At 71.9% G+C, this 56,335-nt stretch carries 49 protein-coding genes and 2 pseudogenes (2 of these 51 only partly in view); 18 read left to right on the forward strand and 33 right to left on the reverse strand.

Annotated elements, in window-relative coordinates; genetic code table 11:
• The 7 genes from MVG78_RS09130 to cysQ form a co-directional block, all read right to left on the reverse strand.
• Nucleotides 1-524, reverse strand: the 5' portion of a protein-coding gene (locus tag MVG78_RS09130; RefSeq protein WP_428480786.1) for an ABC transporter ATP-binding protein. 184 nt of this gene lie to the left of the window's left edge; 524 of the gene's 708 nt are visible here — the first part of the coding sequence; the start codon lies at nt 522-524; its stop codon lies beyond the left edge, outside the window.
• Nucleotides 521-1,348, reverse strand: coding sequence for an ABC transporter ATP-binding protein (locus MVG78_RS09135; RefSeq protein WP_247560175.1), 828 nt, complete (start codon nt 1,346-1,348; stop codon nt 521-523). The genes MVG78_RS09130 and MVG78_RS09135 overlap by 4 nt, the downstream gene beginning before the upstream one ends.
• On the reverse strand, nt 1,345-2,808 hold the full coding sequence (gene livM / locus MVG78_RS09140) for a high-affinity branched-chain amino acid ABC transporter permease LivM (protein WP_247560176.1): 1,464 nt from the start codon (nt 2,806-2,808) through the stop codon (nt 1,345-1,347). The genes MVG78_RS09135 and livM overlap by 4 nt, the downstream gene beginning before the upstream one ends.
• A complete protein-coding gene (locus MVG78_RS09145; RefSeq protein WP_247560178.1) occupies nt 2,805-3,719 on the reverse strand; it encodes an ABC transporter permease subunit in 915 nt (304 codons plus the stop codon). Before MVG78_RS09145 ends, livM begins: the two co-directional genes overlap by 4 nt.
• Before the next feature lie 195 nt (nt 3,720-3,914).
• The gene (locus MVG78_RS09150; RefSeq protein ID WP_247560180.1) at nt 3,915-4,319 is read right to left on the reverse strand and encodes a DUF6976 family protein; all 405 of its coding nucleotides are present in this window, start codon (nt 4,317-4,319) and stop codon (nt 3,915-3,917) included.
• Between the two features lie 84 nt (nt 4,320-4,403).
• Nucleotides 4,404-5,402: an L-threonylcarbamoyladenylate synthase gene (locus tag MVG78_RS09155; RefSeq protein ID WP_247560182.1), complete on the reverse strand. Its 999-nt coding sequence runs from the start codon at nt 5,400-5,402 to the stop codon at nt 4,404-4,406.
• Nucleotides 5,399-6,202, reverse strand: a complete 804-nt coding sequence (cysQ, locus tag MVG78_RS09160) for a 3'(2'),5'-bisphosphate nucleotidase CysQ (protein ID WP_247560184.1) — start codon at nt 6,200-6,202, stop codon at nt 5,399-5,401. Before cysQ ends, MVG78_RS09155 begins: the two co-directional genes overlap by 4 nt.
• A gap of 254 nt (nt 6,203-6,456) precedes the next feature.
• On the opposite strand from cysQ, the pseudogene MVG78_RS09165 reads away from it, so the two are divergent.
• The 3 genes and pseudogenes from MVG78_RS09165 to MVG78_RS09175 all read left to right on the forward strand — a co-directional run.
• Nucleotides 6,457-7,962: pseudogene (locus MVG78_RS09165) on the forward strand (leucyl aminopeptidase); the annotation flags it as partial.
• A 239-nt stretch (nt 7,963-8,201) separates the two neighbouring features.
• On the forward strand, nt 8,202-9,713 hold the full coding sequence (locus tag MVG78_RS09170; RefSeq protein ID WP_247560187.1) for a leucyl aminopeptidase family protein: 1,512 nt from the start codon (nt 8,202-8,204) through the stop codon (nt 9,711-9,713).
• Nucleotides 9,706-10,153: pseudogene (locus MVG78_RS09175) on the forward strand (DNA polymerase III subunit chi). The gene MVG78_RS09170 and the pseudogene MVG78_RS09175 overlap by 8 nt, the downstream one beginning before the upstream one ends.
• A 21-nt stretch (nt 10,154-10,174) precedes the next feature.
• Here the strand turns inward: MVG78_RS09175 and MVG78_RS09180 are convergent.
• The gene (locus MVG78_RS09180) at nt 10,175-10,546 is read right to left on the reverse strand and encodes an alpha/beta hydrolase (protein WP_247560189.1); all 372 of its coding nucleotides are present in this window, start codon (nt 10,544-10,546) and stop codon (nt 10,175-10,177) included.
• Nucleotides 10,547-11,265: 719 nt separating this feature from the next.
• Here MVG78_RS09180 and MVG78_RS09185 point away from each other — a divergent pair.
• Entirely contained in the window at nt 11,266-11,763 is a 498-nt protein-coding gene (locus MVG78_RS09185) for a septal ring lytic transglycosylase RlpA family protein (RefSeq protein ID WP_247560191.1), read from the forward strand.
• Nucleotides 11,764-11,801: 38 nt separating this feature from the next.
• Here the strand turns inward: MVG78_RS09185 and MVG78_RS09190 are convergent, their stop codons facing one another.
• Nucleotides 11,802-12,347 carry a GNAT family N-acetyltransferase gene (locus MVG78_RS09190; RefSeq protein ID WP_247560193.1) on the reverse strand — a complete coding sequence of 182 codons (546 nt, stop codon included), beginning with the start codon at nt 12,345-12,347 and terminating at the stop codon, nt 11,802-11,804.
• Entirely contained in the window at nt 12,344-14,206 is a 1,863-nt protein-coding gene (locus MVG78_RS09195; RefSeq protein WP_247560196.1) for an ABC-F family ATP-binding cassette domain-containing protein, read from the reverse strand. Before MVG78_RS09195 ends, MVG78_RS09190 begins: the two co-directional genes overlap by 4 nt.
• 426 nt (nt 14,207-14,632) lie before the next feature.
• On the opposite strand from MVG78_RS09195, the gene MVG78_RS09200 reads away from it, so the two are divergent.
• Nucleotides 14,633-14,866 carry a hypothetical protein gene (locus MVG78_RS09200; protein WP_247560198.1) on the forward strand — a complete coding sequence of 78 codons (234 nt, stop codon included), beginning with the start codon at nt 14,633-14,635 and terminating at the stop codon, nt 14,864-14,866.
• A 99-nt stretch (nt 14,867-14,965) separates the two neighbouring features.
• Here the strand turns inward: MVG78_RS09200 and MVG78_RS09205 are convergent, their stop codons facing one another.
• From MVG78_RS09205 to MVG78_RS09220, 4 genes are all read right to left on the reverse strand, one after another.
• Nucleotides 14,966-15,913, reverse strand: coding sequence for an FkbM family methyltransferase (locus MVG78_RS09205; protein ID WP_247560200.1), 948 nt, complete (start codon nt 15,911-15,913; stop codon nt 14,966-14,968).
• A gap of 142 nt (nt 15,914-16,055) precedes the next feature.
• Nucleotides 16,056-16,775: a monofunctional biosynthetic peptidoglycan transglycosylase gene (gene mtgA, locus MVG78_RS09210; protein WP_247560203.1), complete on the reverse strand. Its 720-nt coding sequence runs from the start codon at nt 16,773-16,775 to the stop codon at nt 16,056-16,058.
• 97 nt (nt 16,776-16,872) lie between these two features.
• Nucleotides 16,873-17,781, reverse strand: a complete 909-nt coding sequence (locus MVG78_RS09215) for a hypothetical protein (RefSeq protein WP_247560205.1) — start codon at nt 17,779-17,781, stop codon at nt 16,873-16,875.
• Nucleotides 17,781-18,182, reverse strand: coding sequence for a hypothetical protein (locus tag MVG78_RS09220; RefSeq protein ID WP_247560206.1), 402 nt, complete (start codon nt 18,180-18,182; stop codon nt 17,781-17,783). The genes MVG78_RS09215 and MVG78_RS09220 overlap by 1 nt, the downstream gene beginning before the upstream one ends.
• Before the next feature lie 255 nt (nt 18,183-18,437).
• Here MVG78_RS09220 and MVG78_RS09225 point away from each other — a divergent pair, with 255 nt between their 5' ends.
• Entirely contained in the window at nt 18,438-20,201 is a 1,764-nt protein-coding gene (locus MVG78_RS09225; RefSeq protein ID WP_247560208.1) for a chloride channel protein, read from the forward strand.
• 304 nt (nt 20,202-20,505) lie between these two features.
• Complete coding sequence (locus MVG78_RS09230; protein WP_247560210.1) at nt 20,506-21,774, forward strand: D-alanyl-D-alanine carboxypeptidase; 1,269 nt, start codon at nt 20,506-20,508, stop codon at nt 21,772-21,774.
• Between the two features lie 21 nt (nt 21,775-21,795).
• Here MVG78_RS09230 and ftsH read toward each other — a convergent pair whose 3' ends face one another.
• Nucleotides 21,796-23,730 carry an ATP-dependent zinc metalloprotease FtsH gene (gene ftsH, locus MVG78_RS09235; RefSeq protein WP_247560212.1) on the reverse strand — a complete coding sequence of 645 codons (1,935 nt, stop codon included), beginning with the start codon at nt 23,728-23,730 and terminating at the stop codon, nt 21,796-21,798.
• Nucleotides 23,731-23,881: 151 nt separating this feature from the next.
• Nucleotides 23,882-25,345: an AMP nucleosidase gene (locus MVG78_RS09240; protein WP_247560214.1), complete on the reverse strand. Its 1,464-nt coding sequence runs from the start codon at nt 25,343-25,345 to the stop codon at nt 23,882-23,884.
• A gap of 549 nt (nt 25,346-25,894) precedes the next feature.
• On the opposite strand from MVG78_RS09240, the gene ndk reads away from it, so the two are divergent.
• Nucleotides 25,895-26,317 (forward strand): nucleoside-diphosphate kinase, encoded by a 423-nt coding sequence (gene ndk / locus MVG78_RS09245; protein ID WP_247560216.1) that lies wholly within the window; start codon nt 25,895-25,897, stop codon nt 26,315-26,317.
• Nucleotides 26,318-26,377: 60 nt separating this feature from the next.
• Here the strand turns inward: ndk and MVG78_RS09250 are convergent, their stop codons facing one another.
• The 3 genes from MVG78_RS09250 to purM form a co-directional block, all read right to left on the reverse strand.
• Nucleotides 26,378-26,536 carry a preprotein translocase subunit SecE gene (locus tag MVG78_RS09250; RefSeq protein ID WP_247560218.1) on the reverse strand — a complete coding sequence of 53 codons (159 nt, stop codon included), beginning with the start codon at nt 26,534-26,536 and terminating at the stop codon, nt 26,378-26,380.
• 47 nt (nt 26,537-26,583) lie between these two features.
• A complete protein-coding gene (purN, locus tag MVG78_RS09255) occupies nt 26,584-27,246 on the reverse strand; it encodes a phosphoribosylglycinamide formyltransferase (RefSeq protein ID WP_247560366.1) in 663 nt (220 codons plus the stop codon).
• A 73-nt stretch (nt 27,247-27,319) separates the two neighbouring features.
• Nucleotides 27,320-28,390, reverse strand: a complete 1,071-nt coding sequence (gene purM, locus MVG78_RS09260) for a phosphoribosylformylglycinamidine cyclo-ligase (RefSeq protein WP_247560220.1) — start codon at nt 28,388-28,390, stop codon at nt 27,320-27,322.
• A 214-nt stretch (nt 28,391-28,604) separates the two neighbouring features.
• Here purM and MVG78_RS09265 point away from each other — a divergent pair, with 214 nt between their 5' ends.
• The 6 genes from MVG78_RS09265 to MVG78_RS09290 all read left to right on the forward strand — a co-directional run bounded on the left by MVG78_RS09265 (nt 28,605) and on the right by MVG78_RS09290 (nt 35,906).
• Nucleotides 28,605-29,291 carry a hypothetical protein gene (locus tag MVG78_RS09265; RefSeq protein ID WP_247560222.1) on the forward strand — a complete coding sequence of 229 codons (687 nt, stop codon included), beginning with the start codon at nt 28,605-28,607 and terminating at the stop codon, nt 29,289-29,291.
• A gap of 102 nt (nt 29,292-29,393) precedes the next feature.
• Nucleotides 29,394-29,915 (forward strand): CDP-alcohol phosphatidyltransferase family protein, encoded by a 522-nt coding sequence (locus MVG78_RS09270; RefSeq protein ID WP_247560224.1) that lies wholly within the window; start codon nt 29,394-29,396, stop codon nt 29,913-29,915.
• Nucleotides 29,912-31,090, forward strand: coding sequence for an AI-2E family transporter (locus MVG78_RS09275; protein WP_247560226.1), 1,179 nt, complete (start codon nt 29,912-29,914; stop codon nt 31,088-31,090). Before MVG78_RS09270 ends, MVG78_RS09275 begins: the two co-directional genes overlap by 4 nt.
• Before the next feature lie 49 nt (nt 31,091-31,139).
• The gene (locus MVG78_RS09280; protein ID WP_247560228.1) at nt 31,140-31,877 is read left to right on the forward strand and encodes a P-loop NTPase family protein; all 738 of its coding nucleotides are present in this window, start codon (nt 31,140-31,142) and stop codon (nt 31,875-31,877) included.
• Nucleotides 31,878-31,955: 78 nt separating this feature from the next.
• Entirely contained in the window at nt 31,956-34,169 is a 2,214-nt protein-coding gene (locus tag MVG78_RS09285) for an RNA degradosome polyphosphate kinase (RefSeq protein ID WP_428480787.1), read from the forward strand.
• A 225-nt stretch (nt 34,170-34,394) separates the two neighbouring features.
• A complete protein-coding gene (locus MVG78_RS09290) occupies nt 34,395-35,906 on the forward strand; it encodes a Ppx/GppA family phosphatase (protein WP_247560230.1) in 1,512 nt (503 codons plus the stop codon).
• A 19-nt stretch (nt 35,907-35,925) separates the two neighbouring features.
• Here MVG78_RS09290 and MVG78_RS09295 read toward each other — a convergent pair whose 3' ends face one another.
• A complete protein-coding gene (locus tag MVG78_RS09295; protein WP_247560232.1) occupies nt 35,926-36,672 on the reverse strand; it encodes a DUF1003 domain-containing protein in 747 nt (248 codons plus the stop codon).
• Nucleotides 36,673-37,033: 361 nt separating this feature from the next.
• On the opposite strand from MVG78_RS09295, the gene MVG78_RS09300 reads away from it, so the two are divergent.
• Nucleotides 37,034-38,611 carry an MDR family MFS transporter gene (locus MVG78_RS09300; protein WP_247560234.1) on the forward strand — a complete coding sequence of 526 codons (1,578 nt, stop codon included), beginning with the start codon at nt 37,034-37,036 and terminating at the stop codon, nt 38,609-38,611.
• Between the two features lie 117 nt (nt 38,612-38,728).
• On the opposite strand, the gene cysG is transcribed toward MVG78_RS09300, so the two are convergent.
• From cysG to MVG78_RS09365, 13 genes are all read right to left on the reverse strand, one after another.
• Complete coding sequence (gene cysG, locus MVG78_RS09305) at nt 38,729-40,030, reverse strand: siroheme synthase CysG (protein WP_247560235.1); 1,302 nt, start codon at nt 40,028-40,030, stop codon at nt 38,729-38,731.
• Nucleotides 40,030-42,666: a nitrate reductase gene (locus tag MVG78_RS09310; protein ID WP_247560237.1), complete on the reverse strand. Its 2,637-nt coding sequence runs from the start codon at nt 42,664-42,666 to the stop codon at nt 40,030-40,032. Before MVG78_RS09310 ends, cysG begins: the two co-directional genes overlap by 1 nt.
• A 1-nt stretch (nt 42,667) precedes the next feature.
• Nucleotides 42,668-44,239: a sulfite reductase subunit alpha gene (locus tag MVG78_RS09315; RefSeq protein WP_247550904.1), complete on the reverse strand. Its 1,572-nt coding sequence runs from the start codon at nt 44,237-44,239 to the stop codon at nt 42,668-42,670.
• Between the two features lie 50 nt (nt 44,240-44,289).
• The gene (locus tag MVG78_RS09320) at nt 44,290-46,020 is read right to left on the reverse strand and encodes a NirA family protein (RefSeq protein WP_247550906.1); all 1,731 of its coding nucleotides are present in this window, start codon (nt 46,018-46,020) and stop codon (nt 44,290-44,292) included.
• The gene (locus tag MVG78_RS09325; RefSeq protein WP_247550908.1) at nt 46,017-47,219 is read right to left on the reverse strand and encodes an NAD(P)/FAD-dependent oxidoreductase; all 1,203 of its coding nucleotides are present in this window, start codon (nt 47,217-47,219) and stop codon (nt 46,017-46,019) included. The genes MVG78_RS09320 and MVG78_RS09325 overlap by 4 nt, the downstream gene beginning before the upstream one ends.
• Nucleotides 47,220-47,233: 14 nt before the next feature.
• A complete protein-coding gene (locus MVG78_RS09330) occupies nt 47,234-48,073 on the reverse strand; it encodes an ABC transporter ATP-binding protein (protein WP_247550910.1) in 840 nt (279 codons plus the stop codon).
• 14 nt (nt 48,074-48,087) lie between these two features.
• A complete protein-coding gene (gene ntrB, locus MVG78_RS09335; RefSeq protein ID WP_247550912.1) occupies nt 48,088-48,960 on the reverse strand; it encodes a nitrate ABC transporter permease in 873 nt (290 codons plus the stop codon).
• A 5-nt stretch (nt 48,961-48,965) separates the two neighbouring features.
• Nucleotides 48,966-50,222 (reverse strand): CmpA/NrtA family ABC transporter substrate-binding protein, encoded by a 1,257-nt coding sequence (locus tag MVG78_RS09340; protein WP_247550914.1) that lies wholly within the window; start codon nt 50,220-50,222, stop codon nt 48,966-48,968.
• An 11-nt stretch (nt 50,223-50,233) separates the two neighbouring features.
• Nucleotides 50,234-51,334, reverse strand: a complete 1,101-nt coding sequence (locus MVG78_RS09345; protein ID WP_247550916.1) for a CmpA/NrtA family ABC transporter substrate-binding protein — start codon at nt 51,332-51,334, stop codon at nt 50,234-50,236.
• A gap of 214 nt (nt 51,335-51,548) precedes the next feature.
• The gene (locus MVG78_RS09350; RefSeq protein WP_247560370.1) at nt 51,549-52,103 is read right to left on the reverse strand and encodes an ANTAR domain-containing response regulator; all 555 of its coding nucleotides are present in this window, start codon (nt 52,101-52,103) and stop codon (nt 51,549-51,551) included.
• A gap of 114 nt (nt 52,104-52,217) precedes the next feature.
• On the reverse strand, nt 52,218-52,571 hold the full coding sequence (locus MVG78_RS09355; protein ID WP_247550918.1) for an AzlD family protein: 354 nt from the start codon (nt 52,569-52,571) through the stop codon (nt 52,218-52,220).
• Nucleotides 52,568-53,302, reverse strand: a complete 735-nt coding sequence (locus MVG78_RS09360; RefSeq protein WP_247550920.1) for an AzlC family ABC transporter permease — start codon at nt 53,300-53,302, stop codon at nt 52,568-52,570. Before MVG78_RS09360 ends, MVG78_RS09355 begins: the two co-directional genes overlap by 4 nt.
• A gap of 7 nt (nt 53,303-53,309) precedes the next feature.
• Nucleotides 53,310-53,951 carry a RecX family transcriptional regulator gene (locus MVG78_RS09365; protein WP_247550922.1) on the reverse strand — a complete coding sequence of 214 codons (642 nt, stop codon included), beginning with the start codon at nt 53,949-53,951 and terminating at the stop codon, nt 53,310-53,312.
• Between the two features lie 212 nt (nt 53,952-54,163).
• Between MVG78_RS09365 and MVG78_RS09370 the strand changes: the two genes are divergently transcribed.
• From MVG78_RS09370 to MVG78_RS09380, 3 genes are all read left to right on the forward strand, one after another.
• Nucleotides 54,164-54,823 (forward strand): PRC-barrel domain-containing protein, encoded by a 660-nt coding sequence (locus MVG78_RS09370; RefSeq protein WP_247550924.1) that lies wholly within the window; start codon nt 54,164-54,166, stop codon nt 54,821-54,823.
• A gap of 197 nt (nt 54,824-55,020) precedes the next feature.
• Nucleotides 55,021-55,353, forward strand: a complete 333-nt coding sequence (locus MVG78_RS09375) for a hypothetical protein (protein WP_247550926.1) — start codon at nt 55,021-55,023, stop codon at nt 55,351-55,353.
• A gap of 229 nt (nt 55,354-55,582) precedes the next feature.
• Nucleotides 55,583-56,335, forward strand: partial view of an aspartate aminotransferase family protein gene (locus MVG78_RS09380; RefSeq protein ID WP_247560372.1) — the 5' portion only. Its footprint extends 450 nt past the window's final position; the window shows 753 of its 1,203 coding nt (coding positions 1-753); the start codon lies at nt 55,583-55,585; its stop codon lies beyond the right edge, outside the window.

A 56,335-nucleotide genomic window follows, 5' to 3' on the forward strand; every position in this document is an offset into this window, starting at 1 on the left:
TCGAAGATCCCGCGCACGATCAGCGGCGCGAGTCCGAGGGAGGGCTCGTCCAGCAGCAGAAGCCGTGGCTGCGCCATCAGCGCGCGGGCGATGGCCAGCATCTGCTGCTCACCGCCCGAGAGCGTGCCGCCGCGCTGCGCCTCCCGCTCCTTGAGGCGGGGAAAGAGCTGGAAGGCCCGCTCCATGCCCGGCCCCGGATCGTGGCCGAACTGCTGCGCGCCCATCAGCAGGTTCTCGCGCACGCTCATGCGCGGGAAGATCCGGCGCCCTTCCGGCGACTGCGCGATGCCGAGGCGTACCACCTCATGCGTCGGCAGGCCGGTAATATCCGTACCGTTGAAGAGGATGCGCCCGGAACGCGCGCGGGGCGATCCGCAGATGGTCATCAGCAGCGTGGACTTGCCGGCACCATTGGCGCCGATCAGGGCCACGATCTCCCCCTGGTTCACATGGATGGTGACGTCGTTCAGCGCCCGCACCGCGCCATAGGCGGCGGAGACGCCGTGCAGCTCCAGCATGCTCACGCCGCGTTTTCCTCCTCGCCTTCCTCGCCCTCGCCGAGATAGGCGGCGATCACCGCAGGGTCGCGCCGCACCGCCGCGGGCACGTCGTCGGCGATCAGCTTGCCGTGGTCCAGCACCACCACGCGGTCCGAGATGCCCATCACCACGCCCATGTCATGCTCGATCAGCAGCACGGTGCAGCCGCTCTCCTTGATCCGCCGCACCAGCCCGGCAAGCTGCTCGCTCTCGCGCGGGTTGAGCCCCGCCGCCGGCTCGTCGAGGCAGAGCAGGGAGGGGTTGGTACACATGGCGCGCGCGATCTCCAGCCGCCGCTGGTCGCCATAGGGCAGGGCGCCGGCGGGCTCGTCGGCGCGGGGCAGCAGGCCGGTCTCCTCCAGCCAGTGCGCCGCCAGCGCGATCGCCTCGCGCTCCGCCTTCGGATAGCGTGACAGGCCCAGCACCGCGCCGATGCCGAAGCCGGTGGCCGCCATCAGCGTGTTGTGCTGTGCCACCAGCAGGTTCTCCAGCACCGTCATGCCGGCGAAGAGGCGGATGTTCTGGAAGGTCCGCGCCACCCCGGCCCGGGCGATGCGGTGCCCTGCCAGCCGGTGCAGCGCCTCCGTGCCCGTGTCGCGGTGCAGGCGGATGGTGCCGGAGCTCGGCCGGTAGAAGCCGGTGATGCAGTTGAAGCAGGTGGTCTTGCCGGCGCCGTTGGGGCCGATCAGCGCCGTGATCTGCCCGCGCCGCGCCTGGAAGGAGACGTTGTCCACGGCGACCAGCCCGCCGAAGCGCATGGTCAGCCCCTCGACCTCCAGGATCGGGGGCGCCTCCACGGTTCCGCTCATCCCCGGCCCTCCCCGACCAGATCGCCCGAAATGGCGCGCGCCTTGCCGAGCGAGACGGTGGGCCGGCGGGTCGAGACGAGCCCGCGCGGGCGCCAGACCATGATGGTCACCATGGCGATGCCGAAGACCAGCATCCGCCATTCCTGCAGGTCGCGGAACACCTCGAAGCCGCCGATCATCACCAGCGCCGCGATGGCCACGCCGAGCTGCGAGCCCAGCCCGCCCAGCACCACGATGGCGAGGATGATGGCGCTCTCGATGAAGGTGAAGCTTTCCGGGCTGATGAAGGCCTGGCGCGTGGCGAAGAAGGCGCCGGCGAAGCCGCCGAACATGGCGCCGAGCGCGAAGGCGGTCAGCTTGGTCGTGGTGATGTTGATGCCGAGCGCGCGCGCCGCGATCTCGTCCTCGCGCAGTGCCTCCCAGGCGCGGCCCAGCGGCTGGCGCCGCAGCCGCAGCGTCACCCAGTTGGTCAGCAGCGCCAGAGCGAGGATCAGGTAGTAGAGGAAGATCACCCGGTGCAGCGGCGAGGGCGTCAGGCCGAAATAGCCCGCGAAGGTGTCGGGCCCGCCGCCCATGCCGAAATCCAGCCCGAAGAAGCCGGGACGCGGGATGCCCGACAGCCCGTTCGGGCCGCCGGTGAGCGAGACCCAGTTGATCAGCACGATACGGATGATCTCGCCGAAGGCCAGGGTCACGATGGCGAGGTAGTCGCCCCGCAGGCGCAGCACGGGAAAGCCCAGGATCACGCCCCAGAAGGCGGCGAGGATGCCGGCGAGCGGCAGGCAGATCCAGAAGCTGAGGCCGAAATTCAGCGCCAGCAGCGCATAGGCATAGGCGCCGACCGCGTAGAAGGCGACATAGCCGAGGTCCAGCAGCCCGGCGAGGCCGACCACGATGTTCAGCCCCCAGCCCAGCATCACATAGGTCGCCACCAGCACGGCGAGGTCGAGCTCGTAGCGTCCCACGCCTGGCAGGAAGGGCAGGGCGAGACCCAGCAGGAGCAGCAGCGGCGCCACCACCCGCCCGATCCAGGAGGGAAGCCGCGGCGACCAGGCGCGCTGCGCGGCGGAGCGCCGCCGCCGGTGCCAGAGCGCCATGAGGAAGCGGCCGGCGAAGGTGAGCGCGACGAGGATCGCCACATCCGGCCAGCGCGTGCGCAGCACGAGGCCGCCCTCGCCCGGGTCCGTGCGCAGCCCGACCAGCGGCACGAAGAGGCCCAGCGCCACCAGTGCGGCCAGCACGGCCTCGCGCAGTGCCCCCCCCAGGGCCAGGGGTCTTTCCGGGAGCCTTCCGGCGGGCGGCGCTGCGGGCAGCGGGCGCGGGATGCCGCCCGCCTCGCCCGGCGCGGGCACGCCGTCGTCCAGATGTCCGGCGCCACCGGGGCGCGGTGCGCCCGCGGCCGACCCGCCCAGCGCGGCCGCGCCGCCCGGGACCTCGTCTTCCGGCGCGTTGCCGCTCATACCTTCTCGACCTCATGGCGGCCGAGCAGGCCGGTGGGCAGGAAGAGCAGCGTCAGCGCCAGGATCGAGAAGGCCGCGACATCCTTGTACTGCACGGAGAAATAGGCGCTCCAGAAGGTCTCGATCAGCCCGATCAGCAGCCCGCCCAGCACCGCGCCCGGCAGGGAGCCGATGCCCCCGAGCACGGCGGCGGTGAAGGCTTTCACCCCGGCCAGGAAGCCGATGTAGAAATCGATCACGCCATAGCGCACGAGGTAGAGCGTGCCGGCCACGGCGGCGAGCGCGGCGCCGGTCACGAAGGCCAGCGAGATGGTGCGGTCCACGTTCACGCCGAGCAGCGCGGCCATCTTGCGGTCCTGCTCCACCGCCCGCATGGCGCGGCCGAGCGAGGTGCGCGTCACCAGGAGGGTGAAGATGCCGAGCACCACCAGCGTCACCACCATGATGGCGATCTGCACCCAGGAGATCTGCACCACGAAGCCGTTCTGCTCGAACAGGTTCAGCCCGCCCGGCACCAGCGGTTCCATCGGCTTCACCCGCGCGCCCTGGCTCACCTGCACGAAGTTCTGCAGCAGGATGGACATGCCGATGGCGCTGATGAGCGGCGCCAGGCGGAAGGAGCCGCGCAGGGGCCGGTAGGCCACGCGTTCCACCGTCCAGCCATAGAGGCCGGTGACGGCCATGGAGAAGACCAGGGCCAGCAGGATCGCCGCCCCGCCGGTCATCCAGCCGCCCCCCGACAGCAGCAGCAGGCCGATCAGCGCCGAGAAGGCGCCGATCATGAAGATGTCGCCATGGGCGAAGTTGATCATGCCCACGATGCCGTAGACCATCGTGTAGCCGACGGCGATCAGCCCGTAGATCATGCCGAGCGAGACGCCGTTCACCAATTGCTGCAGCGCATAGGCCAAGCCCGTATCCCCCCTCTGCCTTGCAGGAGAGGCTAGGCGAGGTTTGCCCGGGCTGTCATCGTCGGGACGGCTGGAAGCGAGGCTCCAACGGGGAATTCATCCGGCCCCCGGGCCCGCGGCTGCCTCTCCGGCATTCGCGGCTGCCGCACATCCGGGCAGGACACGTTCCCGGCACGCGATACCGGCCTGCGGATATCAATCCCGCAGCGTCAGGGCGAGGGCGCCCCCGGCATGCGCCATGCCGCAGCGTCCGTCGAGAATCAGATCCCCCGCCCGCCGCGCCCCGGCCCGCCAGACCGGGCGCTGCCCCAGCCGGCGGGCCAGACGGTCCCCCGGCGTCAGCAGCCAGCCCCGTCCGGAGCCCAGCCGTGCCATCCCGGCGGCGTCGCCGGGCGGCAGGCGGGTGATCCGGATCTCGCGCGCCGGCGGCGGCAGCAGGCAGGTGAGCAGCTGATCCCCGCCGGTATCCCCATGGGCATCCCCGCCGGCGCCGATCCAGCGGCCATGCGGCAGGTCGCGCAGGAGGCCGGCGGCGCCGGTGAGCAGCAGCGGCCGCCCGCTTTCGATCAGCCGCCTGGCCTCCTGGGGCGTGACGATCATGGGGTGGGGTCCGGGGCATCCATCCGCCGCTTCTGCGGTCCGGGCGGTTAAGGATGCCTTGCTCCGTTCCGGTCCAGGGTGGCGTCAGCCCTGGCGCGGCGCCGCCGCCCGGCCGAGCCGGTCGTTGATGGCCTCGCCCAGCCCCGCGGCCGGGACGGGCATGGCGGCGATGCCCGCCAGGCCGAGGCGCGATCCCTCCTCGTCCAGGAAGCGCAGCCCGGCGAAGAGGCGCGAGGCCGCCTCGGCGAGATCGCCGCGCTCCGAAAGGTTCCAGGCCAGGCGGGCACCGGGCAGGGGGCGGCCGAAGGCCAGCAGCGCCTCGTCCGGCCCCACATGCCGCGCCTCCAGCCGCACCGGCAGGCCGGGCGCGTAGTGCGAGCGCAGCATTCCGGGGGAGGGCAGGCCCTGCTGCCGCGCCAGCACCGTGAGCATCTCCTCGACCTCCGCCTCCAGTTGCGGGTCGTGGAAGGCGCCGATCACCTCCTCGATCGCCTCCACCGTGACGCCGCCGGGGCGCAGCAGGCTGGGCTGGCCGCTGGCGAGGTTCAGCACCGTGCTTTCCAGCCCCACGGCGCAGGGACCGCCATCCAGCACCGCTGCGATGCGCCCGCCGAGCCCCTGCATCACATGCTCCGCCGTGGTCGGCGAGACGCGGCCCGAGGGGTTGGCCGAAGGCGCCGCGACCGGCGTGCCGGCCCGGCGCAGCAACTCCCGCGCCAGGGGATGAGCGGGCACGCGCACCGCCATGGTCTCGGTGCCGGCTGTGGTCAGCAGGTCCACCCGCGAACCGCGCCGGCGCGGCAGCACCAGGGTCAGCGGCCCCGGCCAGAAGCGTTCCGCGAGGCTGCGGGCGCGCTCATCCGCCACCACCTCGGCGAAGGCGGATTCGGCATCGGGGAAATGGCAGATCAGCGGGTTGAAGCGCGGCCGGCCCTTGGCGGCGAAGATCCCGGCCACCGCCCGGCCGTTGCGGGCATCGGCGCCCAGGCCATAGACGGTCTCGGTGGGGAAGGCCACCAGCTCGCCCGCCCGCAACAGCGCGGCGGCCCGGTCCAGCGCCTCCGGCGGCAGGCGCTCGGTCATGACGCCGCTTGTTCCTGCGCTCCGTCCCCGCGCCCCCAGGCGATGAATGGGCCGTTCTCGAAGCCCGGCTTGCCATAGCGGAATGGCGCGCCCGCCATGTCCAGCACCCGTCCGCCGGCGGCTTCCAGCAGGGCCTGGGCGGCGGCGGTGTCCCATTCCATGGTGCGGCCGAAGCGCGGGTAGAGATCGGCCTCGCCCTCCGCCAGCCGGCAGAATTTCAGCGCCGAGCCACAGTTCACCACCTTCGCCACCTTGCGGCCCGCCAGGAAGGGCTCCAGGCGCGGGTCGTCGCGGTAGTGGTTGCTGAACATCACCGTGATGCCTTCCGGCGGCGGGGTGCGGGCGGCGATGGCACGGCGGCCGGCGGCATCCTCCTTCCAGGCCAGGGCGGGCCGGCCTTCCGCCGCGACGAGGCCGGCGAAGACCTCCCCCGTGGCCGGCAGGGCCACGGCGCCGAGCAGCGCCCGGTCGCCCTCCACCAGCCCGACGCAGACGGCGAAGCTGTCGCTGCCCTGGGCGAACTCCCGCGTCCCGTCCAGCGGGTCCACCAGCCAGTAGCGATGCGCCAGTGCCGGGATGCGGCCGGCGCAGACCTCCTCCTCGGCGATCACCGGGATCTCCGGCACCGCCGCGCGCAGTCCCTCCAGGATGATGGCCTCGGCCACATGGTCGGCCTCCGTCACCGGCGAGTGGTCGCTCTTGCGCTCCACGGCGAAGCCGGCGGCCCGTACCGCCAGGATGGCGTCGGCGGCGGAGCGCGCCAGCCGCGCGGCCAGTTCCAGAAGCTCATGATCGGTCATCCGCCGTGGATAGACCCGGGGCCGGTGCGGCGCCATACGGCAAACCGCACGGCCCTCCCGGCTTCGGGCGGCGGGTGCGCGAAAACCGGCTGGCCCCCTCCACGCCGGGCCGCCGCCGTGGCACGCTGCGCCCCGGAACCGAGGCGGCGCCGCGCCCTTTCCAGGACCTCCCCATGGCTCTCCCGCACAGGGAGCCCCAGGGGCGATCCTGTCCCGCGGACCGTCCGGCGCGTCGCAGGGAGTGCTCTCCGGTCATGCTCGATATCGCCTTCGCCAAGCCGTCCCTTCCCACGGGCGGCGCCCTCGCCATCCTGCTGGCGGAGGATGACCTGGGCGGCGGCGCCTGGCATGACTGGGACCAGACGCTGCACGGCATCCTGTCACGCGGCATCGCGGCGGCGGAGTTCAAGGCACGGCGCAACCAGACCGCCACCCTCTTCGCGCCCGGGAACGGGCTGAACCGGATCGTGCTGGTCGGCCTCGGCAAGCGGGCGGAGCTGGACGGGCCGGTGATCGAGGCGGCGGGCGGCACGGCCGTCGCCGCCATGGCCGCCGAGGGCACGGCGGCGCTCGACGCCCGCGCGGTGGGTGGTTGGGCCGGGCTGGCCGGTACCGCGGCGGGCGGCAATGGCGCGGCCAGCGCCGCGCTGGGCGCCACGCTGCGCATGTACCGCTTCGACCGCTACCGCACCACGGAGAAGGCGGAGGACAAGCCGCGCCTGACCGCGCTGAAGGTGTTCTGCGACGACCCCGCCGCCGCCAAGGCGGCCTGGGCCACGGGCCGGGCCATCGCCCAGGGCGTCTTCACCACCCGCGACCTGGTCAGCGAGCCGCCGAACATCCTCTATCCGGAGGAATTCGCCGACCGGCTGGAGAAGCTGGAGAAGCTCGGCCTCGATGTGGAGGTGCTGGGCCCGAAGGAGATGCGCAAGCTGGGCTTCGGCGCGCTGCTCGGCGTGGCCCAGGGATCGGAGCGCGAGCCGCGCGCGGTGATCCTGCGCTGGAACGGCACGGGCGCGAAGAAGCCGGCGAAGCCGCTCTGCTTTGTCGGCAAGGGTGTCACCTTCGACACCGGCGGCATCTCCATCAAGCCGGCCGGCGGCATGGAGGACATGAAGTGGGACATGGCCGGCGCCGGCACGGTGGCGGGGCTGATGGCCACGCTGGCCGGGCGCAAGGCCAAGGTCGACGCGATCGGCATCGTCGGGCTGGTGGAGAACATGCCTTCCGGCACGGCGCAGCGGCCGGGCGACGTGGTGACCACGGCCTCCGGCCAGACGGTGGAGGTGATCAACACCGATGCCGAGGGGCGCCTCGTCCTGGCGGACATCATGTGGTATGCCAAGAAGCGCTTCGACCCGGCCTTCATGATCGACCTCGCCACGCTGACCGGCGCGATCATCGTGGCGCTCGGCAACGAGCATGCCGGGCTCTTCTCCAACGATGACGGGCTGGCGGAACGCATCCTGGCCGCCGGCAAGGCGACCGGCGAGCTCGCCTGGCGCATGCCGCTGGGCGACGCCTATGACAAGCAGATCCGCTCCGACATCGCGGACATGAAGAATGTCGGCGGCCGCCCGGGTGGCTCGATCACCGCGGCGCAGTTCATCCAGCGCTTCGTCGATGGCTGCCCCTGGGCGCATCTCGACATCGCCGGCACGGCCTGGAGCAACAAGGACCAACCGACCACGCCGAAGGGCGCCACCGCCTGGGGCGTGCGGCTGCTCGACCGCCTCGTGGCGGAGCATTACGAGAACACACCGCTCCCGCCCGCCGAGCCGGCGGAGGAAGCCCCGGCGGCGCTGGCCGGCGGCGGTGCCTCGGCCGCCCTGCTGTCCGAAGGCGAGCCTGCGCCCATCCCCGCCGCGCCGGAGCCGGCGGCCACCACGCCCGATGCCCTGTCCGCGGCGCCGGAACCCAGCCCGGATGCACCGGAAGGCGCCGCGCCGGGCAGGTCCGCGCGCAGCCGCGGAAGCCGCCGCCGCCCGCGCAAGGGCTGATGCTGCGCATCGGCTTTCACCGGGAGGCCGCGGCGGGGCTGCCGCGCCTCCTGCCGCTGCATCCCGGCGTGCCGCACGCCCATGAGGCAGGCGCCCGGGCCTCCGGTTTCGCCGGGGCGGCGGGGGAGGTGGTCTCCCTGCTCCCGGACGGGCCGGTGCTGGTCGGCCTCGGCCCCGCTGCCGTGGCAGGCGGTTCGGAGCGCCCATGGGTGGAAGCGGGCGGCCATGCCGTCGTGGCGCTGCAGCGCGCGCTTCCGGGCGCGCGCCACGCGGTGCTGGATGCGCGCAGGCTGGAGCCACGCCTCGCCGCCGCCCTGGCCGCCGGCGCCACGCTGCGGGGCTGGCGCTTCGAGGCGCTGCGCCATGCCCCGCCGGAGGACGAGGCGGCCGGGCGGCTGGAAGCGCTGGACATCCTGGCCGATGATCCCGCCCTGGCCCTGCTGGCCTGGGAGGAGCAGGAACCATCGGTGCGCGGCGCGCTGTTCGCCCGCGACCTCGTGGCGGAACCGGGCAACCGGCTGAACCCGCGCGAATTCGCCCGGCGGCTGGAGGCACTCTCCGCCGAGGGGCTGCAGGTCGAGGTCTGGCGCCGCAAGGCCCTGGAGAAAGCGGGCTTCGGCGCGCTGCTGGCGGTGGGGCAGGGATCGGCGACACCGCCCCGCCTCGTCGTGCTGCGCTGGCCCGGCGAACCGGGCCTTGCCCCCGTGGTCTTTGTCGGCAAGGGCATCACCTTCGACACCGGCGGCATCTCCATCAAGCCCGCCGCCAGGATGGAGGAGATGCGCGCCGACATGGCCGGCGCCGCCGCCTGCGCCGGGGCCATGCTGGCCCTCGCCGCGCGGGGCAGCCGCACCCCCGCCGCCGCCGTGCTGGCCCTGGCGGAGAACGCGGTGGGCGCCGCCTCCTTCCGCCCCGGCGACGTGGTCCGCACCTTGTCCGGCCGCACGGTGGAGGTGGTGGATACGGATGCCGAGGGCCGCATGGTCCTGGCCGATGCGCTGTCCCACGCGGTCTCGGCGCTGCGGCCGCGCGCCGTCATCGACCTTGCCACGCTGACCGGCAGCATCGTCACCGCGCTCGGCCATCACCGCGCCGGGCTGTTCGGCAACGACGATACCCTGCGCGATGCGGTGCTGGCGGCGGGCGAGGCGGTGGGCGAGCCGCTCTGGCCCATGCCGATCGGCGCGGCGCATCGCGAGGATCTGAAAAGCGACATCGCCGACCTGCGCCAGTGCTGGCCCGGGGGCACGGGGCGGCGCGGCATCCCCGATGCCTGCCATGCCGCCGCCTTCCTGCGCGAATTCATCGGCACGGATGCGGAGGCACCGAACGGAGCGATCCCTGGCGCGATCCCTGGCGCGATCCCCTGGGCGCATCTCGACATCGCTGGAGTGGAGAGCCGGGAGGAGGATGGCCCCCTGGGCCCCAAGGGACCGAGCGGCTATGGCGTGCGCCTGCTCGACCGCCTGGTGCGGGATCACTTCGAACCCCGGCGGAAACGGCGTGGCTGAGATCGGCTTCTATCACCTGACGCGCACCCCCTTGGCCCAGGCCCTGCCGCGCCTGCTCGGCCGTGTGCTGGAAAGCGGCGGCCGTGCCGTCGTGCTCTGCGGCGGCCCGGAGCGGCTGGCGGCGCTGGACGCCTCGCTCTGGCTCAGCACCGATCCCGACTGGCTGCCGCATGGCACGCCCGCGGTGGGCCATGCCGAATTGCAGCCGATCTGGCTGACCACGGAGGACGAGGCACCCAACGGGGCCCGCTTCCTCTTTTTGGTGGATGGGGCGGAAAGTGCCCGGCTGGATCGCTTCGACCGGGTGCTCGACCTCTTCGACGGCAATGACGCGGAGGCCACCGAGGCCGCCCGCGACCGCTGGTGCCGGGCCAAGGCCGCCGGCCATGCTGACCTATTGGCAACAGGGACCGCGCGGCTGGGAGAAGAAGGCAGGCTGAACGTCCGCCCGGCGGAACCCTTCAGCGCCCCAGCGCGAAATCCAGGCCGAGACGGATGGCCGGGTCCACCACCGACTGGTGGGTTTCGCCGGGAAAGAGATGGAAGGCGACCTCGGGACCGGCGGGCCCCAGTTTCGCGAGCCGTTCCACGAGGTCTCGCGCCCGGTCCACCTGCCGGGCGATGCGGGCCCGTTCCGTGATCGGCGCCGGGGGGCGCGGCTGCTCCAGCTCGCCGACCGTGACCAGCAGCCGCAGCCGGGGCGCGATCTCCGGCGGGGCGGCCTCGAAGCCGGCCTCCGCCGGCAGGACCGCACCCTGGCCATAGCCGATCGAGGGGCTGGCCGCGACATGATTGCGGAACAGGCCGGGCTGGCGGAACAGCGTGTGGAGCACGAAGAGGCCGCCATAGGAATGGCCGAAAAGACCGATCGGCCGGGTCCAGCCTCGCTTCCCGCTCCAGGCGCGGCAGCAGCTCGTCCTGGACGAAGGCCAGAAAGGCCGGGGCGCCGCCTTCCCCCGGGATCGGGGGCGTGGCCGGCACGGTGTAGTCGAGCTCCCGCCGGTTCTCGCCCGGGTAGCCGATGGCGGCGATCACGGCGCTGTCGCCACGGGCCTCCAGCGCGGCCACGGCGGGCTCGAAATGCCCGTCGCCGTCGAGCAGCAGGAAAAGCGGGAAGCCCTGTGGCGGTGGCGGGGCGGCGGGTTCGGCCAAATAGATCCGGTAGGGGCGGCTGGCCTCGCCGCCCGCCAGCATTTCCCACTGTCGGCGCCGGAGAGGGGGCGCCACCGTTTCTCCCGGCTGGCCCGCCGCGATCACCATGCCGGATGCCCCCGCCGCCAGGAGAGCGCGTCGCCGCATCGATGGCCTCCTTCGCGGGTACGGCACCGGCTGGGGCCAGCCCGCCGCCTGTCCTGATCCGCCCGTGTCATGCCCCAGCCCATCCGTGGCGCAAAGACACAAGCCCGGGTACCCCAGGCCAGGCCCTTGACCACGCTGGATTTCCCGATCTCGTGTCGGGAGGATTTTCCCAAAACCGTCTCTCCTTTCAAACCCGGTGCTTCCAGCCGCGTCTTAACATCGAGCTTTAACCGGAACGGCGAGGGAGGCAGAGATGATGGCAATCCGGCGGATCGCGGGCATCGCCCTGCTGGGCCTCAACTTGCTGGGAGGGCCGCTCGCCGCTCCAGCGCTGGCGGACCGGCCGCAGATCGACCGCTCCGGGCGGGAGACCGACATGCAGCTCCTCGTGCGGGACCCTTCCGGCAAGGGCGCGGGGCGCGTCGGGCGCGGCAGCTACGATCTCGCTGGTGATCTGGCCCTCAGCAACAGCCTGCCGGCCGGCAGCACGCTGCGGGTGACCAATCCCGCCAATGGCCGCTGGGCCATGGTGCGTGTCGGACAGCAGGGCGAGCCCCGCGGCGCGGAGCAGCCGACCCTCGTGGTGGGTCCGCGCGTGGCGGCGCTGCTCGGCCTGCCGCCCGATGGCACGGCCGGGACGGTGCGCGTGGCGCCGCTGGCCGTGCCTCAGGCCGACGGCACCGTCCGGCTGGGCGAGGGGACGGGAATGCCCGGCCAGCGGGCGGTGATCGTGCATCCGGAACGCGGGTAGAGGCATCGCCTCCACGGGCGTGTCTGCGGGAGCCGGTGTCAGGCGCGGGGCGCGGTATCCGGCAGCGGACGATGCCAGCCATAGGCGGTTTCAGGGACGGCATGGCCGGACAGTTGGGCCTGCCGCTCCAGCACCGGCGTTCCGCCGAGCCGCGCGTAGAAATCCCGGGCCTGCCGGTTGGTGCTCAGCACCCAGAGCGCGAAAGGCGTCAGTGCCATCCCTTCCAGCGCCTGGGCCATCCGCCGCAGCATCCGGCCGCCATGGCCAAGGCCCTGCCCGGCGCGCAACAGGTAGAGGGCAGTGACCTCGCCGGGAAAGCCCGCCGCCCGCAGATCCACGTCCCGTTGCGGGCCGCAGGCGCCGAAGCCGAGGAGGGGAGCACCGGGCGCTTCCTGCACCACGAAGACCGGACGCGGCGCGGCGCCGGCCAGCACCTCGCGCCACACCGCTTCGCCGCGCTCCACCGTCCGCGCGGCGATCACCGCTTCGGGCAGCAGGCCGGGATAGGTTTCCCGCCAGGCGGCGGCATGGAGCTCGGCGATGCGCCGCGCCTCGCCGGGATGGGCGCGGCGGATGGCGCTCATGCCGCTTCCAGCCGTTCCCCCAGGGACAGCCATTCCTCCTCCAGCGCCTCCACCTCCTTGGCGATGGCGGCACGGCGGGTATTGGCCCAGGCGATGTCGGCCGGCTTGCGCCGGGTGTAGAATTCCGGATCGGCCAGTTTGCGCTCGATCAGCCCATCCTCCAGCCGCAGCTTTTCCAGCAGCTTCTCGATCTGCTTCACCCGTTCGCGCAGCGGCGCCAGGGCGGCGCGGGCCTCGGCGCGCTCGCGGCGGTCGTCGCGTTTCGCCGGGCCCGTGTCGCGCGCCACCGGGCGGGCGCGTTCGAGCAGGAAATTCCGGTAGTCCTCCATGTCGCCGTCGAAGGACGACACGGCGCCATCCGCCACCAGCCAGAGCTGGTCGGCCACCAGCTCCACCAGCCGCGGGTCATGGGTGATCAGCACCACCGCGCCGCCGTAATCGGCCAGGGCGCGGATCAGCGCCTCGCGCGCATCCATGTCCAGGTGGTTGGTCGGCTCGTCGAGGATCAGCAGTTGCGGCGCGTCGCGCGTGCAGAGCGCCAGCAGCAGCCGCGCCTTCTCCCCGCCGGAGCAGTCGCGCACCAGGGTCGTGGCGCGGTCCTCGTCCAGGCCGAAGCGGGCAAGTTGGGCGCGGCACTGCGTCTCGGTGGCCTTGGGCAGCGCCGCCTGCATATGGGTGAGCGGCGTGCCCTCCGGGTTCAGCTCCTCCGCCTGGTGCTGCGCGAAGAAGCCGACCTTGAGCCGCGGTGTGCGGCGGACCTCGCCGCCCATCGCCTCCATCCGTCCGGCGATCAGCTTGGCCAGGGTGGACTTGCCGTTGCCATTGGCGCCCAGCAGCGCCACGCGGTCGTCGCTGTCCAGCCGCAGGTCCAGCCCGCGCAGGATGGGGCGCCCGTCATAGCCCACGCTCGCGCCCATCATGGTCAGGATCGGCGGCGCCACCTCGGCGGGTTCCGGGAAGACGAAGGGGGTGACACGATCCTCCGTCACCGCCTCGATCGGCGGCAGCTTCTCCAGCGCCTTCAGGCGCGACTGGGCCTGCCGCGCCTTGCTGGCCTTGTAGCGGAAGCGGTCCACGAAGGCCTGCATATGCGCGCGCTCGGCGGCGACCTTGGCATTCTGGGCCACCTGCTGCGCCCGGCGCTCGTTGCGGATGCGCAGGAACTCGCCATAGCCGCCGGGGTAGGCGGTGATCTTCCCACCTTCCAGATGCGCGATCCCGTCCACGCAGCGGTCCAGCAGGTCGCGGTCATGGCTGATGATGATGGCGGCGCCGGCGAAGCGCCTCAGCCAGCCTTCCAGCCAGATCGTCGCCTCCAGGTCCAGGTGGTTGGTCGGCTCGTCCAGCAGCAGCAGGTCGGGCTCCAGGAACAGCGCCCGGGCGAGGGCCACGCGCATGCGCCAGCCGCCGGAATATTCGCCCACCGGCCGCGCCTGCGCCGCCGCGTCGAAGCCCAGCCCCGCCAGCACCGTGGCGGCCCGGGCCGGGGCGGCGTCGGCGCCGATCGCGCGCAGGCGCTCATGCAGTTCGGCCTCACGCAGCGGCTCCACCCCGGCTTCCAGCTCGGCCAGCAGGGCGGCGCGCTCGGTATCGGCCTCCAGCACCGTGTCGAGCAGCGGGGCGGCACCGCCCGGCGCCTCCTGCGCCAGATAGGCCATGCGGGCCCGGGCCGCGAAGCGGACCTCGCCGCCATCGGGCTGCAACTGGCCGGTCAGGACACGGAACAGGGTGGATTTGCCGACCCCGTTACGGCCGACGAGTCCGATCTTGTGCCCGGGATCGAGTTGCAGCGAGGCGCCGTCCAGCAGCGTCCGGCCCGCGAGGCGCACGGTGAGGTCTTGGATGGCGAGGACGGTCATGACCGGGGTTCTAGAGCAGTTCCCGCCGGGGCGGAATCCGTCCCTGCGGCAGGAGGCGAGCCCCGGGGAGGGTAGCGCAAGAAGCGTTCAAAAAAACATATTCGCATCAAATCGTGACTATAATCTCTAGAAGGGAGGTACGGGCCTTGTTTCACCGTTGCTCCAAAGTGGTGCGAATCTGTGCCTTTCCTTCGCATGAAGGGCATATTTCTCACATGGATTGATTTTCCTGCCGACCAGGTAACAAAATCCGCGAAAGTGATACACTTGCTCATGAGGGTGTGTTAAAGTTGGAATTGTAGAGAAAATGATATCAATCCACATGAATGAAACCTTGCTGGCTGGGCCGTAGCCCGCACGGGAACGTTTCTGTGGGCCACGGGTCTCTGTCGGAACGCCTGTTGCGGACGGGCAAGGAGAATGAAGATGGAGAAGGTGATCGCCGTGTCGGGACCAGACATGACGCTGCTCGCGGAGCGGCTTCCTCATGGTGACACGGTCGGGAACGGCACCTATGCCGCGGATGCGGGTGCCCTGCTGCTCGTTCTCCTGCTCGTTGCCGCGCTGATCCACTACATCCGCGACCGTCGCCACCTGCCGCCCCGGAAGCGGAACCCGACGGCCCTGACCCAGCAAGGGACTTCCCGGCTGCGCCGCTGACCCCGCGGCGCATCGCTCCGGCGCCCGCCGCCCTGGATGGGGGCGGCCTTCCCCCGCATCCCTGCTTTTCGCCGGGCCGTTGTCAGGCCACCGCCTGCTTCAGATGTGCTCGCCGAGCACCGGAATGGTGGCCGCGGTGGCGAGACGGGCCGCCACGGCATCCAACTGCCGCAGGTAAAGCGTGTTCGGATCGCCTGGCGCATCGCGCCGCGTGAGGGTGCGGCGGCGCGGGTCGTAGTCGAAGGGCGCGAAGCCCTGCGCCCGCAGGAGATCGTCGATCCGCCGGGTGCTGTCGCCATAGTGTTCCGCATGCGCCATGGTCTCGACCAGGACAGCCTGCAATCCCGGACGGGCCAGGAGCCTTCCGGCGCCGGCCAGGATCCGGGCCTCGTAGCCCTCCACATCCAGTTTCAGCAGCAGCGGCGTCCGATGGGGCAGGATCTCGTCCAGGGTGGAAACCGAGATCTGGACGCTATCCTCCTCCTCGCGCTCCAGCAGCACCCGGTTGGCGGCGCCGCGGCGTGCGCTGAGCCGTAGTGTGCCGGGGTGGTCGCCCAGGGCGAGCGGCAGCAGCGTCACGCGCTCCTCCAGATCGTTGAGGCGGAGGTTGTCGCGCAGATGCGGCAGCGTGGCGGGGGAGGGCTCGAAAGCCAGCACCTCCGCCCCGGCTACCCCGGCGGCCAGCACGGTATAGGCGCCGATATTCGCGCCGATATCGGCGAAGAGATCACCCGGGCGCAGCAGATGCAGCAGGAAGCCCATCTCCGCGAAATCGCTCAGACCGGCATAGAGGTTGGCGGTGGCGGAGGAATGCCCCCTTTGCAGCAGAAGCCGCGTCGGCCCGATGAACGGCATCACCGCCGGCATGCCGATCAGCCGCCCGCCGACCTGCCAGCGCAACAGGCGCAGGAGGGAGGCGGCAGGGCGTCGGCCGGCCAGGGGGTGCCGCAGGATGAAGCGCAGCAGGTGGGCGGGAACGCGCAGCCGCCGCATCCCCGGCCAGGACGCCCGCCCGGCATCCGGTGCCCTGCCGTCGAGGGGTGCCACCGACAGGGTCTCCAGCGGTTCCGGGGCAGGGTGCCGCTGGCGGCCCACTGTGGAGAAGGGTGGCGTGGGGCTGGGATTCACAACCGGAGATTGCGTCATTTTGCTGCGGTCTGGCAACATGCCGGGTGGGCTCCGGCCCGCCTCAGCGGGTGCAGTCGAGCAGTGGCCCCAGCTCCCCGATCCGCGCCCGGATCGTGGCGGCGCGCTGGCGCAGCCAGGTGTTGGGCCGGCTGGCATTCCAGTGCAGCGGGCTGGGCAGCACCACGGCGAGCTGGGTGGCTTCCCGCAGCGTCAGCGCCGAGGCGGGCTTGTTGAAGAAGGCCCGGGCGGCGGCCTCCGCGCCATAGATGCCAGGTCCGAACTCGACGATGTTCAAATAGACCTCCAGCACCCGCTGCCTTGGCCAGAGCAGGGCGATCTGCGGCGTCAGCCAGGATTCCAGCAGCTTGCGCACGGGATCGCGCCCCGGCCAGAGCATCAGGTTCTTGGCCGTCTGCATGGTGATGGTACTGGCGCCGCGCGGCCGCTCGCCCTCCAGCAGGGCCTCGATCTGGCCGCGCAGGGCGGGAAAGTCGAAGCCCAGGGTCTGGCTGCAGAAGGTGTTGTCCTCCGAGGCGATCACCGCCTGTGCGAGGCTGGGCGCGATCGCGTCATAGGGCACCCAGTCATGGTGCAGCTCATGGCCCTGGATGCTGCGGATCACCATCAGCGGCGTCACGGGCACGGGCAGCACACGGAAGGCCAGGATCGTCGCCAGCGGCAGGGCCAGGAAGAGCAGCAGCAGCAACCGGACCCAGCCCCCGGCCCAACCCCGGGCGCGGCCCAGCAGCGGCCCGGAAAACCGGCGGCTTCCGGCCGCCATGGCACCGCGGCCGGCCTCGCGCCGGCCGGGCTTCAAACCGCCTCGTCCGGACATGCGGGGGCGGAGGCGTCCGGAGGGGAAGAGAGACGGGCCGGGTTCAGGAGGCCTCCGAACCGGCGCGATAGGGTTCCAGCTCCAGCCCGAGCAGCAGGCCGGGGACACGCTGCGGCCCCCCATCCAGGGGCACGAACTCCGCCCGTAGCTCCACCATCGGGGAGTCGTGCGGCGCTTCCGGGTCGCGGCCGATCCAGAGGACCTCGCCCTGCGCATCCGTGATCGAGGGGCCGAAGCGCCGCTCCAGCGACCGCCGCAGCGCCGCCTGGGATTCGCCGGGCAGGAAGCGCAGCGCGGTGATGCCGCCCAGGCGCGGCGACCCGGCATCCTCACTCGCGTCGTCCCCGGCCTCCGGCTCGGGCGCCCGGTGCAGGGCGATGCAGGCGGTGAAATCGGCCTTCACGCTCAGCGCCTCGCCGAAGGCGCGCCGGTCCGCCACCAGCCCCATATGGCAGCCCGGCCGCCCGCCCGCCGTGGTGCCGGCACCGTCGAAGAAGGCGCCCCCCACGCTGCGGAAGCCGCGCTGCCGCAGGGCGTCCCGGGCCTCCTCCAGCGGCATGCCCAGGCGCAGCCCCTCCAGCATCGCGGTCCGCAGCACCGGCTCGCCCGGCCGCGCCTGGCGGGTGGGCAGGGCGCCGGGCAGGCGGCCGAAATCATGGATCAGGGTCCCGTCCTCCCGCACCAGCCGGGCGGTGAGGAGATGCGCGGCGACCGGTACGCTCTTCATGCCCGCCGGTTGCGGCAGTGTGTCGCCCAGGACGAGGCTGACCTCCAGGATGCCGCGCCAGCCATCCGCCGTCCGCGGGTCCAGGCCGACCGACTCCAGCAGCTTCTCCGCCGCCGCCTCATTCGCCGCGGGCAGGGTGCTGACCGCCAGGGCGTTGTCGAAGCGCAGGCCGAAGCCATGCGACCGCCAGGTCGGGTCCCGCACCCAGAAGGTGCCGTTCAGCATCACCGGCAATCCCCCCTGGCCGGGATCGTAGCGGCCGATGGCGGTGCGGATTGCAGCAGGTAGGGGCGATCCGGGTCGAAGCTCTCATACTCGGCCCGCAGCTTCCGGCGCGTTTCGGCGAAGGCCGCGTCATGCCGCTGCCGCCGCGCGGATGGCACCGGGGAGGGCAGCTCCGGCTGCGGCATCAGCGCCTCGGCCAGCGCGTCGAAATCCGGGTTTTCCCCCGTCTGCCGGGCATGGGCGAAGAGCACGTCCCGCGCCGCCAGCGGCAGAGGGGCCCGGATCGCCGTCTGCATCCGCACGCTTCCCTCCGCCACCGGCTGCGGCGACTCGGCCCGGACCGGCAGGGGCGGAAGGAGCAGCGGGAGCAGGGCGGCGAGGATCAGCGGGCTTCTGGGCATCGGCACTTCATGGGGCTGAGGCGCGCAGGGTAGCCAGCCCGGACGGCGGCGCAAACCGCGTTCCACGCGCCGCCCATCGGCGCCCCCGGACGGGATGCCCTTTTTCGGCCCGGTTTCTCTGCTGTTCCAGCCTCGCCATGGCTCCCGGGCCCTGGCGGTCCGCCACGCCGGCGGCCAGCATGTCGACTTTCCGTCATCCACGCCCCGTGGCGTATGTCGCGGCGCCGTCTTCTGCCAGGGGCCCTGGGCCGGATCATGATCGCTCTCCGACTGCATGTGCGCCCCATCCGCGACGTGGCCTCCTTCCGGGCCTGGCTCCGCGCCAGCGAGTTCGGGCTGGTCGGGCTGGCCGTGCTGACCGGGGTGCTGAGCGGCCTCGTCGCCGTGGTGATGGGCGGGCTGGCGCGCGCGCTGCACGTGCATCTCTTCGGCGAGGCCAGCGCGCATGGGCTGAGCATCCTGCGCGGCGCGGCACCGCTGATGCTGCTGACCATGCCGCTGCTGGGCGGCATCCTGCTGGGGGCCATCAACCTCGCCCTGTCGCGCTGGTATCCGCGCCAGCCGGTGGACCCGATCGAGGCCAATGCCCTCTATGGCGGCAAACTCTCCTTTCGCGACGGGCTGGTGGTCGCCGTGCAGAACATCGTCTCCAACGGCTTCGGCGCCTCGGTGGGGCTGGAGGCAGGCTATACCCAGGCAGCGAGCGGCATCTCCTCCTGGCTGGGGCAGCGGCTGGGACTGCGGCGGGGGGACCTGCGGCTGCTGGTGGGCTGCGGCGCGGCCGGGGCCATCGCCGCCGCCTTCGACGCGCCGCTGACCGGTGCCTTCTATGCCTTCGAGCTGGTGATCGGCACCTATGCCATCGCCAGCCTCGCCCCAGTGGTGGCCAGCGCCGTCACCGCCACGCTGGTGGCCCGGGCGCTGAGCGGCGAGACCTATGTGGTGGTGCCGGGCGGCGTCACGCCGCCGGGGCTGGAGGGCTATGTGCTGTCCCTGGTCCTCGGCCTCGTCTGCGCCCTGTCCGGGATCGCGCTGATGCGCGGCGTCACCTTTACCGAGGCCAACATGCGCCGCTTCCTGCGCTGGGCGCCGCTGCGGCCGGCCCTGGGCGGGCTGGCGGTGGGCCTGCTGGCCCTGATCTCGCCCATCGCGCTCTCGGCCGGGCACGGGGCGCTGCACTTCACCTTCGCCACCGAATCCACCGGCCTCGACATCCTCTGGCTGGTGCTGCTGAAGAGCCTCGCCGTGGTGATCTCGCTCGGTGCCGGCTTCCGCGGCGGGTTGTTCTTCGCCTCGCTGCTGCTGGGGGCGCTGCTCGGCAAGGTCTTCGCCGCCGGGGTGGATGTCGTGCTGCCGGGCATGGACCCGCTGCTGCTGTCCCTGGTCGGGATGAGCGCCTTCGGCTCGGCTGTGGTGGGCGCGCCGCTGGCCATGACCTTCCTGGCGCTGGAAACCACCGGCAACTTCGTCGTGGCCGGCAGCGTGCTGGCGGCGGTGACCGTGGCCGGCCTCGTGACACGGCGGCTCTTCGGCTACTCCTTCGCCACCTGGCGCTTCCATCTGCGCGGCGAGACGATCCGTTCCGCCCACGACATCGGCTGGCTGCGCGAGCTCAGCGTCGGCAGGCTGATGCGCCGCGACCTGCGGACCGTGCGCAACGACACGAAGCTTTCCTCCTTCAAGCGGGACTTCCCGCTGGGTTCCACCGCGCGCGTCGTCGCGGTGGACGAACAGGGCCGCTATGCCGGCCTTATCTCCGTGGCCGAGGCCTATGGCGCCGCGCCGGAGGTGGAGACGGTGGAGCCGCTGCTGCAGTTCCGCGACCGGGCCCTGCTGCCGGCCATGAACGCCAAGGAGGCCATGGCGGTCTTCGACACGGTGGAGACCGAGGCGCTGGCGGTGGTCGACGGGGTGGAGAGCCGGAAGGTGCTGGGCCTGCTCACCGCCAGCCATCTGCTGCGCCGCTATGGCGAGGAGGTCGAGCGCCGGCGGCGCGAGGAAACCGGGCTGGTGGCCTGATCCGGCGGGGGCAGGGCGCCACCAGGGTCGCCGGCGGCCGGGCCGGCAGGGGCGGAAAAGACTCGGGCCTGGGCATCTGTAACTGTCTTCCGCGTCATGTTTCGTGATGTTTCTGTGGCTTGCGGTTTGGTAAAAATTCCTTGTGCGACTGTGGCTTAACGGTCGCGCCAGGCCGGGAAAAACCCCCTTCCGGATAAACCGGCGGTTATTCCCGGTTGCCAGCCCGCCGCGCCGGCGCCCAGAGCTTGGAGGACGGGCGGCGCTTCGTGGGGGAGCGGTGTCCGGAAGGGGGAAAGTACACCGCATGATCGAGACCAGCGCCGTCTTGCGAGGTGGCCTGCGCCTGCTGGCGCTGGCGGCGGTCGCCGCCCTTTGGCTCCTGCCCGGCGAGGCGAGGGCGCAGATCGGCAGCGAGCGCTACGCCTCGATCGTGGTGGACGCGGGCACGGGGCAGGTCCTTTCCGCTTCCAGCGCGGACGAGCCGCGCTACCCGGCCTCGCTCACGAAGATGATGACGCTCTACATGCTCTTCACGGTGCTGGAATCGGGCGACGTCTCGCCCTCCACCCGCATCCCCGTGTCGCGGCACGCGGCCTCGCGGCCGCCCTCCAAGCTCTGGCTGAAGCCCGGTTCCACCATCACCGTCCGCGACGCGATCCTGGCCCTGGTGACCAAATCCGCCAATGACGCGGCCTCCGCCGTGGGCGAATTCCTCGGCGAGGGCAGCGAGGCGCACTTCGCCCGGCTGATGACGCTGCGGGCGCGCCAGATGGGGATGACCAGCACGGTCTTCCGCAATGCCTCCGGCCTGCCCGACCCGCGGCAGGTGACCACCGCGCGCGACATGGCCATCCTGGCCCAGCGGCTGATCCGCGATTTCCCGAACCGCTACGCCTATTTCAGCACGCCGGAATTCCGCTGGCGCGGCCAGACCATCGCCAGCCACAACTACGTCAACGAGAACTACGATGGCGCCGACGGGCTGAAGACAGGCTTCATCAATGCCAGCGGCTTCAACATCGTCACCAGCGCGCGGCGCGATGGGCGGCGGCTGATCGCCGTGGTCTTCGGCGGCGCCACGGGGCGGGAGCGCGACAGCCATGTCATGGCGCTGCTCGACCGTGGCTTCGACCTGCCCGGCACGCCGCCGGGGCGGGGCGACACGCTGCTGGCGGGCCGTTCGGTGAGCCGGGGCGGCGTGCTGGCCGGGCTGGTGCCCAGTGCCAATGCCGCGCCGGCGATGGGCGCCGCGGAGCCGCTGCTGCGCCGGGCCACCACCAGCGCCCGGCCCACCGTGGCACCCGCCCTTCCGCGCCCGGCGCCACGTGCCAGCGCCGGCAAGGGCGACTGGGCGGTGCAGGTCGGCGCGCTGCCGACCAATGCCTCCGCGCTCAAGGTGGCCAGCCATGCGCGCCGGAGCGCCACGCGCAATACCGGGGTGGTGCGGGTGGAGAAGGTGCGACTGAAGGGGCAGACCCTCTACCGCGCCCAGGTGGCCGGGCTGAGCGAGACGAGCGCCCGGCAGGCCTGCGCCCGGATGAAGCGCGGAGCCTGCATGGTGATCGCGCCGTGAGGTGAGCCTGCCCCCCGCGTTTCAGCCTTCCGCCGTGTCCGCGCTCCGGGGCCTGGGGGGCATGGGCACCGCCTCGATGGCGCGGCGCTTCGCCGCCGGCACCAGGGGCGGGAAATCCTCGGCGGTGATGGTTTCCTGTTCCAGCAGCAGCCGGCTGCCCGCCTCGACCTGGTCGCGATGCGCCTCCAGGATCTGTGTGGCGCGGCGGTTGGCCTCCTCCACCAGATCCCGCACGGCGAGGTCGATCTCACGCTCCGTCACCTCGCTCACCTCGGCGCGCGAGGGCGGCAGGGCGAGGTCGCCCAGGAAGCTCTGGCGCGGCGGCGCATAGGTGCGGTTGCCCAGGGCATCCGCCATGCCGTAGCGCGTCACCATCTCCTGCGCCGTTTCCGTCGCGCGCTGCAGGTCGTCGGCGGCGCCGGTGGAGATGTCGCCGTCGAAGAACAGCGTCTCCGCCGCCCGCCCGCCGAGCAGCACGGCAATGCGGTTGCGCAACTCGCTGCGCGCCAGCAGGAAGCGCTCCTCCGCCGGGCTCTGCATGGTATAGCCCAGGGCGCCGATGCCACGCGGGATGATGGAGACCTTCAGCACCGGATCGACGCCGGTCAGGTTGGCGGCGACCAGCGCATGGCCCATCTCGTGCACCGCCACGCGGTGGCGCTCCGGCGGGCTGAGGATGCGGCTGCGGCGCTCGACGCCCGCCAGCACCCGTTCCACCGCCGCGATCAGGTCGCTCTGCTCCACTGCCTCCGCATGACGCCGGGTTGCGGCCAGCGCCGCCTCGTTCAGCATGTTGGCGAGGTCCGCGCCCGTCGCGCCCGGGGTCAGGCCGGCGACGGCGCCCAGGTCCGCATCCGGAGCGAGGCGGATCTTGCGCGCATGCACCCGCAGGATCTGCAGCCGCCCCTTGCGGTCGGGACGGTCCACCAGCACCTGCCGGTCGAAACGACCCGGGCGCAGCAGGGCAGGGTCCAGCACCTCCGGCCGGTTGGTGGCGCCCAGCAGGATCACGCCGCTGCGCGGGTCGAAGCCGTCCAGCTCGGCCAGGAGCTGGTTGAGCGTCTGCTCCTTCTCATCCGCGCCGCCGGACAGTCCCGAGGTACGGCTTCGGCCCAGCGAGTCCAGCTCATCGATGAAGATGATGCAGGGCGCGGCCTTGCGCGCCTCGGCGAAAAGGTCGCGCACCCGGGCAGCGCCGACGCCCACGAACATCTCCACGAATTCCGAGCCGGAGATGGAGAAGAAGGGCACCCCGGCCTCGCCCGCCACGGCGCGGGCCAGCAGGGTCTTGCCGGTGCCGGGCGGGCCGACCAGCAGGATGCCCTTGGGCGCATGCCCGCCGAGCCGGCCATAGGAGGCCGGGTCCCGGAGGAAGGAGACGACCTCCTGCAGCTCGGCCTTGGCCTCATCCACCCCGGCGACATCGTCGAAGGTCACGCTGGTGTCCTTCTCGACATAGATCTTGGCGCGGGACTTGCCGATCGACATCATCCCGCCGAGGCCCTGGCGCTCGGCGATGCGGCGGAAGGCGAAGATCCAGACGAGGTAGAGCAGCGCCATCGGCACCAGCCAAGTCAGCATCTGCGTCAGGAAGCCCGGCGGCGGCGTGCCGCGCACGACGGTGACACCCTGCTGTTTCAGCCGGTCGGCCAGGGCGGGATCGACACGCACGGCGCTGACCTCGCGCCGCCCATTGGACTCGGGCTCCTTGAGCTGGCCGCGGATGGTGTCCGGGGCGACGGTGACCTCGGAGATCCTGCCCTCGGCAAGCAGGGTCTCGAACTGCGAGTAGGGCACGGTCTCCACCTGCGAGGTGTTCGCCCAGATGGACTGGAGGAAGGTCAGCAGGAAGAAGGCGCCCAGGATGTACCAGATGGTGAACTGCCGCTTCCAGAGATCGGAATCCGGCGGCTCCTTCTGCGGGCTGGGAGGGCGCTTGGCGGGGGCTGGGGGCATCCGGCTCTGTTCCTCGCTGGCATCCGGGCTGGCGGCTGGCACGACCCCGGCAGCCTGGGCTTCCCCGGCCGCCCGCGCCAGACTGGCAGGGATTCACATTGCGGTCACCCCGGGGCGGTCACCCCGGAGGGTCACCCGAGGTGGCGTCACCTTAGCGGAAGGGCGGCTCGTCGAAGGCGCGCAGCTTGCGCGAATGCAGCGCGCCGAGCTGCCCGCGCAGGATCTCGAAGGTGGCGAGGCCGATGGCGAGATGCTCGCTCACCGCGCGCTGGTAGAAGGCGGTGGCGGCGCCGGGCAGCTTGATCTCGCCATGCAGCGGCTTGTCGGAAACGCAGAGCAGCGTGCCGTAGGGCACCCGCAGCCGGTAACCCTGGGCGGCCAGCGTGCCGCTTTCCATGTCCACGGCAATGGCGCGGGACAGGTTGATCCGCAGCCGCTCCTGCGACCAGCGCAACTCCCAGTTCCGGTCGTCATAGGTGACGACGGTGCCGGTCCGCAGCCGCCGCTTCAGCGCGTCGCCCTGCTCGCCCGTCACCTGCACGGCGGCCTCCTGCAGGGCGACCTGCACCTCGGCCAGGGCGGGCACGGGGATTTCCGGCGGCAGCAGCTCGTCCAGGATCTTGTCCCGGCGCAGATAGCCGTGCGCGAGCACGTAGTCGCCGATCTCCTGGCTTTGCCGCAGGCCGCCGCAATGGCCGATCATCACCCAGCAATGCGGGCGCAGCACCGCGAGATGGTCGGTGATCGTCTTGGCGTTGGAAGGGCCGACGCCGATGTTGACGATGGTCACGCCATCCCGCCCGTCGCCGCGGAGCAGATGATAGGCCGGCATCTGGAAGCGCTGCCAGGGCGCGGCGGCAACCAGCCCGGCCCCTGCCTCCGGCGAATCCTCCCGCCCCACGGAGGCGCCGCCAGGCAGGATCAGGCGGGTATAGGGGCTGCCGGGCGTGGCGAGCTCCTTCAACGCCCAGCCGGTGAACTGTTCCACATAGCGCTGGTAGTTGGTGAGCAGGATCCAGGGACGCACATTGCGCCAGTCGCTGCCCGTGTAGTGGATCAGGCGGCGCAGCGAGTAGTCCACCCGTACCGCGTCGAACAGCGCCAGCGGCCTCGGCTCACCCGGCCGGTACTTCCACAGCGCATCGGCGGTCTCGTCCCCCACCGCCGAGAGCATGGGCACGGGGAAATGCCGCGCCAGCGCGGCCGCCGAGACCCCGCCGCGGGCGAGCTCGTCGCCGCCCTCCAGCACATAGGGGTAGGGGATCTCCTGCGCGCTGCGGCCCACGGCGATGCGCGCGCCATACTCCTTGGCCAGCGGGCGGAGCTGTTCCAGCAGATAGGCGCGGAAGGCGGCGGGCTGCGTCACCGTGGTGGCATAGTCGCCGGGCAGTTGCAGCTTGGCCCAGGCGCGGCGGTTGGCCGGCGGCAGGTTCTCGGCATCCCAGTGCAGGTGGAGCACCGGATAGCAGAAGGTGGCGCGTTCGACCGCGTCGGGCGTGGCGCCCGTGCTCACGAAGCGATCGAGGGCGGTGCGTTCGGCCAGGACCGCCGCCTCGTACATTTCTTCCAGGCGGTCCACAGCCTCTTCAGGGGAGGCCACCGTCTCATGCAGCATCCGCTTGTGCCTGTTCCCGATATGCCGGGACAGCCTGCCACAACCGGCCCATGCGCGGAAACCGGCTCCTGTCCGCCGCGGCTCTGTCCTGGAGAGGAGGTCAGGCTCACAGGGTTGGCACGGCGCTCCGGGCGGGGCGGTGTCCTGGTCCTGCGCCTCCATGCGGCCGAGCAGGTAGTGCGCGCTGGCCAGGCGCTCGATGGCCTTCGCCACATGATGGCGCCGCGCGGCATGACGCGACGAATTCAGGGCGGTGTCGAGAAAGCACAGGGCGCTGCGCAGTTCATCCTCGGCGGAAGGGAACAGGAGATGCTGACTGCGCATCGGACCAGTGTACCACCAAACTCACGTTTTCGTGAGAATAGTGTGGTCAGACCAGAAGACAATGTGAATTTATCATGCACAAAAGGCAATAATGCCCGCCGCCGGAGGCGATTTATGGGTTCTTCGCCGCCCCGGCCACCCCAAGGAGGGGCCGGCAGGCTTGCGCCTGCGCGCCGGGCAGCCTATCGGGCGCGCGCCTTACCTTTTTGCAGGGAACCCAGCCCGATGGCCATCGAGCGCACCTTCAGCATCATCAAGCCCGACGCCACCCGGCGTAACCTGACCGGCAAGATCAACGCCGTGTTCGAGGAGAAGGGCCTGCGCATCGTCGCGCAGAAGCGCATCCTGATGTCGCAGCAGCAGGCCGAGACCTTCTACGGCGTGCACAAGGAGCGCCCCTTCTTCAAGGACCTCGTCTCCTTCATGACCTCCGGCCCGGTGGTCGTGCAGGTGCTGGAGGGTGAGAACGCGGTGGCCAAGAACCGCGAGATCATGGGCGCCACCAACCCGGCCAATGCCGCCGAAGGCACCATCCGCAAGCTCTTCGCCGAGAGCATCGAGGCGAACAGCGTGCATGGCTCCGACAGCCCGGAGAACGCGGCGATCGAGATCGCCTACTTCTTCGCCGGCTCCGAGATCACCGGCTGAAACCGGCCCGGGCGTGGGGCGGCATCCCGCCCCGCGCCCACCCGCTGCCCGGCCTCCCTCTCAGCCGAGGAAGAGGTAGAGCAGCAGCAGGATCACCACGATCGCGCCGATTCCCCAGGAAGCGGCCCGGGTGAAGGCCTGCCAGCCGGCCTGGCGCTCGGACAGGATGTCCTCTGCCCGCACCGGTACCATGTCGATATGCTGCCGTGCCTCGGCCATGCTCCGCCCCGATCCCTGCTTTGCGCCTCCGCCTTGTGCCGGAGGATTCAGGCTTTTTCTGTAGGCAGGGCGGCGAGGCTGGGCAAGGGATTCGCCAGCGCGCCCGTGGCGGGGGCCATCGCGGCCGTGGCCTCGGCGGCGATCCGCGCCATGGCGGGGAACGGCCCGTCCCCATGCTGGCCCAGCCAGCGCGCCATCCAGGCCAGGGCGGCCGGGTAGAGGCGGTGCTCCTGCTCCAGCACGCGGGCCGCGAGGGCCGCCTCGTCGTCGCCGGGCAGCACGGGCACGGCGGCCTGGGCCAGGATCGGTCCCTCATCCACCCCCGCCGAGACCAGATGCACCGTGCAGCCATGCAGCCGCACCCCGGCCGCCAGGGCGCGCGCATGCGTGTCGAGCCCGGGGAAGGAGGGAAGGAGGGAAGGATGGATGTTCAGCATCCGCCCTTCCCAGCGGGCGGCGAAACCCTCCGTCAGCACCCGCATGAAGCCAGCCAGGGCGATCAGGCCGATGCGGTGCTCGTCCAGCATCGCCTGCACCGCCGCCTCGAAGCCGGCGCGGTCGCCCTTATGGGCGCGGCTCTCCACCACGGCCACCGGGATACCAGCGGCCTTCGCCCGCGCCAGCCCACCGGCATCGGCGCGGTTGGACAGGACCAGCGCGATCCGCGCCGGATAGGCCGGATCGGCGGCGGCCTCCAGCAGCGCGGCCATGTTGCTGCCGCGCCCGGAAATCAGCACCGCCACGCGCGGGCGGCGGTCCGCCCCCCGCGCCCCGCCGGTGCCGTCACGGCTGCGGCCAATGGGCGGGCAGGTTGTCCACCCGCACGCTGGCCTCGCCGCCTTCCGCCGCCGCCTCGATGCGGCCGATCCGCGCCACCGTCTCGCCGGCCTCCTGGAGCAGCCTCGTGGCTTCCCCGGCCGAATCCTCGGCCACCACCAGCACCATGCCGAGGCCGCAGTTGAACACGCGCAGCATCTCCTCCGGCACCACGCCGCCCATCTTCGCCAGCCAGGCGAAGACCGGCGGCGGCGTCCAGGCGGCGGCATCGACCACCGCCAGCGTGCCGGCCGGCAGGACGCGCGGCAGGTTGCCCGGCAGTCCGCCGCCGGTGATATGCGCCGCCGCCTTCAGCAGCCCGGCGCGGTGCACGGCGAGGACGGATTTCACGTAGATCCGGGTCGGCTCCAGCAGCGCCTCGCCCAGCGTCCTGCCGCTGGCGAAGGGGGCGGGGTCCTTCAGTCCGGCATTGCCGCCTTCCACGATCCGCCGCACCAGCGAGTAGCCGTTGGAATGCACGCCGGAGGAAAGCAGGCCCAGCAGCACGTCGCCCGCGCCGACATCCGGCTTCGGCAGCAGGTCCGTGCGTTCCGCCGCGCCGACCGAGAAACCGGCGAGGTCGTAGTCGCCCTGGCCGTACATGCCCGGCATCTCGGCGGTCTCGCCGCCCACCAGGGCGCAGCCCGCCTGGCGGCAGCCCTCGGCGATGCCGGCGACCACGGCGCTGGCCTGCGCCACCTCCAGCTTGCCGGTGGCGAAGTAGTCCAGGAAGAAGAGGGGCTCGGCGCCCTGCACCACGAGGTCGTTCACGCACATCGCCACGAGGTCGATGCCGACGCCGCCGTGATGGCCCGAATCGATGGCGAGGCGCAGCTTGGTGCCCACGCCGTCGGTGGAGGAGACCAGTACCGGATCTTTGAAGCCGGCGGCCTTCAGGTCGAACAGCGCGCCGAAGCCGCCGAGTCCTCCCATGGTCCCGCTGCGGTCCGTGGACTTGGCGAGGGGCTTGATGGCATCCACCAGCGCGTCACCCGCCTCGATGTCCACCCCGGCGTCACGATAGGTCAGGCTGGCCATGGTCGCTCCCGATCGGCTATGCCCCAGGGCTTCGGAAGGTTTTGAAGGGCGGACGATGCCGGACCAACTGCCGAGCCTGGGCGCGAGCGGAAGGCAACACCACGTCTGGCGGGGCGGTGCAACATCCCTGCGCCTCGTGGCTGCTCTTCTTCCCGCGCTCTGCGCCCTGTCCGGGCCGGCTTCGGCACAGGGATTCCCCACGATTCCGCCCCCCGTGCCCCCCGTTGCGGGCACGCCCGAGGCCGCCGCCCCCGCCGCCGATGCCACGGGGTCTTCCGCCGCGCCCTCCACGAGCGGCTATACCCAGCGCGGCGTGCCGGCCGAGGCCACGGCGGAGAATGCGGTCAAGGCGCGGGAGCAGGCCTACGCCTCCGCCCAGCGCATCGCCTATGAGCGCATGGCCGGCGAGCTGGGCCTGCCGACCGGCCTTTCCGCCAGCCAGATCGACCGGCTTGTCTCCTCCGTGGTGGTGGAGCAGGAGCGCTCGACCCTGACCGGCTTCTCCGGCCGCGTGACGGTGAACTTCAACCCCGGCCGCGTCGCCGCCCTGGGCGGGCGCGGCACCGCGACGGCCCAGGGCGGTGGCGCGGGGGGCGGAGCGGGCGGTGGCGCCTCGCCGTCGGCATCCGCGCCCTCGCCGGGCGTGCCGGCCTCGGCCTGGGTGGATGTCCAGGCGGGCTACGGCTCGCTGGCGCAATATCTCGACCTGCGCCGCCGCCTCCTGGCCAATCCGCAGGTGGCGAGCCTCGACCTGCGCGCCATCGCGACGGACCGCGCCGTGCTGCGCCTGGGCCTGCGCGGCCCGGCGAATCTCGTGGTGCCCGAACTCGCGCGTTCCGGCGTGACGGCCGTGCCCGCGCCCGACGGCACCTGGCGGATCGGCCTTGCCGGAGGGGCCTGACGCGGAATCCGGCCGGGAGGCCGCCCGGGGGCAACGGCCCGGCCCGCCGGACCGCCCCCGGCTGCCTCGGCGCTGACCACGCTGCCCAACATCATCACCTTCGTGCGGCTCTGCGCCGTGCCGGCCACGGTCTGGCTGATCATCCAGGGGCGCCTCGACCTCGCCTTCCTGCTGTTCCTGGGCGCGGGCCTGTCCGACGCCCTGGACGGCTGGCTGGCCCGGGTGCTCGATGCCCGGTCGAGCCTGGGCGCGGTGCTCGACCCGATGGCGGACAAGGCGCTGCTGGCGAGCAGCTATGTCGCGCTGGCGGCGACGGGCGTCCTGCCCGACTGGCTGGCCATCCTCGTGGTCTTCCGTGACGTGCTGATCGTGGGGGGCGTGGTGATGCTGCGCATGATGGGCATGCCGCCCCGGATCAGCCCCTCCCGCCTGTCCAAGGCGAACACGGCGCTGCAGATCCTGCTGGTCGCGGTGGCCCTCTTCCTGCGCGGCTGGCCCGGCGCCGTGCCGGGCGCCCTGGCCACGCTGCTGCTGGAAGCCCTGGTGCCGCTGGTGGCCGCCAGCACGCTGCTGTCCGGCGGGGCCTATGTGGCCGCGGCGGCGCGCGGGGAGGGGCGGGCATGAAGACGCTGCCGCCGCTGGCCCCGCCGGGGGAAAGGCGCGCCGCACCGCTGCCGCCACCCACGCCGCCCCCGCCGCGTGGGCCGCAGACGGCCACGCGCGCGCAGCGGATCGGGCTGGTGCTCGGCCTGCTCGCCGTCCTCCTGGGCGCGATCTGGCTTTTCTCGCCGATCCTGACGCCTTTCGTGCTGGCGGGCTGCATCGCCTATTTCCTCGATCCGCCCGTCACCGTCCTGGCCCGGATCGGGGTGCCGCGCGGCGTCGCCTCGGCGCTGCTGATCGCCTGCCTCTGCGCCCTCGTGCTGCTGGCCCTGCTGCTGCTCTACCCGCTGCTGATCTCGCAGGTGGGGGTGCTGCTGGCCCGGCTGCCCGCCTATGCGGCGCGGATCGGGGCGGGGGTGCGGGACCTGATCGCCGCCGCCGCCGAGCGCCTGGGCCCCGATACGATCAACGGCCGGCTGCAGGACCTGGCGGTGAACCAGACCGGCGCCATCCTGGGCTATGTCGCCACCACGGCGGCGCAGTTCATCGGCGGCGCCAGCGGGCTGCTCAGCGTCGGCTACGCCCTCTTCACCTATGCGGTGGTGACCCCGGTGGTGGGCTTCTACCTGCTGCGGGACTGGCCGCGGATCATCCTGCGCATCGAATCCTGGCTGCCCCGCCGCTATGCCAGCACGACCCGTTCCCTGGGGCGGGACATGGACAGGGTGCTTTCCGCATGGCTGCGCGGCCAGCTCATCTGCTGCGGCCTGCTCGCCGTGTATTATGCTGTGGCGCTCTCGGCGGCAGGACTCGAACTGGGCCTCCTGGTCGGGCTCCTGTCCGGGATGCTGTCCTTCATCCCCTATGTGGGATCGCTCACCGGGCTGATCACATCGCTGCTTCTGGCCGCGGGCCAGTTCGGTTCCTGGGAAGGTGTTTTGCTGGTGGCGGCCGTTTACGTGTTCGGGCAGACGATCGAGGGCTACGTGATCTACCCGCGCCTGCTGGGCAACCGGGTGGAGCTGCACGCGGTCTGGGTCATCTTCGCCCTGTTCGCGGGCGGCGTGGCCTTCGGCTTCCTGGGCGTGCTGCTGGCCGTGCCCATGGCGGCGGCCATCGGGGTGATCGCGCGGCACTGGCTGCGCCGCTACCTCGCCAGCCCGCTCTATCTCGACCCGCCGCGGACCGGGCTGTGAGGCGCCGGGTGCCGCATCCGGCGGTGGGCGGGGTGCCGGGGAGGGAGGCATGAGCGGCCGCCAGCTTCCGCTGCCCCTCGCCCTGCCGCCTGAGCGCGGCGCGCCGGTGATCTCGGACCGTTCCAACGCCGTGGCCCGCACCTGGCTGGCGGCGCCGGACGACTGGCCGAACGGCCGGCTGGCGCTGTTCGGGCCGGAAGGCGTGGGCAAGTCCCTGCTGCTGCGCCAGGGGGCGGCGCGGCTGGGCCTGCGGGTGCTGGAAGGGCCGTCGCTGCGCGGCGTGCCGGACGGGCTGCCTTCCGCCGTGGACGACGCCGACTGCGCGGCGGAGGAGGAGGCACTCTTCCACCTCATCAATGCCTGCGCCAGCACCGGGGCGCTGCTCCTGCTGGCGGGGCGGGAGCCGCCGGCGCGCTGGCGGGTGCGCCTGCCCGACCTCGCCTCCCGCCTGCGCGCCACCCATGCGGTGGAGATCGAGGAACCCTCGGAACAGCTCCTCCGCGCCCTGCTGGCGCATCACTTCGCCGAGCGCCAGGTCCGCGTCGATGCCGCGACGCAGGACTGGCTGCTGCTGCGCCTGCCGCGGGAGGCCGCGGCCGTCTCGCGCGCCGCCGCGCGGCTGGACCGGGCGGCGCTGGCCACCGGGGGGGCGGTGACACGCGCCCTGGCGCGGCATGTCCTGGCCGACCTGCCCGGTTTCGGCGGGGAGGAGACGGCGGGCGAGGAACATGACGTTTCCGTTGCATCGCCGGGGGACGGCTCGAACCCCATGCCGAAGCTGCTGTAGTCTGAGGCGCAACGGCCCCCGCACTGAGCCTCACCAAGCGGGCCTCACCGAACACGGCGCCCAGAGGGAACCAGCCAGATGGACGCGATCTTCACCGGCGAGATGCCGACTGTCCCGGCGGAACTGCCGCCCGACATGCCGACGGGCGACCTGCGCACCCTGTCCTGGCGCTTCATCAATCGCGAGCTGTCCTGGCTGGCCTTCAACGAGCGGGTGCTGGAGCAGGCCTCCCATCCCGATCATCCGCTGCTGGAGCGGCTGCGCTTCATCGCCATCTCGGCCAGCAACCTGGACGAGTTCTATTCCGTGCGCGTCGCCGGGCTGGTGGGGCAGGTGCGGGCGGGGATCACCAAGCTCTCGCCCGACGGGCTGACCACGCCGCAGCAGCTCGCCGCCATCCACGAGCGCGCGGGCTCGCTGATCGAGGCCCAGCGCGTGGCCTGGCGCGAGGTCCGGGTCCTGCTGCGCGAGGCCGGTGTCGCGGTGCTGGAGCCGGCGGAGCTGGAGGAGAGCGAGCGCGCCTGGCTGGAGAACTGGTTCATGGAGCGGGTCTTTCCGGTCCTGACCCCGCTGGCGGTTGACCCGGCGCATCCCTTCCCCTTCATCGCCAACCTCGCCCTCTGCCTCGTGCTGAAGCTGATCCGGGAGGAGGATGGCGGCACCATGCGGGCCCTGGTGCCGCTGCCCTCCCAGGTGGAGCGTTTCGTGCGCCTGCCGCCGCGCGGGGAGGGCAAGGGCGACGGGGTGATCCGCTTCGTGACCATGGAGGATCTGGTCACGCTGAACCTGCCGCATCTCTTCCCCGGCTACATCCCGGCGGAGCGCGGGCTGTTCCGGCTGATCCGCGACACCGACGTGGAGTTCGAGGAGGAGGCGGAGGACCTCGTCTCCTCCTACGAGACGGCGCTCAAGCGCCGCAGGCGGGGGCAGGCGATCCGCGTCACCGTGACCACCGACACGCCCTCCGACATGGTGGACCTGGTGGCGGAGGAGACCGAGGCCGACCGAACCGGCGTCTTCGCGGTGGAGGGGCTGCTGGGGCTCAGCGACCTCAGCCAGCTCATCGTGGACGACCGGCCGGACCTCCTCTTCACGCCCTATACGCCGCGCTTCCCGGAACGCATCCTCGATTTCGGCGGCGACTGCTTCGCCGCGATCCGTTCCAAGGACATCGTGGTCCACCACCCCTATGAATCCTTCGACGTGGTGGTGCAGTTCGTGCGGCAGGCGGCGCGCGACCCGAATGTGGTGGCGATCAAGCAGACGCTCTACCGCACCTCACGCGACAGCTCGATCGCCCGGGCGCTGATCGAGGCGGCGGAGGCGGGCAAGTCCGTCACCGCCATGGTGGAGCTGAAGGCGCGCTTCGACGAGGAGCGCAACATCGCCATCGCGCGGCAGCTCGAAGCCGCCGGGGTGCAGGTGGTCTATGGCTTCGTGGACCTGAAGATCCACGCCAAGGTCAGCCTCGTGGTGCGGCGGGAGGGCGGGACGCTGCGCTCCTATGCCCATTTCGGCACGGGCAACTACCACCCGGTGACGGCGCGCATCTACACGGACATCTCCTTCTTCACCGCCGATCCGGGGCTGACCGGCGACGCGGCGCGGCTGTTCAACTACCTCACCGGCTATGCCCGGCCGGAGAAGATGCAGTCGCTCGCCTTCTCGCCGCTCACCATCCGGCCGACGCTGATGGGGCTGATCGAGCAGGAAATCGGCTTCGCCCGGGAAGGCCGGCCCGCCGGCATCTGGCTGAAGATGAACTCCCTGGTGGACGAGCAACTGATCGACGCGCTCTACCGCGCCAGCGAGGCCGGGGTACGGGTGGACTGCGTGGTGCGCGGCATCTGCTGCCTGCGCCCCGGCGTGCCGGGCCTGTCCTCCAACATCCGGGTGAAGTCCATCGTCGGGCGCTTCCTGGAGCATTCTCGCATCTATGTCTTCGGCAACGGGCACCGGCTGCCCTCCCGCCGGGCGCGGGTCTTCATCTCCTCGGCCGACTGGATGGCACGGAACATGGACTGGCGGGTGGAAACGATGGTGCCGGTGGAGAACCCCACCGTGCATGCCCAGATCCTCGACCAGATCATGGTGGTGAACATGAAGGACACCGCCCAGTCCTGGACGCTGGGGCCGGATGCGACCTATCGCCGCCTCGATCCCGGTTCCAAGCCGCTCTCCTCCCACGACTGGTTCATGACGAACCCGTCCCTGTCCGGGCGGGGCAGCGCCCTGAAGCGGGTCCGGACCGCGACGCCGCGGCGGCGCCCCGATCGCGTGGCCCAGGACTGATGCTCCAGGATCGATGGGGCCAGGATCGATGGGAGCAGGATTGATCGGCGCGGCATTGATAGGCCCGGCATCGGCCGACCCGGGATTGACAGGGCGCTGACCGGCCCGGAAGCATCCCGGCGGGACAGGGCCGATGCCTGCTCCGCCCCTTTGCGCCGGGACCGGCGGTTGCGGCGGCCGGGCGGTCCCGGCATGACGCCAGGGCAGGAAGTGAAAGATTTTCCGATGGACGCAGCCGTTCATGCCCAGCCGGCCGAAACCGTCCCGCATCCGCGCCGCTGTGGCGTGGTGGACCTGGGCTCGAACTCCGTGCGGCTGGTGGTCTTCGAAGGGCGGGGCCGCAACCCGATGCCCATCTTCAACGAGAAGGCCGTGTTGGGGCTGGGGCGCGGCCTGGAAACCACCCGGCGCCTGAACGAGGCGGCGGTGGAGCAGGCGCTGACGGTGCTGGAGCGCTATCATGCCGTGGCCCGGGCCATGGCGGCCGATCCGCTGGAGATCCTGGCCACCGCGGCGATGCGCGATGCCGAGAACGGCCCGGCCTTCGCCGCCGCCCTGCGCGAGCGCATGCCGGGCGTGCCGATCACCGTCCTGAGCGGCGAGGGCGAGGCGACCCTTTCCGCCGAGGGCGTGCTGCTGGGCTTCCCCGAGGCGGATGGCATCCTGGGCGATATCGGCGGCGGCTCGCTGGAGGTGGTGGACCTGAAGCGCGGCCAGGTCGGCGATTCCGCCAGCCTGCCGCTCGGGGTGATCCGCCTCGCGGAACGGGCCGGGGGGGACCTGGCCCAGGCGCGCGGCATCGCCGAGGCCGGGATGGCCAAGGTGGCCTGGCTGGCGAACGGGAAGGGGCGGGACCTGTACCTCGTGGGCGGCGCCTGGCGGGCGATCGCCAAGGTGCACATGGCCCAGGCCAGCTATCCCCTGTCCATCGTGCACCACTATGTCCTGACGCGGGAGGAAGCGCGGAACCTCTGCGGCATGCTGATCGGCACCAAGAAATCGGCCCTCGAGAAGGTGCCCGGCGTTCCGGCCAAGCGCGCTGGGGACCTTCCCTTCGCCGCCGTGGCGCTGCGCCGCCTGCTGCGCGCGACCGGGGCCGACCGGGTGGTCTTCAGCGCCAACGGGCTGCGTGAGGGCTGGTATGCCCGCCACATCGCCCCGGAGGTGCGGGCGGAGGACCCGCTGCTGGCCGCGAGCTACGAGATGGCGGCCCGGTTCGGGCGCGACGAGAGCCTGCCGCCCGCCCTGTTCGACTGGACCTCGCCGCTCTTTCCGGAGGAGACCGCCTATGACCGCGCCCTGCGGCTGGCGGCCTGCTGGCTGTCCGACACAGGCAGCCACGACCATCCGGACTACCGGGCCGAGCAGTCCTTCCTCCGCATCCTGCGCCAGCCCGGCGTGGGGCTGGACCATCACGCCCGGGCCTTCCTCGCCCTGGCCGTGGCGCTGCGCTACGAGGCGAGTCCCCCCGCCGCGACCCTGGCACCGGCACGGGTGCTGCTGGGGGCGGCCGAGATGCGCCGGGCAGAGCTACTCGGCGCCGCCCTGCGCCTGGCCTATACGCTGTCCGGCGGGACGCTGGCGCTGCTGAACGCCGCATCCCTGTCGGTGACGGATGGAACGCTGCGCCTGACACTCCGGGAGCACAGCGGCCTCTTCGCCGGCGAAGGGGTGCAGCGGCGGCTGGAGCTGCTGACCGGGATCCTGAACCTGAAGGCCGAGATCGTGTCCCGCTGAGCCGGGCGGTGTCGCGGATTCAGCCGCGCGGACGGCGCTCCTGCATGATCTCCAGCTGGAGCTGCTGGATTTCCGCGAGCCTCTCCCATTGCCGCATCAGGAGATGGTCGAGCTTCTCGTGCAGGTTCCGCACCTCCAGCTCGACCTTCAGGTTCACGGCATAGTCGTTGAGCGCCCGGGCGCGGTCCTTCGCCTCCTGCCGGCGCTGGCTCATCATGATGACCGGCGCCTGGATGGCGGCCAGGCAGGAGAGGACCAGGTTGAGCAGGATGAAGGGATAGGGGTCGAAGGAACCTTCGCCGCGCCAGAGATTATAGGCCATCCAGGCCAGGAGCACGACCGCGAAGCTCATCAGGAAGGACCAGGAGCCGCCGAAGGTGGCCATGTTGTCCGCCAGCCGCTCGCCCAGGCTGCGGTGCCCCTCATAGTCGTCGTCGGTATTGGCGGCGAGGGTGGAGGAATTGGCGAGGCTCTGCGCCACCTTGTGCTCCAGCGCGCCCAGCTCGCCGCGCTCCTGCTCCAGCATCTCCTCGACACGGGCGGCGCGCAGCCGGGCCACCTCGCCGCGCGAGATCAGGGATTCCTCGGTCAGCGCCGGATACTTCTGCATGAAGCGTTCCGACAGGGAGGGGCGGAGCAGGGCCAGCGGCACCAGATCCTTGCGGGAGAGGACGCGGCCGGTGATGGCGCAGACCCCTTTCCTGGGCGGCAGCCCGCCGCGTGACGGATCGGCGGATGCGGAATCTTCGGCGGTATCGTTGGGCATGGGGCCGTTCCGGGGAATGGTTCTGCCGCGCGGCGGCAGGCTCCGATCCCAGAAAACAGGTCCGGCGGGCAATGGGGGAAGCCGCGGGCGGCCTCGCCCTGGCCGCACGGCAGGCATGCGGAGCCTTGACCCTGGCGCGGGACCGCCCCCAGAAGGAAACCGACCGGCGCGGGGCCGGAAGGGAACGGTGGCGCGCCGCCCCGGCGTCCGGGGACGGCATTCCCCTTCCGCCCGTCATGGCTTCACGAGAGGCTTCCCGAGCGAGGAATGGCCTGGACGAAGCGGCCGGCGCGCGCACCTGTCCTCGTGGCCGCGGCAGGGTGGCGGGCCGGGTGGATGGGAAGGGAGCAGGAAAGCGTTCATGTCGCCGAATCACACGCCGGAAGCGCCGATGGCGGCCCCCCTGGTTTCCTCGAACCGCCATCTGCGCCTGACCATCGCCGGCGCCATGCTGACCATGATCCTGGCGGCCCTCGACCAGAACATCGTGAACACCGCCCTGCCGCGCATCGTGGCCGATCTCGGCGGCGCCTCCCACCTCTCCTGGGTGGTGACGGCCTTCCTGCTCACCTCCACGGTCACCACGCCGCTCTACGGCAAGCTCAGCGACATGTACGGGCGCAAGCGGCTCTTCTACATCGCCATCACCGTCTTCCTGATCGGCTCGGTGCTCTGCGGCCTGGCGCAGGACATGCTGCAGCTGATCCTCTTCCGCGCCCTGCAGGGGCTCGGGGCGGGCGGGTTGATGACCCTGGCGCAGACCGTGGTGGGCGATGTCGTGGCGCCGCGCGACCGTGGCCGCTACCAGGGGCTCTTCACCGGCGTCTTCGCCGTCAGCTCCGTGGCCGGGCCGCTGGTGGGCGGCGTGCTGACCGAGGCGCTGTCCTGGCGCTGGGTCTTCTATGTCAACCTGCCGGTGGGCGCGGCGGCGCTGGCGATGATCGCGATCGGCCTGCGCCATCCCCCCGAGCTGAAGCACCGCCGGATCGACTATCCCGGCGCGGGGCTGCTGGCCGCCGGCACCACGGCCCTGCTTCTCCTGCTGAGCTGGGCGGGGACGCTCTATGCCTGGTCGTCCATGCCGATCCTCTGGCTGGGCATCGCCGCGGCCGGCTTCTTCGTGGCCTTCGTCCTGTGGGAGCGCCGGGCGCCGGAGCCGATCATCGGGCTGCACCTGTTCCGGGATCGTGTCTATGTCTCCGGCGTGGTGGCCTCCGCCATGCTGGTCTTCGCCATGATGGGCACAACCGTCTTCCTGCCGCTCTACTTCCAGCTCGTGCTCGGCATGACGCCGACCCAGGCGGGGCTGATGATGCTGCCGCAGGTGGTGGGCATGATCTTCTCCTCCATCATCGGCGGCCGGCTGGTTTCCGCCACCGGGCGCTACAAGCCCTTCCTCATCGCGGGTGTCGGTGCCGAGGCCACCGCGCTGTGCGGCCTCGCCATCCTGGCGCGCCTCGCCGCGCCCTTCTGGGCCTTCGAGTTCTGCATGCTGATCCTCGGCCTGGGCATGGGCGTGGCCATGCCGAACATCACCACCTCGGTGCAGAATGCGGTGAACCCGCGCGAGCTGGGCGTCGCCACCTCCTCCATGTCCTTCCTGCGCTCCCTCGGCGGGGCGCTGGGCGTGGCGCTGTCCGGGGCGCTGATGATGGCCTGGCTGAACAGCATCCTGGCCGACACCGTCCGGGGCCTCGACGTGCAGGTGCTGCTCGAACACGGTGTGCGCGCCCTGGAAGGGCTGAGCGGGGAGGAACAGAGCCTCGTCGCCTCCGCCTATCGCGGCGCCATCGCCATGAGCTTCACCATGAGCGGCGTGGTGATGAGCTGTGCCTTCCTTCTCGTGCTGACCCTGCCGGCCCTGGCGCTGCGCAAGGCGCATGAAGGACCGGCCCCCGGTGCTGCCCCACAGGCAGCGGCGCGGCAGGCGGCGGAATAGGGGGCGGCAGGCCGCCGCTCCTGTCGTCCAGCCGCCGGGGGGAAAGGCGGAGCCTTGTCCCCCGGGACAGCGGAGCGGCGAACGTGAAGCGCAGTCGTCGGAACTCCTTTCCCCGCCTCACCGGCCGACGCGGCGTAACACCGCCTCGCCCACGATCAGCAGGGCGGGGCCGCCCTGGCTCCAGCCCGGGCCCTGCGCCGCCAGTTCCGGCAGGGTGCCGGTCAGCACGCGCTGGCTGTCCCGCCCGCCATTCTCGATCAGCGCCGCCGGGGTGGCGGGGTCGAGCCCGGCCGCCAGCAGCCCGTCGCGGATGCGGGGCAGGGTGACGACGCCCATGTAGATCGCCAGCGTATGGCCGGGCCGGGCCAGGGCGGCGAAATCCAGCCTGACATCCCCGTTGCGGGTATGGCCGGTGGCGAGCACCAGGGCCTGGGCGCAGTCGCGATGGGTGAGGGGAATGCCAGCCCCGGCGGCGCAGGCCAGGGCGGCGGTGATGCCGGGCACGGTGGCGTGCGGGATGCCGGCGGCGTCCAGCGCCTCCGCTTCCTCGCCGCCACGGCCGAAGACGAAGGGATCGCCGCCCTTCAGCCGCACCACGCGCTTGCCGTCGCGGGCGAGGGACACCAGCAGCTCGTTGATCCGGTCCTGCGGCACGCAGTGGTTGGAACGCGCCTTGCCGACGAAGATGCGCCGCGCGTCGCGCCGGGCGAGGTCCAGCACCTCCTCCGGCACCAGCCGGTCATGCACGATGACATCGGCCTCCCCCAGCACGCGCAGGGCCCGCAGCGTCAGCAGATCCGCCGCGCCCGGACCGGCGCCGACGAGATGCACGAAGCCGTGCGGCCCGGCATCGGCCTGTTCCAGCGCAGCGGCGACGGCGGTCTCGGCCTCCGCCGTGCGTCCGGCCAGGGCGAGGTCGGCCTCCGGCCCGGTCAGCATCCGTTCCCAGAAACGCCTGCGGGCGCCGGTCTCGGGCAGGGCGCGGCGGGCGAGGTCCTTGAAGCGTTCGGCCAGGGCGCCGAGCCGGGCGAGGCCGGGCGGCAGCACCGTCTCGATCCGCTGCCGCAGCAGGCGTGCCAGCACGGGCGCGGCGCCGCCGGTGGAGATGCCGATGGTCACCGGATCGCGGTCGACGATGGCGCCGGTGATGAAGGAGCAGAGCTCCGGCCGGTCCACCACATTGACCGGCACGCCACGGGCGCGGGCGGATTCCGAAAGGGCGCGCAGATCCTCCTCCGGCGCCCCGGCGGCGAAGGCGGCGGCGCAGCCGTCGAGCAGGCCGGGATGGAAGCGCCTCGCCTCGCGGAATTCTGCCCCGGCGGCACGGGCGAGGGCCGCCTTGGCCTCCAGCGCCTCGCCTTCCCCGAGCAGCAGGACCAGCCGGCCGCGGAGATCGAGAAAGGCAGGGAAATGACGCATCAGGCCGGTTCCGGAACAGGGCTTTCCGCGGCCGGGGCTTCCGCCTGGAGACGGGCGAGCAGCGCGGCGATCTCGGGGCGGCAGGCGCCGCAATTGGTGCCGGCGCGCGTGGCCTCGCCGACCGCCGCGACACTGCAGGCCCCGGCGCGGATCGCCCCGCATATAGCGTCCTCCCGCACGCCGTGACAGACGCAGATGGTGGGGGAGGGCGGCGGCCCGCCCAAGGGGCGCCCGGCCAGCAGCGCGGCGCGGCGGGTTTCCGGCACGCCGCCGGTCAGCAGCGAGGCCAGCCAGTCGCGCGGCGGCAGCACCGGCCCCGGCGCCACGGCGATGGCCGCGACCAGCCTGTCGCCCTTGGCCAGCACGGCGCGGTGCAGCCCGGCGGCGGCATCCTCCAGCAGCATCCATTCCCCCTCCGGCAACAGGGCGCGAAGGCGGGCGAAGGCTTCGGCGGGGCTGTCCTGCCCCGCCAGCTCGTGGCGCCAGCCGCCCTCGACCGGCGCCACGGCGCACCAGAGGGCGAGATCGGTGCCGTGATTCTGCCGGGTGATCAGGAAGCCGTGCCAGCCGGCCGCGAAGGGGCGGGCGCGGAAGGGGACGTGCTTGAGCTCGGGCTGTCCGCTCACCGGGTCGGGCGTGCCGCCCATGCCCGCATTGATCCGCGCCGCCGGGGCGAAGCGGGCCGTCCAGTGCATCGGCACGAAGCCGCATCCGGGCTGCATCCCGGGGTCGAGCTTCAGCCGCAGCACCGCCGTGCCATGCGGGCTTTCCACCCGCACCAGGCTGCCCTCGGGGGCAGGCGCGTCACCGGGGTTCAGGGTCAGCATCGGTTCCGGCGCCTGGGCCATCAGGCGCGGCACGGTGCCGGTGCGGGTCATGGTGTGCCACTGGTCGCGCAGCCGCCCGGTCATCAGGCGCAGTGGGAAACCGGCGGAAACGCTCTCGGCGGGGGCACGGAAGGGGGTGGCGACGAAGCGCAGCCGGTGGGCCAGCGGGTCCCCGGGGCCGAGCAGGCGGGCCGGGGCGGGGCCCTCCGCCGGGCAGGGCCAGCGGGTCGGTTCCAGGGCCTCGTAGCCGGCATCGTCCAGCGCGGCGAGGCCCGAGATGTCGAAGCGGCGCGTGCCGCCGTTGCCGAGGCCGGACAGGGTGGCGTGCTCGCGGAAGATGTCGGCCGGACCGTTCCAGGCGAAGCCGTCATGGCCCAGGCGCCTCGCCACCTGGGCAACGATCCACCAGTCCGGCCGCGCCTCGCCGGGCGGCGGCAGGAAGCGGCGCTGGCGGCTGATGACGCGCTCGCTGTTGGTCACGGTGCCGTCCTTCTCCCCCCAGGACAGGGCGGGCAGGCGCACATGCGCCATGTCCAGCGTCTCGGCGCGCCAGGAGTTCTCCGACACGACCAGGAAGGGCGCGCCGCGCAGCGCCGCGCGCACCGCATCGCCGCGCGGCAGGGAGACGGCGGGGTTGGTGCCCATCACCCAGAGCGCACCGATGCGCCCGGCCCCCAGCGCCTCGAACAGGTCCACCGCCTTCAGCCCCGGCTTCGAGGGCAGGGCCGGGGCGCGCCAGTAGTCGCGCAGCAGCGCCACCTCCTCGGGCCGGTCCCAGCGCAGATGCGCGGCGAGCATGGTGGCCAGCGCCCCGACCTCGCGCCCGCCCATGGCGTTGGGCTGGCCAGTGATGCTGAAGGGCCCCATGCCCGGCGCGCCGATGCGGCCGGCGAGGAGGTGGCAGTTGATCAGCGCGTTGGCCTTGTCGGTGCCGGCGCTGGACTGGTTCACGCCCTGGCTCCAGAGCGTCACCACCTTCGGGTGCCGCGCGAAGAGGTCACAGAAGGCCGCGATCAGCGGTGGAGCGAGGCCGGTGAGATCCGCTGCCCGTGCCGCCACCGGACGCGCAGCTTCCAGGGCCGCGTCCAGCCCCTCCGTGCGGGCGGCGAGGAAGTCGCTGTCGGCAAAGCCCTGGTCGTGCAAATGCACCAGCAGCGCGGCGAAGAGCGCGACATCGCTGCCGGGGCGCAGCGGCAGGTGCAGCGTGGCGCCCTCGCAACTCGCGGTGCGGCGCGGATCGAGCACGACCAGCTTCATCTCCGGCCGTGCCGCGCGGGCGGCGGCAAGGCGCTGGTAGAGCACCGGATGGCACCAGGCGAGGTTGCTGCCGACCAGCACCACGAGATCAGCCAGTTCCAGGTCCTCGTAGATGCCGGGGACGAGGTCCTCGCCGAAGGCGCGGGTATGGGCGGCGACCGCGCTGGCCATGCAGAGGCGCGAATTGCTGTCGATATTCGCCGTGCCCAGCACCGCCTTCGCCAGCTTGTTGGCGGCGTAGTAGTCCTCGGTCAGCAACTGCCCCGAGACATAGAGCGCCGTGCCCTCCGGCCCGCGCTCGGCCAGGGTGCGGCGGAAGCCTTCCGCCACCGCGTCCAGCGCGGCGTCCCAGGAGGCACGCCGGCCATTGACCTCCGGATGCAGCAGCCGGTCCGCGAGGCCGGTCGTCTCGGCGAGAGCGGAACCCTTGGAGCAAAGCCGACCGCCACCTGCCGGATGCGCCGCATCGCCCGCGACCGGGCTGCCGTCCGGCTTTGCCAGTACGCCGCAGCCGACGCCGCAATAGGGGCAGGTGGTGCGGGTGGCCCGCATCTCAGTACACGTCCCGCAGGTAGCGGCCCTGCCGCGCCAGGGCGACGATCCAGTCGCGCGCCGCGTCGGCATCCATGCCGCCCTGCGACATGGCGATGTCGCGCAGCGCCGTGTCCACATCCCTGGCCATGCGCGTGGCATCGCCGCAGATGTAGAAGCGGCCGCCATCCTGCAGCCAGCGCCAGAGATCGGCGCCCTGCTCCTTCATGCGGTCCTGGACATAGACCTTCCGCTTCTGGTCGCGCGACCAGGCGAGGGAGAGGCGCTCCAGCGTGCCGTCGCGCTGCCATGCCTCGATCTCCTCGCGGAACAGGAAATCCGTGGCCTCGTGCTGGTCGCCGAAGAAGAGCCAGGTGCGCCCCTTGATGCCCTGCGCCGCGCGATGCTGCAGGAAGGCCCGGAAGGGCGCGATGCCGGTGCCGGGACCGCACATGACGACCGGCACGGTGGGGTCCTCCGGCAGGCGGAAATGGCTTTCCTGCATATGCGCGGGCAGCGGCACGCATTCGGGCAGCACGCGCTCGATGTCATGCGGCTTGGCATGGGCGCCGCCCTCGGCGAGCGGCAGGGCGCGGAAGCCCAGATGCGCCGAGGCCACGCCGTCCCGCACCCGCCCGCGGCGCGGCGTGCGCACCACGCTGACGCAGAGCTCCACCTGGCCCGGCACGGCGAGCGGGGAGGAGGCGATGGAATAGAGCCGCGGCTTCAGCCCGGGCAGGGAGGCGGCGAGATCGGCCAGCGGCGGGCGGGCGGAGGGGAAGTGCTCCAGCAGGTCCAGCAGGTCGGCATCGGCGGGCTCGGCGCCATCCTCGCCCTCCGCCAGCCGGCGCAGCGCGGCGGCATCCTTCGGGTGCTTCGCCGCGCCGGCCAGAAGGTCCAGCGTGCGGTCGAGCGGGCGGGCGATGGCGAGATGCAGCGCGAAGGCCTCGCGCAGCGGGCGGCTTTCGCCATCCGGGCAGGGCACGGCCTCCTCGCCCGTGGCGCCGAGCGCGGCGATGCAGGCCTCCACCAGCGCCGGATCATTGGGCGCCAGCAGGCCGAGGCTGTCGCCGGGCAGATAGTGCAGCCCGCTGCCCTCCAGCTCCAGCACCACGTTGCGCACATCCTTGGCCGAGCCCGGGCCGGTGAGGCGGCGGGCGCCGCGCAGGCGGATCGGCACCAGGGATGGGCCCCTGGGCTTCGGCGCCGCCTTCGGCACGGCGGCAGGAGCCTCGGCCAGCAGTGCCTTCAGCATCTTCTGCGTCGCCTTGCCGCCGGGCACGCAGAGGCCGAGCGAGCTTTCCGTGCCGGCGGCGAGCGCCTCGGCATAGCTCTGGCAGACATAGCCGCACTGGCCGCAATCGAGCTGCGCCATGGCGGCCATCAGGCGGCGCGGCTGCGGCCGGCCCTCGGCGAGCTTCAGCCGCTCCTCCATCCCCAGCGCCGGGTCGTGCCAGGGGAAGTCCTCTTCCTCCTCCGGCGCCGCGGGCTGGGACATGTTCTCCGTGGCGCCGCCATAGAGGCCGGCGAGGAAGCCGTTCAGCCAGGCACGCTGGACGGGGCTGAAAGGCGCGCTGTCGGGGATCAGCGGCACGGGGGCGGGCTGGCCGAAGCCCTGGGGTAAGCCTTGGGGGGCGAGGGCGTTCACGCGGCGCTCTCCGTCTGGCGGGCCTCGGCGATGGCGCGCAGCGCGGCCTCGTCATGCCGGGCGGTGAAATCGTGGAAGGAGGCTTCCGGGTCTTCCTCGACCCAGGCGCGCAGCAGGTTCAGCACCATCGGGCCAAGCTCGTCATGCGCGACCTTCGGGCGGATCAGCCGGCCGATGCGCTGCTGCGACCCGGCGCCGCCGCCGACATGCAGGTCATAGCCCTCGACCTCCTCCTCGCCGCGCTCCACCTTGGCGCCGATCAGGCCGATATCGCCGATATAGTGCTGGGCGCAGGAGTTGTGGCAGCCGGTGAGGTGGATGTTCACCGGCTGCGGCACGGTGATGCGCGCATCAAGATAGTCGGTCAGCGCCGCGCCGTGCTGCTTGGTGTGGCTGGCCGCGAACTTGCAGCCCGCCGCGCCGGTGCAGGCGACGAGGCCGCCGCGGATATGGCTCGCCTCCCAGCCCAGGCCAAGTGCTGCGATCTCCGCCTGCACCTGCGGCATCGCCCCGCGCGGGATGTCGATGATCAGGATGTTCTGCCAGGGCGTCAGGCGCAGGTTGCCGGAGCCGTGGCGCTCGGCGATGGCGGCGATGCCGCGCATGCGCTCCGCCGTCACGCGCGCCATCGGCAGGGTCAGGCCGATATACTGCAGCCCTTCCTGCTTCTGGTCATGCACGCCGAGATGGCCGTGCCTCTCCTGCGCGGAGAAGTCCACGATGTTCTCCGCCCGGCGCAGCGGGCGGCCGAGCTGCGTCTCGACCTCGGCGATGAACCTGTCGAAGCCCCAGGCATCGAGCACGTATTTCAGCCGCGCCTTCTTGCGGTCCGTGCGGTCGCCATGCGCGATGAAGACGCGCAGGATGGCGTCGGACACCTTCACCGCGTCGCCCGGCGGTAGCACCACGCCGGTGTCGCGGGCGAAGTCCTTGTGGCCGGTGATGCCGCCCAGCGCCAGGCGGAACATCGGCTCGCCCTCCACCCGCACGGCGGTGAAGGCGACATCCGCCGTGTCCTCCAGCACCGGGATGCGGCCGCCGCCGTCGAAGGAGATGTTGAACTTGCGCGGCAGGCCGAACAGGTCGCGCGTGTGCAGGATGTGGAAGTGCAGCGCCCGTACCACGGGGCGGACATCGATGATCTCGTGCGGGTCGATCCCCGCCGTGGGGGTGGCGGAGATGTTGCGGACATTGTCCGCCCCGGTGCCCTTGGGCAGGATGCCGATCTCGCCCAGCCGCTCGATCACCTCCGGCCCCCTGGCAGCCGGGATCATGCGGATCTGCAGGTTGCAGCGGTTGGTGACGTCGGCATAGCCGCCGCCGCATTCCTCGGCGATCGCGGCGATGCCGCGGAACTGGTGGGTGGTGATGTAGCCGCCGGGGATGCGCAGCCGGCACATGAAGGCGTCCTGCGTCGGCCCGACGAAGAAGAGCCCGTGCCAGCGGGTCAGCAGGTTGTCCACGCCGTGCGGGAACTTGCCCTGCTCCGCGCGCGCCACGACCTCGTCCCAGCGGTCCAGCGGGTGCTTCTCGCGCTTGGCCTTCTCCTCGGCTGTCAGCTTGCCGCCCCTGGCGACGGCGGCATCCTGCGCCGCGCGCATCGCATCGGCGGGCACGGTTCCGCCGGCGCCGCTTCCGGCGGGGGCGAGGACGCCGCGCCGGGCCTCGACGCCCGCCATGAAGCCCTTGAGGTAGCTCTGCTGCTCGTCGGTGAACTGCTCGCTCATGCCGCGCGCTCCAGATAGTCCGGGCCCAGCACCAGACCCGCGCGGTCCGGCCCCACCGGCCGGCCGCTGGTGATGAGGTCGAGATAGAAGGCGGAATCCCCGGCATCGCCGTAGAGCACGGCGCCGACGAGGCGGCCGTCGCGCAGCCAGAGGCGGCGGAAATGGCCGGAGGTGGGATCGTGGAAGGTGATGGCCTCGGTATCGGGCGGCGCGACCTGTCCGCCCGACCAGACCGCGACGCCGGAGATCTTCAACGCCGCCGCGTCGGGGCGGGGGGCATAGGCGCCAACCTCGCCCGCGATGGCGGCGGCGGCGGTTTCCGCCATGGCCAGCGCCGGGGCAACGAGGCCGATCACGGCGCCGTTGTGCTCGGCGCATTCGCCCACGGCATGGATCGCCGGGTCCTCGGTCCGCATCGCGTCGTCCACCAGGATGGCGCGGTTGACCGGCAGGCCGGCGGCGGCGGCGAGCGAGGGATCGGGCCTCACGCCGACCGCCAGCACCACGATTTCCGCCGGGATCAGCCGGCCATCCGCGAGGCGCAGGCCCGTGGCCCGGTCCTGCCCCTCGATCGCCGCGGTGGCGGCGGGCATGGCGAAGTCGATGCCGCCCCGGCGCAGCCAGCCGGTCAGCAGCCCGCCCGCCGTGGCGTCGAGCTGCCGTTCCATCGGCCAGCCCAGCGGATGCACCACCGTGACCTTCAGCCCCTGCCGGGCGAGGCAGTCGGCGGCCTCCAGCCCCAGCAGCCCGGCGCCGATCACCGCGGCATGGCGGACGCCGCTCCGGGCGAGGCGCAGCATGGCCTGCACGTCGTCCAGGGTGCGGTAGAGGAAGACGCCGGGCAGGCCGGCACCCGGCAGGGGCAGGCGCACGGCGCGCGAACCGGTGGCGAGGACCAGCCGGTCATAGCCGACGCGCTCGCCCTTCTCCGTCACCACCTCCCGCGCCGCGCGGTCGATGGCGGCGATACGCGTGCCGGGGCGGAAGCGGATGCCGAGTTCGCGCAGACGCTCCCGCGGATGGGTGATCAGCGCCGGCGGCTCGTCCTTGCCCGACAGCACGCGGCCCAGCGCCACGCGGTCATAGGGCAGGGCACGCTCATCCCCGAACAGCGTCACCCTGGCGCCGGGCAGGCGCTGCGCTACCCGTTCCGCCACCCGGGCGCCCGCCGGCCCGGCCCCGATCACGACGACCCGCATCGCCCCGGCTTCCCTCAGTGCGCCGCCTGGGCCGGGATGGAGTGGCGCTCGTGCAGGAAGCGCAGCACCGCCTCGCGGGCCTGGAGGAAGTTCGGGGCGGAGGCCAGCGCCAGCCGGTCGCGCGGGCGCGGCAGTTCCACCGGCAGCACCTCGCCCACCTGGGCATTCGGGCCGTTGGTCAGCATCACGATGCGGTCGGACAGCAGCACCGCCTCGTCCACGTCATGGGTGATCATCATCACCGTGGTGCCGAGCCGGGCATGGATGTCCATCACCTGGTCCTGCAGATGCGAGCGCGTGAGCGCGTCCAGCGCGCCGAAGGGTTCATCGAGCAGCAGCACGGAGGGCTTCATGGACAGCGCCCGGGCGATGCCGATACGCTGCTTCATGCCGCCGGAGATCTCGGCCGGGCGCCGGTCCTTCGCATGCGTCATGCGGACCAGCTCGATATTCTCCAGGGTCCAGTCGTGCCGCTCGGCGCGCGACATCTTCCGCCCCACCGTGCGGTCCACGGCGAGGCGCACATTCTCGTAGCAGGTGAGCCAGGGCAGCAGGCTGTGGTTCTGGAACACCACGGCACGGTCCGGCCCGGGCTGGCTGACCTCTCGGCCCTCCAGCACCACGCCGCCGAGCGAGGCGGGCAGCAGCCCCGCCACCACGTTCAGCAGTGTGGACTTGCCGCAGCCGGAATGGCCGATGACCGAGATGTACTCGCCCTTCGCGATGCGCAGGTCCACATTGCTCAGCACCGGGATGTTGGTGCCGAAGCGAATGGAGAGGCGGGAGATCTCCAGGAAGGCCGGGGCGTGCGGAGCCTTGCCCTGCACCTGGGTCTGCGTCTGTGTGATGGTCATGCCGGTCGCTTCCTTCAGGCCGCAGCGGTGCCGCGGGTGACGAGGCGGCCGATCAGGGCGACGAGGCGGTCGAGCAGGAAGCCGACCACGCCGACATAGACCAGCGCCACGATGATGTCCGAGAGGTTGGAGGAGTTCCAGGCATCCCAGATGAAGAAACCGATGCCGACGCCGCCGATCAGCATCTCCGCCGCGATGATGGCGAGCCAGGAGAGGCCGACGCCGATGCGCAGCCCGGTGAAGATATAGGGCGCGGCGGAAGGGATGACGATGCGCAGGAACCAGTCAGGCAGGCTCATCCGCAGCACCCGCGCGATGTTGCGGTAGTCGGCCGGCACGTTGCGCACGCCGACGGCGGTGTTGATGATGATCGGCCAGACCGAGGTGATGAAGATCACGAAGATCGCCGAGGGCTGCGCCTCGCGGAAGGCGGCGAGGCTGAGCGGCAGCCAGGCCAGCGGCGGCACGGTGCGCAGCACCTGGAACAGCGGGTCCAGGCCGCGCATGGCGAAGTCCGAGGTGCCGATCAGCATCCCCGTGGCGATGCCCACCACCACGGCGATGGAGAAGCCCATGGCGACGCGCGACAGCGAGGCAGCGAGGTGCCAGAACAGGCCCTTGTCCAGCCCGCCGCGGTCGAAGAAGGGATCGACGATCAGGTCATGGCTGTCCGACCAGACCTTGGTGGGGGAGGGCAGGGTGGCGCCGGGCTGCGAGCACAGCACCTGCCAGACCAGGCCCAGCAGCAGCAGCACGATCAGCGGCGGCAGGACGCGCTGCGCGACATGGCGCACCCTCAGCGCCAGGGCAGAGGGCCGGCGGAACTCGGGCGGCGCGGTGGTGGAGCCACCGGCGGGTACGCCCTTGATCGGGGTCACGGCGTTCATCGGGCTCAGGCTCCGGCCAGCTTCTTGATGGAGAGGTCGAGATAGGCGCGCGGATTCTCCGGATCGAAGCGCTTGCCGTCGAAGAAGCTCTCGACGCCACGGCTGTCGCCCTCCGGCGCCTCGGCATTCGGCACGCCGGCGCGGGCGGCGGCGGCGCGCCACAGGTCGGCGCGGTTCACCTGCTTCACCAGCGCCTTCGTGTCCGTGTTCTCCGGCAGCACGCCCCAGCGGATATCCTCTGTGAGGAACCACAGGTCGTGGCTGGCGAAGGGGAAGGAAGCGTTGTCGCGCCAGAACTTCATCAGCAGCGGCGAGTTCTCGGCCTTGCGTCCGTCGCCATAGTCGATGTTGCCGCGCGAACGCTCCAGGATGTCGGCGACCGGCACGTTGAACCAGGCGCGCTTGCTGAGGATGGCGCACATCTCCGCCTTGTTGGCGTCGGCGTCGCACCAGCGCTGCGCCTCGATCACGGCGGCGGTCAGCGCCTCCGCCGCCTTCGGATGCGCGGCCACCCAGTCGGCGCGCAGGGCGAAGGCCTTCTCCGGGTGGTCCTTCCACAGTTCGCCGGTGACGGCGGCGGTGTAGCCGAGCTTCTGGTTCACCGTCTGGGCCGGCCAGGGCTCGCCAACGCAGAAGGCATCCATGGTGCCGACCTTCATGTTCGCCACCATCTGCGGCGGCGGCACCACGATGGTCTGCGCGTCCTTCTCCGGGTCGATGCCCGCGGCGGCGAGCCAGTAGCGGAGCCACAGGTCGTGCGTGCCGCCGCGGAAGGTCATGGCGACCTTGCTGTCCGGCGTCAGCACGCCCTTCAGCGCGGCGGCGTCGATCGTGGCGCCCTTGTGCTTCGCGGCAACGGAGAGGCCCTGGCCGTTGGTGTTCAGCCGCGCCAGGATGTGCATCGGCAGCGGCTGGCTGTTCTGCGTGATCTTCCCGGCCTGCAGCAGATAGGCCATCGGCGTCAGCAGATGCGAGCCGTCGATGCCGCCGGCCCCGCCGCCGAGCACGAGGTTGTCGCGCGTGGCGCCCCAGGAGGCCTGCTTCACCACCTCGACCTCCGGCATGCCGTATTTGGCGAAGAGGCCCTTCTCCTTGGCCACGATCAGCGGCGCGGAGTCGGTGAGCGCGATGTAGCCCAGCGTGGCCTTCGTCACCTCGGGCATGGTCGAGCCCTGGGCGAAGGCGCCGCGCGGCGTGGCGGCGCGGGCGGCGGCGAGGAGGGCGGCGGTGGCCGAAAGGGCGGCGCGGCGCGAGATCGTCATGCCATTTTTCGTCATGCCTGGGGCTCCGGGCGGATGGGGGCAGGTTCGGGTTCGGCGAGACGGGCGGCGGCTTCGCGCCACAGGCCGTCGTCATAGGGCGCGAGGGCTTCGGCCTCCTCGGCATTGGCCGGGAGGTGCCCCCAGCGCCGCATCTGGCGCAGCCACCAGCGCGCGCTCCCGGTGCGTGGCAAGGTGGCGGGGCGGAAGCGCAACCGGGCATCCTCCGGCAAGGCGCGGCCATCCGGCAGCACTCCATCCAGGGCGAAGGCGATGCTTTCGGGCGCCAGGCCCGGAAAGGCGTGGCCGCGCAGGATGGCGACGGCGTCGTCGCGGTTCGCGGGATCGTCCAGCCAGCGCGCGGCGGCGATCACGGCCGCGGTGCAGGCCACGGCATCCCCGTGCCGTGTGGCGACGAATTCCTCGGAGAAGGCCAGCACCTTCTCGGGATGGCCCGCCCAGATCTCGCCGGTGCTCAGCACGATGCGGCCGGCGCCGCGCATCGCCGCCTGGCTGCCCCAGGGCTCGCCGGCGCAGAAGCCGTCGATCTCCCCCGCCTCCAGCGCCTCGCCGGCTAGGGAGGGCGGCAGGACGGAGAGACGCAGGTCGCGATCGGGATCGAGGCCGCCCAGCGCCACCCAGTGGCGCAGCAGGTAGTTGTGGGATGAGAAGGGGAACACCACGGCGATGCGCGGCGGCGCCTCCAGCCCTCGCACCAGCGCCGCGAAACCGTCGGGCGTCAGGGGAGCGGCAGCCGGATCGAGCCTCGCGGCCAGGGCATTGGACAGGACCAGCCGGTTGCCGTTCAGCCCCAGCCCGGCGCCGACCACCAGCCGGCGCCGCACACCGCCCAGGCCACAGGCCAGCGCGATCGGCATCGGGCCGAGCAGGTGCGCCGCATCCAGCCCGCCAAAGGCGATCTTGTCGCGCACCGCCGCCCAGGAGGTCTCTGCCGAGAGGGCGACCCGCAGTCCGGCGGCGGCGAACATGCCCAGCTCCTGCGCCACCAGCAGCGGCGCGGCATCGGCCAGCGGCACGAAGCCCAGCCGGAGCAGGCCGGAACCCTGCTCGCGCAACAGGACAGGACGGGGAGGGGAAAGGGTGTCGGCAGGCACGCGGATCGGATCCGGACCCCTGGCGGGGTGGCTGGCGATCCGCCCTTGGATCGCAGTCTCGATCCGGGTTGACGTGCCGCGCGCATCATTGGGCGTGGCCCCGGTAAGGAATGCTTAGATCACGGGCACAAGGCACAATGCAAAAGATTTATGGAAAGAAAAGGATCATAAAGTGAGCGTTCTGCCGCAAAAAGAACAAAAAATATGCTATTGCCTATGAAATACTCATAATTTCTGTCGCGAGATCGACCAGCCTGATCCGCCGTTCCATGGCCATGCGGCGCAGGCGCTTATGGGCCTCCGGTTCGCTCAGCTTCGCCCGTTGCATGAGCCGCAGCTTGGCACCGTCAATCAGTTTGCGTTCCTCCAGGCTGGCCCGTGCCTCCTCCAGCTCCCGCCGGAGGGCCTGATGCGCGCGGAAGCGCAGGATGGCGACCTCTATGACGGGGCGAACGCGTTCCGGCGACAGGCCCTCCACCACATAGGCGGCCACGCCGGCCTCCAGCGCCGCCTGGATCTGCTCGGTGTCGCCGCGCGCGGCGAAGACCACCACCGGGCGCGGCTCGTCCCGGTGCAGCGCGCCCATGCTTTCCAGCGCGTCGCGGGACGGATCGTCCAGCGCGCAGACGATGACATCGGCGCCGCTTTCCCGCACCCGGTCGGTCAGCCGTGTCGCGTCCGGCGCCACCGCCACCACCGTGCAGCCCGCGGCCGTCAGCCCGGCGCCGACCGTGGCCGCGCGGTCCTCTTCGTCATCCACCAGCAGCACGCGCAAGCGGGGCTCCTGCTTATTCCCGGCCGTGTCGTTCAGGTATTGTGCGGTGCAATGACAAGCAAGGATGGTGCCGGAACCCCGCGCGGGCGGGCCGGGGCGGGTTCCCGGTCAGGATCCCAGGAGGCCGGCGCCCTGTTCCACCACCCAGGCGGCCTCCCGCGCCAGCGCCACGCCCAGCACCCCGGCCGGGATGGAGAAGGCGAGCTGCCGCGTCCGCCATTGCACCAGCACCGCCAGCGCCGCCCCGCCCAGCCCGGCGGGGCCCTGCATCCAGAGCGCGGGTGCGACATAGGCGACGAAAAGCGGGCCGGGCAGTTCCCGCAGCATGGTTTCCACGAAGGGCGGCAAACGGAACGCCTGGCGCAGGATATGGCCGCCGATCCGGCACAGGAAGGTGACCAGGCCCATGCCCAGCACGGCGATCAGCACGTCGCCGCGCAGCAGCCAGGGGGAGTGGGTCATGGCTCGATCCTGTGGCGCGTGGCCATCCAGGCCGCGAGGGACGCGCCGCCGAGGGCGCCGGCCAGCAGCGGCACGGGTGTCGGCATGCCGAGGAGGAAAAGCCCCAGCGACAGGATGGCGGCCAGCAGCCAGGGCAGCAGGTCCCGCCGCAACCCGCGCCAGAGCGGCACCAGCAGCGAGATGAAGGCCGAGACGGAGGCGAAGTAGAGCGCATGGCCCGGCGGCAGCACCACGGCGCTGCCCAGCATGTGCCCGGCCATGCAGAAGGCAACCCAGCCGACCCAGGTGACGAGGCCGAGGCCGAGCAGGAAGCCGGCATCGACCCGCCCCGCCCGCTCCTCGGTGACGGAAAAGGCCAGGGCATGGTCGGTGACGGTGGCCAGCGTGCCCCAGACGCGCCAGCCGCGCAGCCGCACGAACCAGTGCGACAGGGAGGCCGTGATCGGCAGGAAACGGAGGTTCACCACCAGCGCGGCCACCATCGTCGCCACCACGGGCACGGGATCGCTCCAGAGTTCCAGCGCCAGGAGCTGCGAGGCGCCGGCGAAGACCGTGGCGCCCATCAGGCCGGTTTCCAGCAGCGACAGGCCGCGCCCCTGGGAGATCACGCCGATCACCAGGGCGAAGGGCAGGTAGCCGATCAGCAGCGGCAAGGCGGTCCGGCCCCCACGCCGCACGCCTTCCCGGGTGAAAGGGGCGCGCGGGGCCGCGCCGTTCGCCGGTTCCGCCATGCCCGCCTCAGTCGCGGCGCGCGGCGAGGAGGCGGTCGGTGGCCTCTTCGGGGGAAAGGTCCAGCGCGCGTTCGGCGACGTCGCGCGGGAAGCCGGCGCGGGCCAGGGCGCCCAGCGCCTTCAGCCGCGCTGCCTCGTCCGCCGCGCCTTCCTCCGAGGCACCGGGGGCGAAGGGGCCCTGCCGCCGGCGGCGCAGATGCGCCAGTGCGGCGTCGAGCTCGTCGGCGGCACTGTCCTCCAGCGCCGCCCCCGCCGTTTCCGCCGCCACGCCCTTGGCCGCCAGATGCGCCGCCACGGCGCGGCGGGAACGCCCCGCCCGGCTCAGCCGCCGGGCCCGGGCGGCGGCGAAGGCGGCATCGTCCACCGCACCGGCGGACACCATGTCCCGCGCCACCTGCGCCGTCTTCTCCCGCGCCGCCGCCACATGCCGGGCCACGTCTTCCGGTGCCTGGCCCTCCTGCTCCGCGCGCTTCGCCCAGCGGGCGACGCGCCGCTGGAGGACGCGGACCAGATTGCTTTCCGTGCTGGCGAAGCGGGCCAGGTGGTTCAGCGCGGCCTCCCGCAGCGAGGCGGCATCCGGTGCCGGGCCCGCCGGGATCTCGCGCGGGCGCCGCGGGACATGCGATGGCCCCGCCGCCCTTCCTCCCATGCCCCGTGCCTTCCGGCCGGGCCGTTCCTGATCACCTTGCGCCACGCCGGCATAGTGGCACGGAAGCCCTGGGTTGGCCTATCGCGCCCCATCGCCGGCTGGTGCGAAGGGGGCGGGTTTTCGCGCATGGCGCGCATGAACGATTCGCAACCGTGGCCCGGCGGGGAGCGTTCCAGCGGGCATCGAGAACCCAGTCCCGGAGAGATCGAACGATGCGCAAGAACCTCCTCTCCATGACCGCCGTGGCCGCGCTGCTGGCCCTGCCGGTGATGGCCCAGAACACCTCGACGCCGCGCGACGGCACCCCGGGCAATCCCCCCTCCACCGCCACGCAGCGGGCAGCCGATGCCGCGACCGGCAGCAACACCCCGGCCGACGGCACGCCCGGCAACCCGCCAGGCACGGCGCTGGGCCGGGCGGCGGACCGGGCGCTCGGCACGAACATGAGCGGCGCCTATCCGCAGAACAGCGACGGCACGGCCAACAACCCGTCCGGCACCGCGGCCAGCCGCGCCGCCGACCGCGCGACCAGTGACACGGGCACCAACAACGCCACTCGCAGCGGTACCATGGGCATGACCCATGCCGCCCAGTCCGACCGGGCGAGCAAGGTGATCGGCGCCAATGTGTACAACGACCGCAACGAGACCATCGGCTCGGTGGACGACCTGCTGATCGGCCATGGCGGCGCACCGACGGCGATCCTGTCCGTGGGTGGCTTCCTCGGCATCGGTGCCAAGCTGGTCAGCGTGCCCTTCGACCAACTGCGCTGGAATGGCGAGAACGACCGCTGGGTGCTGAATGGCGTCACCAAGGAGAGCCTGACCGCCCTCCCGTCCTTCAGCTACGACGCCACCCGCAACCGCGGCTGATCCGCCGTCAGGCCATGTCCCGAGCGGCCCGGGCGCCTCGTGCGTCCGGGCCGTTTTCCTGTGCGGCATCCCGCTCTCCTCTTGCGGCGCCGTAACCTTGTTTGTGCGGAACCCTCTCCGCCGGGCAACGTTGCGGTCATGTCCCCCATCCGGGGCAAGAACAGATCAGGAGTTCCTCAGGGATGATCCACCGCCCGATGCTACGCGGCCTTATCGCCTTCACCGCCCTGGCTGGACTGGCTGCCTGCGACCATGGGCCCGGCAGCCGGGGCAACCCGCCCGGGACCGCGGCGGAGCGGGCCCTGGACCGCGCCGCCGGGACCAATACCTCGGGCGCCTATCCGGCGCAGTCGGACGGCACCCGCGCGAACCCGCCCGGCACCGCCGCGGAGCGGACCCTGGACCGTGCCGCCGGGACGAACACGTCCGGCGCCTATCCGCAGCAGCGCGACTGCACGCCCAACAACCCGCCGGGCACCGTGGTCAGCCGCGCGCTCAACACCACCGATCCGAACGACTGCCGGCGCTGAGCCGGGCCCTCCGGGGCGATGGCCCTCAGGGCCAGGATGAGGCGGCGCGAAGGGGGCTGGCACGCCGGCCCCCTTTTTCGTGTCCCACGGAGGTGGGGAGCGAATTTTTCGTGGCCACCGGCCGGTCCACGCTTTGACCGTCTTTTGCCTTTGCGGCATGGTCTTGACTCCCCCGTCCGGCTGCGGCCGTCGCACCGGGCCGGGAGTCGATTTCTGGATGAACCGACACGTGATCCCCGCCTTGATGCCGACCTACAACCGCGCCGACCTCGCCTTCGAGCGGGGCGAGGGCGCCTGGCTGTGGACGGAAGACGGGCGACGATTCCTCGACTTCGGCTCCGGCATCGCCACCACCAGCCTCGGCCACGCGCATTCGCATCTCACCGAGGCCATTGCCGGGCAGCTCGGCAAGGTGATGCACGTCTCCAACCTCTACCGCGTGCCGCAGGCCGAGCGCCTGGCACAGCGGCTGGTGGAGAGTTCCTTCGCCGACAGCGTCTTCTTCTGCAATTCGGGCGCCGAGGCGAACGAGGGCATGATCAAGGCGGTGCGCAAGCACTATGCCGAGACCGGCCGCCCCGAGCGCTTCCGCATGATCTGCTTCGAGGGCGCCTTCCACGGCCGCACCCTGGCCACGCTGTCGGCCACGGGCAATCCGAAATACCTGGCCGGCTTCGGCCCGCCGGTGGACGGCTTCGATCATGTCCCCTTCGGCAACATGAACGCCGTGCGCGACGCCATCGGGCCGAACACCGCCGGTATCATGATCGAGCCGATCCAGGGCGAGGGCGGCGTGCGCCCCGCCGACCTGCGCTTCCTGCGGGAACTGCGCGCCGTCTGCGACGAGTACGGCCTGCTGCTGGCGCTGGATGAGGTGCAGACGGGCATGGGCCGCTCCGGCAAGCTCTGGGCGCACCAGTGGGCCGGGATCGAGCCGGATGTCATGTCCTCGGCCAAGGGCATCGGCGGCGGCTTTCCGCTC

The organism is Roseomonas gilardii subsp. gilardii (genome assembly GCF_023078375.1).
In the GTDB taxonomy this organism is placed as follows: Bacteria; Pseudomonadota; Alphaproteobacteria; order Acetobacterales; family Acetobacteraceae; genus Roseomonas; species Roseomonas gilardii.

Coding starts and splice junctions, on each gene's coding strand:
- MVG78_RS09135 (WP_247560175.1), bottom strand. CDS start 1,348: ATGAGCGGAACCGTGGAGGCGCCCCCGATCCTGGAGGTCGAGGGGCTG.
- livM (WP_247560176.1), bottom strand. CDS start 2,808: ATGAGCGGCAACGCGCCGGAAGACGAGGTCCCGGGCGGCGCGGCCGCG.
- MVG78_RS09150 (WP_247560180.1), bottom strand. CDS start 4,319: ATGATCGTCACGCCCCAGGAGGCCAGGCGGCTGATCGAAAGCGGGCGG.
- MVG78_RS09155 (WP_247560182.1), bottom strand. CDS start 5,402: ATGACCGAGCGCCTGCCGCCGGAGGCGCTGGACCGGGCCGCCGCGCTG.
- cysQ (WP_247560184.1), bottom strand. CDS start 6,202: ATGACCGATCATGAGCTTCTGGAACTGGCCGCGCGGCTGGCGCGCTCC.
- MVG78_RS09170 (WP_247560187.1), top strand. CDS start 8,202: ATGCTGCGCATCGGCTTTCACCGGGAGGCCGCGGCGGGGCTGCCGCGC.
- MVG78_RS09185 (WP_247560191.1), top strand. CDS start 11,266: ATGATGGCAATCCGGCGGATCGCGGGCATCGCCCTGCTGGGCCTCAAC.
- MVG78_RS09190 (WP_247560193.1), bottom strand. CDS start 12,347: ATGAGCGCCATCCGCCGCGCCCATCCCGGCGAGGCGCGGCGCATCGCC.
- MVG78_RS09195 (WP_247560196.1), bottom strand. CDS start 14,206: ATGACCGTCCTCGCCATCCAAGACCTCACCGTGCGCCTCGCGGGCCGG.
- MVG78_RS09200 (WP_247560198.1), top strand. CDS start 14,633: ATGGAGAAGGTGATCGCCGTGTCGGGACCAGACATGACGCTGCTCGCG.
- mtgA (WP_247560203.1), bottom strand. CDS start 16,775: ATGGCGGCCGGAAGCCGCCGGTTTTCCGGGCCGCTGCTGGGCCGCGCC.
- MVG78_RS09215 (WP_247560205.1), bottom strand. CDS start 17,781: ATGCTGAACGGCACCTTCTGGGTGCGGGACCCGACCTGGCGGTCGCAT.
- MVG78_RS09220 (WP_247560206.1), bottom strand. CDS start 18,182: ATGCCCAGAAGCCCGCTGATCCTCGCCGCCCTGCTCCCGCTGCTCCTT.
- MVG78_RS09225 (WP_247560208.1), top strand. CDS start 18,438: ATGATCGCTCTCCGACTGCATGTGCGCCCCATCCGCGACGTGGCCTCC.
- MVG78_RS09230 (WP_247560210.1), top strand. CDS start 20,506: ATGATCGAGACCAGCGCCGTCTTGCGAGGTGGCCTGCGCCTGCTGGCG.
- ftsH (WP_247560212.1), bottom strand. CDS start 23,730: ATGCCCCCAGCCCCCGCCAAGCGCCCTCCCAGCCCGCAGAAGGAGCCG.
- MVG78_RS09240 (WP_247560214.1), bottom strand. CDS start 25,345: ATGCTGCATGAGACGGTGGCCTCCCCTGAAGAGGCTGTGGACCGCCTG.
- ndk (WP_247560216.1), top strand. CDS start 25,895: ATGGCCATCGAGCGCACCTTCAGCATCATCAAGCCCGACGCCACCCGG.
- MVG78_RS09250 (WP_247560218.1), bottom strand. CDS start 26,536: ATGGCCGAGGCACGGCAGCATATCGACATGGTACCGGTGCGGGCAGAG.
- purN (WP_247560366.1), bottom strand. CDS start 27,246: ATGGCCGCGCTGCTGGAGGCCGCCGCCGATCCGGCCTATCCGGCGCGG.
- purM (WP_247560220.1), bottom strand. CDS start 28,390: ATGGCCAGCCTGACCTATCGTGACGCCGGGGTGGACATCGAGGCGGGT.
- MVG78_RS09275 (WP_247560226.1), top strand. CDS start 29,912: ATGAAGACGCTGCCGCCGCTGGCCCCGCCGGGGGAAAGGCGCGCCGCA.
- MVG78_RS09280 (WP_247560228.1), top strand. CDS start 31,140: ATGAGCGGCCGCCAGCTTCCGCTGCCCCTCGCCCTGCCGCCTGAGCGC.
- MVG78_RS09285 (WP_428480787.1), top strand. CDS start 31,956: ATGGACGCGATCTTCACCGGCGAGATGCCGACTGTCCCGGCGGAACTG.
- MVG78_RS09290 (WP_247560230.1), top strand. CDS start 34,395: ATGGACGCAGCCGTTCATGCCCAGCCGGCCGAAACCGTCCCGCATCCG.
- MVG78_RS09295 (WP_247560232.1), bottom strand. CDS start 36,672: ATGCCCAACGATACCGCCGAAGATTCCGCATCCGCCGATCCGTCACGC.
- MVG78_RS09300 (WP_247560234.1), top strand. CDS start 37,034: ATGTCGCCGAATCACACGCCGGAAGCGCCGATGGCGGCCCCCCTGGTT.
- cysG (WP_247560235.1), bottom strand. CDS start 40,030: ATGCGTCATTTCCCTGCCTTTCTCGATCTCCGCGGCCGGCTGGTCCTG.
- MVG78_RS09310 (WP_247560237.1), bottom strand. CDS start 42,666: ATGCGGGCCACCCGCACCACCTGCCCCTATTGCGGCGTCGGCTGCGGC.
- MVG78_RS09320 (WP_247550906.1), bottom strand. CDS start 46,020: ATGAGCGAGCAGTTCACCGACGAGCAGCAGAGCTACCTCAAGGGCTTC.
- MVG78_RS09325 (WP_247550908.1), bottom strand. CDS start 47,219: ATGCGGGTCGTCGTGATCGGGGCCGGGCCGGCGGGCGCCCGGGTGGCG.
- MVG78_RS09330 (WP_247550910.1), bottom strand. CDS start 48,073: ATGACCATCACACAGACGCAGACCCAGGTGCAGGGCAAGGCTCCGCAC.
- ntrB (WP_247550912.1), bottom strand. CDS start 48,960: ATGAACGCCGTGACCCCGATCAAGGGCGTACCCGCCGGTGGCTCCACC.
- MVG78_RS09340 (WP_247550914.1), bottom strand. CDS start 50,222: ATGACGATCTCGCGCCGCGCCGCCCTTTCGGCCACCGCCGCCCTCCTC.
- MVG78_RS09355 (WP_247550918.1), bottom strand. CDS start 52,571: ATGACCCACTCCCCCTGGCTGCTGCGCGGCGACGTGCTGATCGCCGTG.
- MVG78_RS09360 (WP_247550920.1), bottom strand. CDS start 53,302: ATGGCGGAACCGGCGAACGGCGCGGCCCCGCGCGCCCCTTTCACCCGG.
- MVG78_RS09365 (WP_247550922.1), bottom strand. CDS start 53,951: ATGGGAGGAAGGGCGGCGGGGCCATCGCATGTCCCGCGGCGCCCGCGC.
- MVG78_RS09370 (WP_247550924.1), top strand. CDS start 54,164: ATGCGCAAGAACCTCCTCTCCATGACCGCCGTGGCCGCGCTGCTGGCC.
- MVG78_RS09375 (WP_247550926.1), top strand. CDS start 55,021: ATGCTACGCGGCCTTATCGCCTTCACCGCCCTGGCTGGACTGGCTGCC.